Here is a 55885-nt window from a genome sequence, read left to right as displayed (position 1 = left end):
AGAAGGTGGGCAATCCCGAGGAGCTCCTCAAAACGGAGTTCGCGGAGAAGATTGGAGAAGTGGCCGACCGTCTCTGATTTCTTATTTTTGGGGTGAGAAGATGGAACTTTCGGACTTCTTGAGGAACGCCACCCGCGTCGTCGTCTGCGGCATAGGCAACGACATCAGGGGGGACGATGCCGTGGGCGTCATCATGGCGGAGAGGCTCAGGGAGAGCCTTAACAACCCCAAGGTGGTCGTCCTCAACTGCGGTGAGATGCCGGAGAGCTACGCGGGCAAGATAGTTAGGGAGAACCCGAGCCACGTGCTCTTCGTGGACGCGGTTCACTTCGGCGGAAGACCCGGGGAGGTGGTTTTGGCGGATCCCGAGGGAACCCTGGGCGAGGCCATGTCCACCCACGGCATGCCCCTCCGTCTGCTGGCGCGCTACATACGGGAGAACACCTCTGCTAAGCTGCTTCTCCTTGGAGTTCAGCCTGCTCACACCGCCATGTTCGCGGAGATGAGCCCCGAGGTAAGGGATGCCACCGAGAAGCTCCTCGCGGCTTTGGAGGCCCTCCTAAGTGCCCTCTAGTCCCCGGGGAGTTCCCCCCACTCAACGTTTATCGTCTCGGGAGTGCGGTATATGAACGCCCCCTGCCCCTTGTGGACGTGCTTCCTCATGGCCCCGGGCGGGACGCCGTTGGCCTCGTAAACAACGGCCTGAGTGTCGGGGTCGGTGTAGAGAAGCAGCGTCGGACCGGCGGTCTGGAGGAGGGCATCCATCGCGTACCTCGTGGCCAGTATTGTGGCCCTTCTCCTCATGGGCCTCGTCAGGAGGGGGAGGGCGGCGCTGCCGGCTTCGGAATACGTTAGAACCGCTGCATCGTCTATCCCTATAACCACGTTCCGCCTCTTCGTAAAAGCCGCGGCGAGCGTTAGGAAAGCCGCCTGGGCCACGGTTATGCTGTGGGCGTTTCCAAAGTCCACCAGAACGCTTCCCTCAAGTTTCGGAGCCTCTCCGCTGTAGAGCCTCTCGTCGAGCTCCGTGTAGCTTTCCATGATGACCTCGCTGTACTTCTCGCCCTTTTTAGCAGCTTCCGGCACGCTTGAGACTCTCTTTGCGAGGATGTCCGCGTAAAGTCTGTCCGTGAGGGCGCGGTCGAGGGAGTAGAGCGTTTGGACTATGGTCGCGGCGGAGTAGGGGTCGCCGATGATTCCCGCCAGGGCGAGCTTTATCGGGTCGAGGCCCATTTCCTTCCCGTCCTCCACTTTAACGACGTTATCGAAGCCCTCCTCTGGAAAGTTACCGGTGGTGTCGAAGACTATCGCATCGTACCCCTTCTCCCTGTACTTTGACACTATGTCCGCCATGACCTTCGTCGGGTCGTCGTCTATCCCGATTATCTTAAGCGTCCTCCCGTGGTAAACCGGGTCGTAGTACACTGGCCCGGACTCTTTGGAGAGAATTTCCACAACCAGTTTGCTGTACTTCAAAGTTTCCACCCAATAATTGTCGGCTTTTTTGCTTAAAAAGTTGCTGAACTAGCGCATGTACTTCCTGGCGAAGACCGTGAGGAAGACCGCCCACATGAACATCCCGAAGAGGGCCTCCGCCGATGCGATGGCCTTTCCGAGCCCGATAGGGTGCAGGTCGCCGTAGCCGAGCGTTGTGGCGGTGACGATGCTGAAGTACTGGTAATCCCAGAAGGACTTGGCCCCAACACCCTTCACCGCGTAGAAAAGGGTCGGAAAGACCACGTTCACCATGAGGAGCCACAGGAGGATGGGTCTCCTCCAGTCCGTGCCGTACTTGCACGTTAAGTCGGCGAAGAGCCACTCGAAGAGCACCTCGAGGCCGTGGACAAAGCGCCTCACCCTCCTGGGAAGGGGGATACGGAACCTTGGCACGGGGAACTCCACCCTTGCCCCGAGCTTTCCGTACTTTGAGCGCCTTCTGGCGAGCATTTCGAGGTAGTAGTACTCATCAGCCCTTTCCTTGTCCCCGTTCTTCTCCCAGCTAGTCCTTGCGAGGCGGTAGAACGTCTCCGCGAGCCCCGGGTTGCTGAAGGAGCAGTTCTCGAGGAGGATGTATCCCGTAACGTTGAGCTCCACCACGAGGTTTGCGAGGGTTGTGAGGTTCCACATGGGGTCGCTTACGAACCGGGAGGAGCGGGCGACGAGGTTGCCGTGGATCGTGACGTGGACGAACTCAGGGTAGTGTATCCTCCCCCCGCTTATCTGGACGTGGCCGAGAACCCTTATACCTTCGAGCGTGAGTGCGCCGTGGTAGTTGCGTATCAGAATCCTGACGCTCCTCTTGAAGCGTGGGCTCTCCTCGAACTCAAGTCCGCTCATCAGGAGGGCGGTTGCCTTTGAGCGCCGTTTGAGCTCCTCTCCACCGGTCAGCTCCTTCAGGAGGGGGTACTTTGAGTTTATCGCCACCTTCCTCAGGCCGGAGACTCTGGAGAGCTCAACGCGGCCCCTGACGTTCTCCCCGTACTCCTCCGCCCTCTCCCTGCTTTTCTGTTTGAACTCGAAGGCGTTCATCATCACGTACTTGATTTCGCTGTCCCTCACCATGATGTTGCCGGAGAAGCCCACCTCCAGGAGGTTCACCGCGAATATGGTGGAGTTCCTTATGAAAACCGTGTCGAGCTCGCTCTTGATCAGCGTGAGGCTCCGCAGGGTGGAGTCGTAGATGGTTATTCCCTTTATACTGGCCTCCCTCACGCGAAGGTCTTCTATGTGGGAGTTTCTGAAAACGAGGGTCTTCCCCTCGAGTTCCTCAAGCTCAACGTCGTAGAGGTATACCCCCTCGAAGTAGCGCCTTCCCCTCTTGAGCTCCTTCAAAAAGGCCTCCCTCTTGATCTCGCGTATTTTCTCACCGAAGAGCGCCTCCCCCTCCTCGTACGGGATGTGCAGGGGGCAGAACTTCGAGCCCTCGAGGGGCCGCTTACGGCACTTCCTGCCGTTTCGGTAGGCGTACTCGCACATGTTCCTAACTCGCTCCAAAAGGTTATAAGACTTCCCGCCGTGCTCCAACTGGGTGGGAGGATGCTGGTAAGGCTCGTTAAAAAACCTGAGGATTTTGACCTCGAAGAGGCGGTGAGGCTCGTATCGAAGTCGAGCACGGGGGGGCTGGTCTTCTTCCTTGGAAAGGTGAGGGACGAGAACCACGGCAGGAGAGTCCTGAGGTTAATCTACGAGGCCTACCCCGAGATGGCCGTTGCCGAGATGGAGCGCATAAGGCGGGAGGCCCTTGAGAGGTTCCCGATAGAGGAGATGCTCATATGGCACCGCTACGGCGAGCTTGAAATTGGGGACAACACGATACTCATAATAGCGAGCGCCGGCCACAGGGGCGAGGCCTTCGAGGCGTGCAGATGGGCCATAGACGAGGTCAAGAAGAGGGTTCCGGTTTGGAAAAGGGAAGTAACGGAGGAGGGGGAGTTCTGGATAGAGGGCGATAGGGCCAGGCCCGTTCAGAGGTAGAAGTACCTCTCCAGCTCCCATTCTGTTACCTTCTTCGTCTCCAAGGGCAGCTCCCTGCTCTCGAGGTAGGCGGTGTAGGCCTTCCATTCCGCCTCCTTGTAGGCTACGAAGTTCTTAAAGGCTCCCCCGAGGGCCCCTGAAACCACCCTGTCCTTTTTGAGCTCCATCAGCGCTTCTCCAAGGCTCACCGGAAGCGTTCCCACTCCGAGCTCTTCCCTCTCCTTCTCGTCCATCTCGTAGAGGTTCCCCTCCACTGGCTCGGGCGGTTCGAGCTTTCTCCTTATGCCGTCGAGGCCCGCCATGAGCACCGCGGCCAGGGCGTAGTAGGGGTTGGCGCTCGGGTCCGGGCAGCGGTATTCAATCCTCGCCCCGCTACCCTTGAAGGCGGGAACCCTTATGAGCGCGCTCCTGTTCCTGTATCCCCATCCTATGTAAACCGGTGCCTCGTAACCTGGAACGAGGCGCTTGTAGCTGTTGACCGTGGGGTTGGTAACGGCGGTTAGGCCCCTCGCGTGCTCGAGGATGCCCGCTATGAAGTGGAGGGCCGTTTCGCTCAGACCGTCCTCCCCAACGAAGGCGTTTTCCCCGTCCTTCCAGAGGCTTATGTGGAGGTGCATTCCGTTGCCAGGGAAGCCGTAGATTGGCTTCGGCATAAACGTGGCGTGGAGGCCGTGGAACGAAGCCACAGCCCTCACAACGTGCTTGAAACTCACGATGTTGTCGGCGGTTTTGAGGGCCTCGTCGTAGTGGAAGTCTATCTCGTGCTGGGCCTTTCCAACCTCGTGGTGGAGAACCTCGGGCTGGAGGCCGAGATGGGGCATGTAGCCTGCAATCTCCCTTTTTATGGCGCTGGCGCCGTCGAGGTTGACGACGTCAAAGTAGCCGCCGGCATCGGGAAGCTTGAGCTCCCACGTGCCGTTTTTCTTGAGGAGATAGAACTCCGGCTCGGGCCCGACGTACGCTTTGAACCCCTCCTTCTCGAGCTCTTCGAGGGCTTTCCTTAGAACCCCCCTCGGGTCGGCCCCGTAGGGTTTCCCATCCTTGTGGATGTAGCCGTAAACCCTTGCAACCCCTTCCCAGGGTATCTCGGCGTAGGTGTCCGGGTCCGCCACGAGGATCAAATCGCTGTCCTCTATTCCCTGGAAGCCGGGGATTGAAGAGCCGTCGAAGGCTATTCCGTCCTTAACCGCGTCCTCGTATCTCTCTATGGGCACCTCCATGCCCTTGAGTGAACCGTTGATATCCACGAAGAGGAGCTGGAGGAAGCGGGGCTTTGACTTGAATTCCGGTGCGATGTTTTTAACTTCGTTCATTTTTATCACCGTTAAATATGGTTTTGTTCATAATAAACAGGGATATTCTGAACAATACCAATAATAAAAGGTTTTTGATTGATTTTTCGTCACGATGTCGAGAATCTGCCTCGGGGGCTCCCCTCCACAAAAATATGTTAAAAAACACATTTTTATTTTGTGATTTTGACATTTTAATGTTCCCGGTGTGGGGCCGCGCTTACCGAAAAATTTATAAATCAACCGCGGAAAGGGGATATCGTCAAGCGCCCCGGTGGTGTAGCCCGGTCAATCATGCGGGACTCTCGATCCCGCGACCCGGGTTCAAATCCCGGCCGGGGCACCATAATTCTCCTGGGCCCGTGGCTCAGCCTGGTCAGAGCGCCCGCCTGATAAGCGGGAGGTCCGGGGTTCGAAGCCCCGCGGGCCCACTAAAACTCATCACTCCTTCTTGAGCCACCTAAGGAACTTCTCGAGCACTTTTAGGCCGTCCCCGTGGACTATGACCTGGGGGTGGATGGAGAGATAGAAGGGAATCCCCTCACGGCACGTGGCGTTGTAGTCGTGGGCAGCTACAAGGAACCGCTCCTCCGCTTTCCCCTCGCCCACGTACCACGTGTACTCCCTGTTCCACACCCGCATCTTGCTCCCGTTGGGCGGGATGAAGTAATCGGGGAGCACGATGGTAAGGTTGAACTCCCCGATGGCCCTTATGGAATCGTTGCTTAGGGCCCACGCGGGGGGCAGGAAGAGACTCATGTTCTCAAAGCCAACCTTCCCCATCAGCTCCGTCGCGCTCTTGAGCTTTTCCATGGCCACCTCATACGAGCAGTTGAACTCATGGTATGTGTGCTCGTACCCGTGGAGCTCGATGCGGTAGCCCTCTTTCTCCAGGGAGTGCAGGTAGCCCACAAAATCCCCGTTCCTCCGCAGATCCCAGCGGTCCCCGTGGTAGGGTGGGTCAAAGCGGGGGATCACGAAGAGGACGGTTCGAGAAGAGTAGTTGTATTTGTCGAGAACTTCCACAACGGCCTCGAGTTCCCGCGAGTAGTAGGGGGTCACATCGTGGATGAGAATCGTTGGAGGGGGACAGTTGGAGTCACCCTCTCCCGCCGCAGAAGCAAACTTGGAGGCATTTTCTGCCCTCACGGGGAAGGGAGGAGCTGACTGGGAGTTTCTCTCCATAAATTCCCCCGGTTCCGCGTGCTCGTACTCCATGGACCTCTCCCTGGAGGCAACGCCCACCGTTATGAGCAGGAGGAACAGAACTATGAGGAGCTCCCGCCTCAAACCACCACCGCCCTATGTACTATGTTTCATGTTAAAAACCTTTCCATTCGATGGAGCTATTGGTGGGTTCTCAGAGCTATTTTATAGTGTGTCCAATATTAAGCGCTCTCACGTTGACAATTGTGTATGTTCGTATGTAGGTAGTTACTATATACATAAGTGGTCAGTTTTTTACTTTCTTTTATTAGAAAACTTTAAGGGGGATAACGTGCTAACCCCTTTGGGGGATGCGCTATGGAAGGCAGAATGGCGGTGGTCATGTCATCCATAGTAGTGTTTTTATTAACCCTCGTGCCCACCGTAGTCGTTGGGTCAACGGCGGGTGTTCTGGGAGGGGTTATTGGAGTCGGGATAGCGCTGGCCATCTCCAAGAGCATCTCGAGTGAGGAAAGAATACCTCAGGATGTCCTTAAGTACAAGAAGGAAATTGAGGAGCAGATAGATATCGTGGTGGGGATACTCGACAGACTTGCGGAGGGAGACCTATCGGTTGAAGACACTGGTCTCCATGGCCACCTTGGGAGAGTTCGAGAGGCCATAGAGAAGATGCGCAAAAACCTGAATGAGATGGTGACCGAGATACAGGAGGCTACCAAAGTAGTTGAGGAGCGCAGTCACCTCATAAAGGAGAACGTAGATCAAATAAGTGAGGCAATCCAGCAGGTTGCCGAAGCGATAAACCAGGTAAGCATTGAAGCCCAACGTGAGCAGGAAAACATCAACCAGATGACGGAAACAATGCGCTACATAGACGACATTGGAAAGGAGACCATAACTACTATGGAAGACTTTGAGAGTTCAATGAGTGAAGCCGTCGGCCTAGCACGCGAGGGCGGTGAGAAGGGTGAGGAGGCAATCAGACAGATAGAGGAAATTCAAAGCATGATGCTCAAGATCGAGGAGACCGTTAAGGGGGTTGCTGAGATGGGCAAGAACATAGCCAACATAACCAACGTTATAACCGGCATTGCGGAGCAGACCAACCTGCTTGCCTTGAACGCAGCAATTGAAGCGGCAAGGGCTGGAGAAGCTGGGAAAGGGTTCGCCGTGGTCGCCGATGAGATTAGGAATCTTGCAGAGGAGAGCAAAAAGGCCGCTGATGATATACGGAACATCGTTAGCAGGATAATGGAACAGATACAGCAGAGTGTTGAAGTTACGGATAAGAGCGCTGAGACAGTTGCCAGATCAACTGAAGTCCTTAAGGAGAGCGTCTCCTATTTGACACATATCGCGGAGCTTATGAGAGAGATGGAAATAAAGGCGAACGATCTCAAGAACAAGGTTCTCGAAGAGGGTGAGAAAATCGAGGAAGGCCTGCACTTCCTTGAGAATCTCGCCGCTAGCGCTGAAGAAACGACAGCCGCTGCGGAGCAGGTTAGTGCCGCAGCCGAGGAGCAGACATCCGCCCTCGAGGAGGTTAACATTGCAATATCCGACTTTGAAAAGGTTATTAAGGAACTCAGCAGGCTCGTGATGAGATTTAAGCTTTGAGTTTCCCTATATTCTTCATGATATTATTCTTTTCATCCACGTGCCTCTGCTGAACCATATGAATGCCACCATCGCCGCTAAAAAGTTGCTCATACCCATTCCAAAGAACACTCCCTTAGGGCTCATCTCGAAGAGCTCCGCGAGCGGTAGTTTAAGCCCTACAACCGTTACCGCCGCGACGTAGCCGAAGACGTAACTTAGAGGTATCCTGAAGCCCCAGAGGCGGAGCATGCTGAGAACCATGCTTTTCTTCGTATGTCCAGCCGAGCTGAAAGTCCTCGTCACGACGACAAAGATTCCGTTAAAGAACGGAACGGATATCAGGAAGTACTTGAGGACGTACTCGCTCTGGGCTATAACTTGGGGGTCGTCGAGGAAGACCTTGAAGACGGGAACCCTGAAGAGTCCGATTATCAGGATCGCCGAAGAGGCTATGAGGAAGTTAATCATCATGGTTCTCTGGGCTATCCTCTTCGCCCTCTCGTACTTCTCCGCCCCTATGTTCTGGGCTATCATAGTCCCCATCGCCATGCTAACTCCGCGAGCTATGCTCGTGATGAAGTTCACGAGGCGGGTGGTGATGGTGTAGGCCGCGTAGGTCACATCGCCGTAGCCGTAGATGATCCTCGTCAAAACCACAAAGCCAAAGCTGTTGGCGGACTGACCGACGGCCGAAGGCAGACCAACGCGGAAAATCCTCGAGTAGAACTCCATATCTGGCCTGAGGGTTTCTCTCGTGAGGTGAAGGCCAGCCCTTCCGCTTGTTAAAATCTTCGCCCCAATTAGCGCCCCCGTTGAGTTCGAGAGGACCGTTGCGATAGCCGCCCCCGCAACGCCCCACCTCGGGAAGGGACCGATGCCGAAGATTAGGAGAGGGTCGAGCAGGATGTTCATGGCAACTGTGAGCATGCTTATCTTTACGGGCGTTTTTGTGTCCCCAGAGGCCCTCATTAGGGCGGAGAAGGCCATGAAGGTGAAGGAGAAGGGAACGCCCGCGAAAACGACAGTGGCATAGGCCTTGGCGTAGGGATATACGTTGGGAGTGACCTTCATGAAATGGAGCGCGTAGGGCAGGATTGCTAGGCTTATCAAAGCGGTAGCGGTGGAGACGAAGAGCATGAGTGAGTAGAGCGCTCCGGCTGAACGGTTGGCCCTCTCGTAGTTTCCAGCCCCGATGTACTGCCCCACGAAGGCGAAGCCCGCTGTTGCAAATCCCATGCCGAGGGCCATGAGGGTTCCTATTATCGGCCAGCTCGTTCCCGGAGCGGCCAGTGCTTCCCTGCCGAGCTTTCCGAGCCAGAAGGTGTCCGTTATGTTGTAGAGAACCTGCACGAGGTTGCTGACTATTAAGGGATAGGCTAACCTGAGGAGGGTCTTCTCTATCGGCCCGTTGAGTATCTCATGCCTCATCGCCTGAATCTTTCCGCGCTCCATTGGAATCACAGTAAGATGGGCATCGAAGCGAGGATATAAAAAGTTAATGGAAGCGGGTACGCAACAAGAAAACTGCAAGATAGAAGCAGGATTGATAGATGGCTCGATTAATATGGTTGGATGCTGCGGGCTTTAGATTTTTAGACCTCTTCGAGCTTTTTCCTCACTTCTTCGGTGTTCTTCCTGGTCTCCTCAAGGGTGTTCCGGAGCTTCTCCAGCTCGAGCTTCATCTCGTTCAGCGTCTTGTTCATCTGATAGAACGCGAATATGAACACCACAAGGAGTATCAGACCGAGGATTATGCTTATCCATCCACTTGGAGTTGACACGTGCTCACCTCCCCACGGCATGTTTCATTCCTCCAGGCTCTTTATCGTTTCGTTATCTATAACCACTTTAAACTGCTTTGCGCGGTAGTACTTCTTGGCCCTCGGGTCGTTCGGCTCAAGGCGGAGCTCGCTCTCGACGAGGCCGGCCTTTTCGAGCTTCTTGAGGTGGAGATAGAGGAGCTGCCTTGAGATTCCCAGCTCCTTGGCCAGCTCATAGACGTACCACTCCTTCTGGCAGAGGAGTTTAAGTATTCTAACCCTCACGGGATTGCCGAGGGCCTCTCCGAGGGCCACAAGTTCATCAATGCTCCGCACCATGTCCATCACTTTTAGACTGCATATGCAATCAATGCCTTACAGAAAGAAAAGGGGAGAAAGGATAAAAGCTTTCCGTTAGTTGGAGCCGACTATCTTGGAATACTCCTCCTCGCAACGACGAGAATAATCAAAAGGCCTACCAGCCCAAAAATCGCTTTTCTTTTCATCTTCATCCCCTCATTAGGGCGTAGATTATTCCCCCACCAACGAAGAGCACCGAGAGAGCCGTTAGGGTAGCTATGTTCCTCCAGTTTACCTTCCGCTCTTTTCTGTTGGTGACGATGTTTCTCAGCATGCACACCATCGGGTTGAAGTTGACGAACAGGTGGAGCGCCACCAGCGCGACCATGGCGAAGCCGAAGTATATGTGGAGCCCTTCCCATGCCTCTTTGCCGAGGCCGAGGAAAGTCCAGAGCTCATCCCTCGCAATCCGCCCGCTTGGCGCGAGGTACAGGGCTATCCCCGAAAGGGCTTCGAGGATAAAATCAAAGAGCAGGAACAGGTCGAGGGTTGGCTTAAACCATCTCGGGACTCTCATTCTTCATCACACCCCTCTATTTCCTCTTCCCGGAAAGAGCCTCTCGCGATAAGGTATCCGACCACCATCACCGCGGCGATCACTATAAGACCAACCACGAGGCCAATCTCATTTCTTCCCGCATCGATTGGCCCCATTTCTTTTACCCTCCTCTCTGTGGGTAATCGGTGAGGGCTGGGGGCTTTGAACCCCCTTGATGAGCTTTAATATGAAGTTCAGGATTGTCGTTATGAACTCACTCATTTTCTTACCTCCTCAGCAGGGCATAGATTATTGCGCCGAACAGGAGCAGGGGCAGTATGAGTAGTGCAAATCTTGCCATCAGGAAGAGGATTCCGAATATTCCTAAGCCCCACCAGCCCCAGCCTAACCTCCTTCTTCCGTGCACGGGGCCCATCATTGGACCGAACCCGCGTGGCACTTCTCCCACCTCTCAAAGGAAATAAAGAGGGGGCTTCAAGCCCCTTCTCCCTGCATGGGGCAGTCCCCGCTGCCGTAGCCTCTCATGGACTTGTTCCCTTCACCGTTGCCGCCTTTTCCGTAGCCACGGGGACCTTCTGAGAGCTCACCACTTGCTCTCTTTTCCTTCATTGCCCCCCTCTGTGCCTCCACCACGTTGCCTGCGCCCCTGATGTCGTTCCTCTCTCCGCGCACCATCTTGCCGTGTCCGCTGTGGCCAGTCTCTCCAGCTAGCATCTCCTCCACCTGCTCCTGTGGGAGCACCTGGGCGGTGTAATCAACGCCCTCTGCCTCCAGGTTCCTCACGAAGGCCCTTAGGTGGTTCTCGCTTCCAGCCATGAGGTTGCTGTAAATTGCCTTGATGTCCTCGTTGTCGGTCTTAGCTATCCAGTCCTCAAGGTCCTTGATGTCGGTTTCCTCGATGAGTGCCCCGACTTTAAGTGCATCAACGGTGCTCTGGCTTCCCTGCTCGATCAGCTGGTCGTAGAGAGCCTGAAGTTCAGGGTTCTCAAAGACGCCGACCTGGTCAAGCGTGCCCGGTGCGGTCAGGTTGTACTTCTCGATCAGCGATAGCACGGCGTCCATGTGGCTCTGCTCGCTCTGGGCTATCCTCTCGAAGACTATGAGACCTGTTTCGTTGTGGAGCGTTAGGTAGACGTCCCTCGCAAGCTTCTCCTCCTCGACCATGTAGATCAACCCACTGGCCTCTTCGTCGCTCAGCGGTGCGTAGTAGTCCGGGTACACCTTCGGTGCCTCAGGGTTAGCCCCTGGTGTGCCCATGTAGGCCGCTGCTCCCCCCAGCACCAGCCCGAACAGGGCCAGCACCAGGAACCCAAATCCCAATATTTTCTTCCTCATGTTGGTTCACCTCTACATATGTAATCTCAATATTACATATGCATGTTTGGCTTATAAAGTTTTTGGTTTGAGTTGCGAGAACGAAAAATGGTGCTCGATAACAAGGGGAATGGAGGGATGAACAGAAGAAATTGAGTAATAGTGCCTGAAATTCAATGCCTCTCGATTATCGCCTTCATCCAGCTTCCCCTGAGGAACCATGCGAGGGCTATAACGGCCCCGAGGAAGTTGCTGAGGCCCATTCCAAGCCACATTCCCGCGGTGTCCCTCACCAAAACCCCAAGGCCGTAGCTGAGCGGGAGCCTTATCCCCCAGAGGCGGACCATCCCAATGACCATGCTCTTCTTCGTGTGCCCCGCGCTGTTGAAGGTGTTGTTAACGGCCGCGAATATGCCGAAGAACGGAAGCGAGGCGGAGAAATAGAGGACAACCTTTTTGCTCTCGGCTATTATCGCCGGGTCGTTGATGAAGAACCTGAATATGGGAACGCGGAAGAGCGCGAAAAGGAGCGTCCCAACGCTCAGGATTGTGAAGTTTATGAGCATCGTCTTCTCGGCTATCTTCTTGGCCCTCTCGTAGAGACCCGCTCCGATGTTCTGGCCGACCATGGTTCCCATCGCCATGCTTATGCCGTCGGAGAAGGCGAACATGAAGTTGGTGAGCCTGTTGGTTATGCTGTAGGTTGCGAAGGCAACGTCCTCGTAGTGCGGAATCCCTTGAGCCCCTCCGTAGAGCCTCCCGACGGTGAAGATAACCCTCGTGAGGATGACGAAGCCGAGGGCAGTAGTTGATGAACCGACGCTTGAGGGAAGACCAACGCGGAAAATCCGTGAGTAGAAGTGGAGGTCGGGCTTGAGGGTCTCGGGTGTGAGGTGTATTCCTACCTTACCTGTGAACAGGAGGTAGCCGCCTATTATCGAGCCTGTTGTGTTTGAGAGCATCGTGGCAACGGCCGCACCAACGACACCAAGCTGTGGAAAGGGCCCCCAGCCGAAGATGAAGAAGGGATCGAGGACGAGGTTGAGGAGAACCGTGCCGATGTTTATCTTCACCGGAGTCCTCGTGTCGCCAACCGCCCTCAGGAGGAAGTTGAAGGCGAAGAGCGTGAAGGAGAAGGGTATCCCCGCGAAGATAACCCTCGTGTAGCGGAGGGCGTAGGGGAATATAGTCTCGCTAACGCCCATCAAACGGAGAAGGTATGGAGCTAAGATGACACCGGATATCCCAACGGCGGTCGCGAAGAGGAGCATGAGAGAGTATAGTGCTCCGGCGTAGCGGTTGGCCTTGTCGTAGTCCTTTGCCCCGACGTACTGGCTCACGAAGGCGAAGCCCGCCGTTGCAAATCCCATCCCGATGCTCATGAAAAACCAGACAAGAGGCCACGCCGTTCCGGGGGCGGAGAGTTCGAGCCTCCCCAATTTACCGAGCCAGAAGGTATCCGTGAGGTTGTAGAGCACCTGCACGAGCTGATTTATGATGAGGGGGTAGGCTAGGAGGATCAGCGTTTTAACTATCGGGCCGTTGAGTATCTGCTCGCGCATCCGCTCTACTTTCTCGCCCCTCATTTGCCATCAGATGGCAATCGAAACGTTGGTATAAAAGGTTTATCGTGGATAAAAGAGCCAGCTACTCTTCCACGATTTTGACATCGAGGTTCAGAAAGTGCCTGTCGAAGGTGTATATCTTGTCTATACCGTTAGAATGGAACCAGATAAATTTTTTGGTAAAATTAGGGTCGGAGGTGGATAGAAAAGAAGAAGCTAGGAGACTTCACTCGGGGGTCTTCTCGGAAAAGGGTTAAGACTTAAATTCCGAACAGCATCTCTGGGATGTCCCTAACCCTCTTGTCCGTGTAGTTTATGAAGGCCTTGAGGAGCCGGTAGATTTCGAAGAGCCTCGCCTCCTCATCGGTTCTCGGCCTTTCGCCCCTATCCGCGCGGGACAAAGCTTCAATGACATCGAAGCGCTTAGCTAAAAGCCTCGGAGTTTCTTCCTCCATCAGCCAGTTTATGAAGTAGTAAACGTTGAAGGCTTTTTCCTTATCCGTGGGATAGAGCTCTCTAACGAGTGAAAAAGCCCTGACAATGATGTTCTCCAGCCCCTCCGGCGAGAGCCTCTCCAAGGCCCTCAGGTACTCCTCTTTTAGAGCCCTCACGATTTCATCTTCATGATGGGTTGATTTCCACAGTTCAACGCCTCTCAGCACCTCCCTCGGGTTCCTGAGGTAAACAGCGCCTCTATTCCCATCAACGATTACTTCATCCCCCTCCCTTATCGCCTCAACGTCAACGCCAACCACACAGGGAATTCCAAGCTCCCTCGCTATTATCGCCGGGTGGGAGAGAATGCTGTCCACCTTCGTCACTATTCCGGAGGCTTTCTTAAAGAGGTTGTAGTGCTCGGCGTGCAGGACGTAGGTGACGAGAACCTCTCCATCTTTGAACACCCTCTCGGCTTCTTCCGGAGGCTGGTCGTCGAGCACAAACCGCGCTCTACCCCTCGCCACTCCTGGGCTCGCGGGGATGCCCTTTAAGGCGTGCCAGTTCTCGGTTTTTATGTCTCTCGCTTCTTTCTTTTGGCCGAGCGCGGTTATGTCCCTCGACTGGAGTATCCAGAGCGTCCCGTCGTAGGCCCACTCTATGTCCTGCGGCCTTCCAAAGAGGGACTCGGCCTCAAGTCCAACTTCAATCAGTTCCCTCATGAGCTCGTTCTGAACCTCTTCCGGGTTTCTCGGAAGCAGAACACGCTCGGCGCTTCTCTTTCCACCTACGAGTTCTTCGCCGCTCCCTCTTACGAACTCGACTAAAGCCTTTTCCGGTTCGGTCGGGGAGCGGGTGAAGAGCACCCCTGCCAATTCCGGCTTAATCTCCCTCTGGACTATCGCCGCCATCCTCGGCTCTTCACTCAGGCCCATCCGCTCTAGGTAATTTCTCACTCTCTCTGAATTGGCACTCTCAAAAACTCTCTCTATTCCTTTGATCAAGCCATCAAAGGAGTTTATCCCCGTAACGCTCTCAAAAACTCCTGCAAAGCTTGCCTTGGAGCTATCCTCGACTGTCGCGGAACTGCGCACGACGACTGGGAACTTTCCTTCGAGGAGGTATGGGGAGTTGAGGTACTCCCTCACCTCTTCCACGACTTCTGGGGGGAGCTTTCCTTCCTCTTTCCAGAGGTCGTAAGCCCCTGTCGTCACCACGAAGCCCGTGGGCACGTTGAGGTATCTTGTGAGTATCGAAAGACGGTGGGCCTTGTTCCCGATTTCATCCACGCTGCCCCCAGCGGAAAGCGAGCGGACGAACATCTTTCTTTCACCTAATGCAGTATCCCTTCTTTTGGTACCAGTACCGTAACACTAAACATACCCCACATGCCTCGTGCATATGAGGACAGTGTGGGTTAGGACAATTAACATTATTTAGCCTCTTTGATAAGGTTTAAGAAGGGTATCTCGGAGGGTGACTTTTCTCTTAAATCGAAGACATGGAATCCTCTCGTGAATAAAGGTGATACCTTTTCAAATAACTCCGGAGGGTTTAGACAAGGTTTAAAATACCCATCCGGCTGAATGGCCATTTCTCCATATAAAACTGGGCATGTAATTTCAAAAGTCTTTTCATCATAGCTTTTTGTCCGAGATTCCTGGTAATCATCGGGGACCAGAAATCCAAGGTTATATCTCTTAGCACGCCCCCGTACTTCTAATCCAGTATAACTAAGAGATGCTCCAATTTTCTTTGCAAATTCTACTATCTCTTGTTCTCCATGGTTAAGAACGTGATCCACTATTCCAATTTCGACGGGTATGTCATTTGCCCTAGCTAGGATTATCGCTCGTAGAACCCTAGAATGTGTTCCGTGACCTCTAAAAGCATCATGTATAGAAGGATTCATGGAATCAAGTGAAACTGAAATAAACCATACCTTTTTGAGGGAATTTACGATTTCCGGATATTTTTCTGGTTTAGATAGATATTGTTCGAGAAGTATTCCATTAGTTGATATGTGTACTTGGAAATTCTCAACGGCAAAATCGAGTATTTGGTCAAAATCTTTCTTAACAAAAGGGTCTCCGCCTGTAAAAGATACCACACTGACTCCATGGGATTTAAGCAATTTGAGAGCTTCTATCCATTCTTCTGCACTCATCTCCTCATATGGGGAGTGCCCAGAGTTATTAAAACAATATAAACATCTAAGATTGCAGTTCTTTGTTATCTCTATATCAACAGTGTGTAAGTGGTATTCATTAAACTTGCTATCATCTTTTGGCTCTCGTGAGAACTGTAAATATCCACTACTATATAGAAACCTTAGAACCTCCATAGCGTCTTTCCCGAAAGAAGTTATAATATCTTTTGTAGATGTTGTTCCTGTAATCGAATGGACAAGATTGCGTGTCTTGCTATTTTGAAGAAGTATCCTCTCCCCCGTTTGCATGTTGGTCATGTATGCATCGGAAACAATGACATAACTTGGGAAATATGGATAAAAAGATAAAAATTTTTTCATATCTCACTCCTCCTCTTCCATAAACATAATGGAATGCCCACAGGGTCTCTTTCCACATCTACCGCGTTCTATAATTATGTCACCTCCCAACTTTAATAGCTCGAACTCTCCTATCTTGAACATTTCTTCGACCTTAATGTCCATTGGAAGATCACCTCCTTCGAGTTTTTTGCATTTAATTCTCGTTGAAATAAGCCATAAGTTTTACTGTAACGGATTTATAAACAAGTGAAACAGGTTTATAAATTCATTGAAATCAATCTCTATAAAAATATAAAAGCAATGTTTATAAGTAATATGTGTATCTCATACCAGGGTGACAGGATGATCAGTACTCAGGGGATTAGGACGATCAGAGCGTTTGCTTTCATTCAGAGGGAGGCCTTTTTCTCAAGGCGCTTTGACTTAATCCTCCAGTTCATCAGCTTAGGCTTGAACATCCTCTTCATCGGAATTTTCGCAAAGCTCGTTACAATCAACGCTAACATTTCCCAGTACGGCACCGCAAACTACCTCGATTACCTCCTAATAGGCTCAATAATCCACAATCTCGTCTTCCTTCCAAGGGGCAGCACCTCCTCATTCGTCCTGGGAAGAGTTTTCCCTGTCCTCTACAATTCGCCCGCGTCGTTAATGGCTATTTTTGTGGGGGTGAACGCTTGGAGGATACTCTGGAATCTGGGGCTAACCCTTGTGATAACCCTCATCTACGTCTTCTTCTTTGGACTGAAGATCCACTTTAACTTGGGCGTCCTTGTCGTAATCTTGAGTGGTATTCTGCTTATTTTTGCCCTTGACCTGTTCTCGGCAGGCTTTAGGATCGCCACCAAGGCGAACCAGGATCCACTAAACTGGTTCTTCAACATAACTGCCCAACTCGTGAGCGGGCTCTACTTTCCGCCAAGTGCGCTCCCTGGATGGCTTCGGCCCTTATCAAAGATTCACCCAGAAACATACATCCTCCAGATGGGCAGGCTCACGATGGGTGCAGGCTACTCACTCTCTCAAATCCTGCCCAGCTTAATGAACATGGTGGCTGTGACCCTGGGAATGCTGGTTGTTGGCTATTTGGCTTTCCTCTGGGGATTTAACAAGGCTAAGCAACTTGGAACGCTGGGGCACGTATGAGGTGGTTCCTATGGAAGTGCAGATACTACAGGCAAAATTTGAGAATGGAATGATGACAATGCTCTTTGAAGTGAAAATTGGCCTGGAAGATCTCCAGAACCTCTCCCTTAATGACTCTGAGAAACAGGTTCTTGATGTCCTGTTGAGTAAGGGTGAATTGACCCAAAAGGAGCTTGGAGAAATGTTGGGAAGAGTAAACGCCTGCAGAATCATTAGAAGTCTTGAAAGCAAGGGATTAGTTGAAAGGGAGAGAAAGGGGAGAACATATGTAATCAGGGTGATATAAATGATAGAGGCTACGGGACTAACAAAGTACTATCCTCGTCTGATTAAGTCCCTGTTTGACTTGAAGAGCCTGAAGGATTTCTTTGGAAACCCCCGGGAAGAGATTCCAGCCCTGGTGGACATCACTTTTAAAGTCAAAGAGGACGAAATATACGGCCTTCTCGGTCCCAACGGTGCTGGGAAAACAACTCTGTGCAAGATAGCCAACGGTCTCGTGGTTCCAACCAGGGGCCATCTTTACATAGACGGGTACGATTCAATAGACGAGCACGATAAGATTAGAGGCAAGATCTTCACGATCTTTGGAGGAGATAGGGATCTCTTCGGCCTTTTCCACTGGAGGGTGAGTGTTGAGAAGAATCTTAGGTTTCTGGCTGAACTAGGGGAATTCCCCGTAGAGAAGCAGAGAAGAGGATCGATTATGCCTTGAAGCTTTTAAATTTGGAGAAGAAGCGGAAAGAATGGTATCAAAAGCTCTCAGCTGGTATGAGGCAGAAGGTTTATCTTGCTTTGCCTTTCATACTCCAGCCTCAAGTTCTCATTTTAGACGAACCCACAGTGTACGTGGACGTGTTCACCGGAAGGGAAATGTGGAGGACTATTCTGGAGCTTTCGAGGGATAGTAGGATAACGGTGCTTTTAACCACGCATAACTTGAGTGAGGCGGAGGTTTTATGTGACAGGGTTTTCCTTTTCAACAAGAAGAAAATAGTCGAAGGAAAGCCAAAAGAGATTATTGAAAAGACCGAGGTTCTCAAGGCTGAGGGAAAGATACTCGCCAAAATCAGGGGGAAGGTTAGCGTTGATGACTTCAATGGAATTGTTCAAAAAATCGACGTTCAGTATGATGATGAGTTCACATATCTTCAGCTTTATTTTAAAAACGAAAACTTGAAGGAAGTTCTGGCCCTGTTGTCCGGCTACAACGTGGTGGATGTCCAAACCTCTCGGGTGACGCTGGAGGATGCCTTCATGCACCTTTTCAAGAGCAATTAACTCGGAAAGAAATTCTTATTTTTAGAATAAAAATGTAGGGAAGAAAAGCCCTCACTCCTTGAGGGCCTTCCTGGCGGCCTCGAGCATCATCCTCTGCTCCTCGCGAGCAACAACCTTCCTGATGAGCTCGACTGCATCTGGGTTGGCGCTGAGGCTGTCAATGCCCATCCTCACGAGCTTCCTGGCCATCTTCGGGTCGCTTCCGGCCTGGCCGCAGATGCTGGTCTCGACGCCGTACTTCTTGGCGACCTTTATGACGTTCTCAATGAGCTTGAGAACGGCCGGGTGGGTCTCGTCGTAGAGCTTGAAGACGCGCTCGTTGTCCCTGTCTATGGCGAGGGTGTACTGGGTAAGGTCGTTGGTGCCGAAGCTGACGAAGTCAATGCCCTCCTTGCAGAGATCCTCGATGATAAGCGCTGAGGCCGGGGTCTCGATCATGACACCGAACTCGACGTCCTTGTGCGGGACGAGGCCGACCTCAAGGGCTATCTCCTTGGCCTTCCTGAGCTGCTCAACGTGGCTGACGAGCGGGAGCATGACACCGATGTTATCGTAGCCCTCATCGACGAGCCTCTTGATGGCCTTGAACTCGGCCTTGAGGAGCTCCGGCTGGTCGAGGCCTCTCCTGATGCCCCTCCATCCGAGCATCGGGTTCCTCTCTTCGGGCTCCTCCTCTCCGCCCGGAAGCTCGCGGAACTCGTTGGTCGGAGCGTCAAGGGTCCTGTACCAGACGCGCCTCGGGTAGAAGGCCTCGACGACGGTCCTGATGCCCTCAACGAGCTTCTCGACAAGCTCTTCCTCCTTGCCCTCCCTGATGAACTTGATCGGGTGGGCGCCGATGCCGAGGATCATGTGCTCTGCCCTGAGGAGTCCAACGCCGTCGGCGCCGGTGGCGGCTGCCCTCTCGGCAACCTCGGGCATTGAGACGTTGACCTTGACCTCGGTGGCGGTCATGAGCGGAGCACCGGCAACGACGACCTGGCCGGCGGCCTTCTCCTCTTCCTCCTTCTTAACGAGGCTCTTGACTATGCCCTCGTAGACGACACCCCTGGTACCGTCAACGGTGACGAGCATGCCGTCCTTGAGAACCTTGGTGGCCTCCTTGGTACCGACAACTGCCGGGATACCGAGCTCCCTGCTAACGATAGCGGCGTGGCAGGTTCTTCCGCCCTCGTCGGTAACGATAGCGGAAGCCCTCTTCATTGCCGGAACCATGTCCGGGTTGGTCATCGTAGTTACGAGGACGTCGCCCTCCTTGACCTTGTCTATCTCGTCGGCCTCGAAGATGACGACAACCTTACCGGCACCAACGCCGGGTGAAGCGCCAAGACCCTTGAGAAGGACGTTCATCTCCTCGGTCATTTCAGCCTCCTCCGTCTTAACCTCCTCCTTGAGGGTGGTGATCGGCCTGCTCTGGACGATGTAGAGCTTTCCATCGTCCTTGTCGTAGGCCCACTCAATGTCCTGCGGCCAGCCGTAGTGCTCCTCTATCTTGGCACCTATCTTAGCCACTTCAACGATCTGCTCCTCGGTGAGAACCTGCTTCTCAACGTACTCGGGGCCGAGGTGGTCGGCGACCTTGACGTAGACGGTGCCCTTGCCGGTCTCGGGGTTCCTGACGACCATGACCTCCTTCTTGGCGATGTACTTCTCCTTTATCTTCCAGGTGCCCTTCTCGACGATGTACTCGTCCGGGGAAACGCTGCCGCTGACGACGGCCTCACCGAGGCCCCAGGCAGCGTTGATCATGATCTCGCTCCTGTCGTTGGTGACCGGGTTGGCGGTGAACATAACACCGCTGGTCTCGCTGTTGACCATCTTCTGGACGACGGCTGAAAGGTAGACCTTGCTGTGGTCGAAGCCCTGCTTGGCCCTGTAGAAGGTAGCACGAGCGGTCCAGAGGCTGGCCCAGCACTTCTTGACTTTGTCTATGACGTCGTCAACGCCGTAAACGTCGAGGTAGGTCTCCTGCTGGCCGGCGAAGGAAGCCTCCGGGAGGTCCTCAGCGGTAGCAGATGAGCGGACGGCGACGTAAACGGCGTCCTTGTTAAAGCGCTCGCTGAGTCTCTTGTAAGCGTCCTCAATCTCTTTGGCGATCTCCGGGAGCATCGGGAGCTCGATAATCTTCTGCCTGATCTTGGCGGTGTTCTCCTGGAGCTGCTTTGAGTCATCAACGTTAGTCTCGGCGATAACACTCATGATCCAGTCCTGAAGGACGGTACCGTCCTCGAGCTTGACGTTCTCAACAAAGTACTTGTAGGCCTCAGCCGTAACACAGAATCCGGGTGGAACCGGGATTCCGGCGTTGGTCATCTCTCCGAGGTTGGCACCCTTTCCACCGACGAGGGGAACGTCGGTCTTCCTAAGGTCCTCAAACCACTTTATAAACTTGTATTCACTCATGGCACTCCCTCCGAAATTTAGTCTTAGAGTAACCGTGAGTGATATCCGGAGGTATATATTTAAAATTAACTGTCCACATGTGCGTTTTAATGTCCTCTTTATGCCAAATGGACAAATGTCTTCACTTTTCTCCTCGGGTTAAAATCACGTAAGGGCCGTATTTTGCCGTTGCAGTGTAGTTCCCTCTTTCTATGTATCTCCACAGGGGGTCCCCCTGCCGGTATATTACAACGTCGTAGTGGCCTTCCTCAAGGTTCCTCCTCATCTTGGGGTAGTTAACGAGCTGGTCAACCTCGGCTCCGGGGTAATAGAAGCCGGCGAGAGTGTAGAGGCGTCCCGAAACTATTATGGAATCGAAACTGTACTCCGAGGCCATCAAGACAACGCGGTTCTCTGTGAGCCATACCCTGTCCCACTGCTCCTCTTTGTAATTGATTCCCTCTCCGATGAAGGGAGCGAAGAGCAGCAAGACTATGCCCAGTGTGATTGCCCCCCTGAGCACATTCTCCCTCTCGTACTTCCCGGCATAGCGATGGATAAGACCCACTCCCATGGCCGAGAGAACCGCTATGGCCGGCGAGAGGAACGTTATGAAGCGCACCTCCTTATGGACAACAGTGAGTATCCCCATGAGCCCTATGAACCCCCAGCTCACGAGGAGCCAGCTGGAGTCGTCCTTTTTGAGGTCTATAAACCCGAGGAAAGTGAGGAGAACAAAACCCGGTGTCAGGGCGAGCATGACGTCCTTGAGGTAGTTGAAGGCCGAGCTAGGTCTGTCGAGGGTCACAACCTTTGAGGCCACCTCGAAGGGCTGGAAGGCGCCCCCGTAGTGGACGTGCCCCATGTAGAGCCATGGGAGAAGCATGAGGACGAATATGCCTGCCCCTATGTAGTACTCCTTCCATTTAAGCCACTCCCAATCGTCCACGAGCCACAGGTAGGCAAGCATCACCCCTACTATTGAAAGACCGGTGTAGCGGGTCAGTATTGCCAATGCGGCGGTGGCGAAGGCGAGGTATATGCGGCGCGGTTCCTCCTTTCTACCGGTGTAGAGGAGGTAGAGGGTGAGGGTGTAGAAGAAGGTGAACTGCGCGTGGACGAGGGCCCTGTTTGAGGTTGCGAAGGCCAGGGGGTTGAGGGCGTAGAACAGCGCCCCTGAGAGGGATTGCCACTCCCCCAGTCCGAGCTTCCTTGCGAAGCGGTAAACCAGCGCAGTTGTGAGGGCGTAGAAGAAAGAGGAGGTAAGGCGCGCGGCCATCAGGTGGTGCTCGTACGGCAGGAGGCGGTAGAGGACGGAGAGGGTGTAGGGGTACACGGGCGGGCGGTACATCATGTAGGTATTCCTGTATGTGAAGTTCCCAAGGCTGTGCGCCAGGTTTCGGGCGATGTCTATGTAGAGGGCCTCGTCGTAGGTCACGCTGAGCTTTTCGGGCATTGTGAGGGCGCTGAGGATGAAGGCGAAGAGGAATATGAGGGGGGATACTCTATCCTTCAGCTCCATTGCCATACCTCCTTACTCCGAAGTACGCCGCCCCCATCAGGACGCCGAAGTTCAGGGGGTCTATGCCGGTTTCGAGGGCAACGATGAGAAAGGCCACCGCCAGGGCGCCGAGGGTGGGGGAGCGGTCCGCGTCCCTGAGGGCTATCCCGAGGAAGAGCCCCTCGAAGAGGCCGAGTAAACCGAGGTCGTAGGCGGGCTGCCCGAAGAGAGTGTAGGTGTAGTTGGCGCTCCTTCCGAAGAGGGAAGCGACGAGCTCACGCCCCGTGGGGTTTAAAATGAGGGCATGACCGCCAAAGGGGAAGCCGAGGGAGAAAAGACGCTCGTAGACCCTGTAGGAGAAGCCTGCCCTGTAGAGGATGCTCCTGATGAAGTCGAGGTGCCACACGGGGTAAACGCTTTTTGTCACGTAGAACCTCGCAAGGAAGCCGAGGAGGACGAGGGGGGTACCAATATAGAGGGCGCGCTTGAGTTCCCGTTTCCCGCCCCTAAGGAGGTACGCGAGGAATACGAGAAGGACGTTGGTGCGGAACGTTGAGGTCAGGGCCATTCCCTCCCCGAGCAGGAAAATTGGCAGGCTTGGTCTGTAAGCGACGAGGAGGGCGGCTATCGCCGCCGATGCCTGGTAGAGGTCTTTGAGCTCTGAATAGCGCGTTTCCGGACGAATAATGGGGATTACTCCCCTATACGCGGCCGTCAGGGGTAGCACCACCATGGCGAGTATCCCGAGTACGTAGAGGTTTCCCCTGGCCCTCTCGTCGAGCATTGGGGAAAGTTCCCCTCCGAGCACGATGGCGATTCCAACGAGGGCCCCAATCGGACCTGCGGCAATTCCCACAACGGTCAGGCCCGCGATGAGGTAGAGGTAGGTCCTTCTTTTATCACTTAGTTCCATAGAATAGCCGACGTACACAACCATCATGAACATTAGGGCGTAGGCCAGCGCCGGCAGGTTTAGGGGGCCGAGGAGTTCCGGGAGGATAAGCTTGCCAGTTAGGGCGAGTAGGAGGTATGTAAGGCCGAGGACAAAGAAGACTCCGCTACGCAACCCTCACCACCCTGTACTTTCCTCTAAGGACCACGTAGAAGCCGGCGAGGTAAAATAGGTACACTGGCAGGTCGAGTATTCCCGTTTCAACCCCGACCAACGCGTACGCGAGAGTGGTGTAGTAGAGCACTCTGTTTTCAAGCTCCCTGGCCGTGCCGATTACTCCAAAGTAAAGGCCGAGGAGTAGGGCCTCTATGACGGAGAATAGTCCGAAGTCGAGGTACATTCCCCCCATGAGCGTGGAGGTTATTGAAACCCCTGTGTTGATGTAGAGGAAGCGGGCGGTGAGGTAGCGTGGTGAGAAGCCCCCGATTACGTATGACCTAATTCCAGCCCACTGGAGCGCTCCGTGATAGAAGCCGTGCCACGGCGCGCGTGTCACGATCACATCGAGCACCGACGTCGTTGCCTGCACCCTCACGAGCTGTGAGGAGAGGGCGTCGCCCCTTAAAACGGCCAGCCCGAAGAACGCCGTCCCGAGGAGGGCCCCGAAAATCGCGATGTGCCGCATTCCGACCCTCCTCTCCTCGAGGTATGCGCTCCCCAGGGCGAGGAGGGAGACCATCACGGGTGTCCTGTATGCGTAGAGGGCCACCAGAATGGGGTACGTGAGGGAGTACTTTTTCCCGCGCAGGAAGAGGTAAACGCTCGAGGGGACACCGAGAAGGTAGGTGAGCGCGGTCAGGCGGGAGTTGAGGAGGGCCTTTGCAGAGGGGTGGATGAGCGGCACGTCCCTTATCATTGCCAGCTGGAGGAGGATAAGCAGGAGGGAGAGTACGAACGCCCCCCTGAAGTGCTCTTCCCTCAAGCCAAGGGGCTTTTCGAGCCACCTGACATTCTCTCCCCTGGCGACCCCGTAGGCAAAGGCGAGGGAGAAGAGAGCTCCGATAACGAGAGTTTTGTAATTCGCCCCTCCGGCGGCTATGAACGCCATGAAGAGCGCCGGCACCGCCAGGGAGAGCCTCATTGTTCCCTCACCTCAATGAGACGGAGGTTGAGGTTCTGCTCCTCGGAGTTCACGTAGAGGGTGCCGTACATGTAAACTTCCCTGTCCCCGAGGTACTCCTCGAGCATGCTCAGGGGCACCATTCCAGTGGAGAGGACAACACCATCTCCAAGGGACTGTTTGAGGTCTATGGAACCGTAGGTGAGGTAGTCAACGCTGTACTTGAGCTTTCCAAAATCCACCGCGTTGAAGCCGCCCTTAACGTATATCAAACCCGAAAAGCGCTCCGAGTAGGAGGGCACGATGTAGGGTTTTATGGCATCCTCGAAGGGACCCTCTATGGGGGGGAGCTCGTAGACGAAGACCTTTCCCCTGGCCTGAACCTCTATGTGGCGTGCTTTCACGTCCTCCAGCCTGGCGGAGGGGCCGCCGATGGATATCCTCTTCCCGCCCTTGACGATGTAGATGGTGGAGCCGTAAACCGAGAACATCTCACCGGTGATGATGGTCCCGTTCACGTCCTCAACGGTGACCGTAACGTTGAATCCCTTCCTCACGAGATGGTATGCTTTGTTGGCGGCCTCGTATATCTCCCCACCCTCGTAGTGCTTCATATACGCGTTTATTCCCGCACCGATGATCGCGATGATGATTATGAGCGCGTAAACCCTCCTGTCCACGCTTACCACCGAGATGCGTTAGGGGACGAAATTAATAAAGCTTTCGTTTTGGACCCGTAAAACGCAGGTTTAAATATCCCTCCCGAGAACTTCCGTGGGTGATATCATGAAAAGGAAGGGGATATTCATACTCGCCGACGGTCTCGGTGACAGGCCCGTTAAGGAGCTCAACGGGAAGACCCCGCTGGAGTACGCGAACACCCCAAATCTCGACAGATTAGCAAAGATGGGCATATGCGGCCTTCAGGACCCGATATCCCCGGGTCAGCCCGCGGGAAGCGACACCGCTCACCTCTCGCTCCTCGGCTACGACCCCTACAAGACCTACCGCGGCAGGGGTTACTACGAGGCCCTCGGGGCGGGAATAGAGGTCACTGAAGATGACATAGCCTTTCGCGTTAACTTCGCAACCATCGAGAACGGGGTAATAACCGACCGCAGGGCGGGAAGGATAGCTACCGAAGAGGCCCACGAGCTCGCGAAGGCCATCCAGGAGCAGGTGAAGCTCCCGGTTGACTTCGTCTTCAAAGGGGCCACCTCTCACCGCGCCGTTTTGGTGCTGAGGGACCTCGCGAAGGGCTACCGCGTCGGGGAGAACGACCCCCACGTCGAGGGTAAAGAGCCCCACCCATTCGAGTACGGGGACGAGGCGAGCAAAAAGACGGCTGAAATCCTTGAGGAGTTCGTGAAGAAGGCCCACGAGGTTCTTGAGAGGCACCCCATAAACGAGCGCAGGAGGAAGGAGGGCAAGCCGGTGGCGAACTACCTTCTCGTGAGGGGGGCGGGGGTTGCGCCCGACATCCCGGCGAAGTTCCCGCAGCAGTGGAGGCTCAAAGCCGGCGCCATAGTTGCGGTGGCCCTCGTTGGTGGTGTCCTCAAGGCGGTGGGATTTGATGTGATCCCCGTGGAGGGCATAACCGGTGAGTACGACACGGACGAGATGGCGAAGGCCAGGGCGGCGGTGAAGGCCCTCGAGGAGTACGATTTCCTCTTCGTCCACTTCAAGCCCACCGACGCTGCCGGTCACGACGGGAACGCCATGAGGAAGGTGGAGATGATAGAGAAGCTCGACAGGATGGTCGGCTACATCCTCGACAACGTTGACCTCGAGAGGACGGTTATACTGCTCACAGGAGACCACAGCACGCCGATAGAGGTAAAGAACCACAGTGGCGATCCCGTCCCTGTCGTCATAGCGGGCGGAGGCGTTAGGACCGACGACGTTGAGGCCATTGGCGAGAGGCCCTGCGCGAAGGGTGGCCTCGGAAGGGTGAGGGGCAAGTACCTCGTGCCCATAATGATGGACCTCATGGGCAGGGCCGAGAAGTACGGGGCATAAGCCCGTTCAAATGCTCGAAAAGTTAATATCCCTCTTTTTTCAACCCTCTTTGGTGGAATGCATGAATCCAATTCTCGAGGCCAAGAAGATTGAAGAGCTGATAGTTTCGTGGAGAAGGGACTTCCACATGCACCCCGAGCTCAAGTACGAGGAGGAGAGGACCTCCAGAATCGTCGAGGAGCACCTCCTCAAGTGGGGCTACTCAATAAAGCGCGTTGGAACAGGCATAATTGCCGACATCGGCGAGGGAGAGAAAACGATAGCCCTGCGCGCCGACATGGACGCCCTCCCAGTTCAGGAAGAGAATGACATCCCCTACAAGTCCAGAATTCCCGGGAAGATGCACGCCTGCGGCCACGATGCCCACACGGCCATGCTTCTCGGCGCAGCGAAGATAATAGCGGAGCACGAAGGGGAGCTCGAAGGAAGGGTTAGGTTGATCTTCCAGCCGGCGGAAGAGGGCGGAAACGGCGCGGTCAAGATGATAGAGGGGGGAGCCCTCGAAGGGGTTGACGCGATATTCGGCTTCCACGTATGGCACGAACTGCCGAGCGGAATCATAGGCATCAGGGAAGGACCGTTTCTTGCCGGTGCCGGCTTCTTTGAGGCGAAGGTTCTGGGAAAGGGCGGCCACGGAGCCTCGCCGCACGAGACCGTTGACCCAATCCCCATAGCGGCCGAGACGGTTCTGGCACTCCAGACGGTGGTGAGCAGGAACATCAACCCGATAGAGACAGGGGTCGTCAGCGTCACCGCCATACACGGGGGGACGACCTTCAACGTCATTCCCGAGGAAGTGGAGATGGAGGGCACGTTCCGCTACTACCAGCCAGAGATTGGGGAGCTGATAAAGAGGAGAATGGCTGAGATAATAGAGGGAATCGCCAAGACCCACGGGGCAGAGGCAGAGTTTAACATAAACGACCTCGTCCCTCCGACGATAAACGACCCGAAGATGGCGGACTTCGCGAGAAGCGTCGCTGAGAAGTACGGCCTCAAGCACGGCGACGTTGCCATGTCAATGGGGGCGGAGGATTTTGCCTACTACCTCCAGAGGGTTCCCGGGGCGTTTCTAACCCTCGGGATATACAACGAGGAGAAGGGGATAATCTATCCACACCATCACCCGAAGTTCGACGTGGACGAGGAGGTTCTCTACCTGGGAACCGCGATGGAAGTGGCCCTGGCTGCGGAGTTTTCAAGGTTAACATGAACTTTTTGTAATTTCTCTGAATTTTTCGTTACTTTTTTAAGAAGTTTTGATACCTTGTTAGAGAAACATCCACTATTTATGAATCCTTTTGGTTACTAGTTAGATGCTTAACAATACTGTTGGAAGTGCATTAAACTACGCTCGTGAGGATGCCTTAACATTACCAGCGAAACGCTTATATCCACGAAGAAAGTAGTATAGCGATGACCAACCTAGTACGGGGGTGTATAAATGCATAAAAAGACGCTGAGTGTTTTTGTAACACTCTTGATGATACTTGCAGTGGTTCCAGCGGCCTTTGCACTGCCGGCCATGGCTTCAAATACGAACGAACTTAACGTTCCAAAAACTCTCCAGGAGCACACCAAAACAATAGATAAGCCATACGTTCCAAAATCAGTCGTGGCAGCGTTTGTACAGGCAAAGGCAAAGGGATGGGACGTTGTCCCGCTTATAGTCCACCTTAAGAACGGCTACACGGACCGCGATCTATCCCGCGAGGGGTTCATCGTGGGTAAAACCTTTGACTACCTTAACCTTGCCGCCGTGGCCGTGAATGTTAACGATATGGACCTTCTCTATAAGAGCAAGGCGATAGACAGGGTGTGGCTGGACCAGATTTACAAAATCGTTCCGCCCACTCCTCAAAGGGACGGCGACCTCAGGCCGAACTACTTCTTCAGCAATCTGACGCTCTCCGCTGAGGAGGCTCAGGGCCTGGCCAACGTCAGCGTGGAGAGCACCTACGCCAAGGCCATGTGGGACCTTGGCTTTGATGGTAAGAACGCCACAATCGCTGTAATTGACACGGGTGTTGATCCGGGGCACCCCGACCTCCAGTGGACGACGGATGGGAAAGCCAAAATCAAGGATTATGTTGATCTGACCGACACGTGGCTGCTCAGCTATTACTTCGGAATTCCTAACAAGCCCGCCTCAGGATGGTTTGACACTTCCACCACCGTTGAAGCCGCAAACGGCACCGTTACGTACATGGGAAGGGTGTTTGAGCTCCCAGATGATGCCAGCTCAAAGAGCGGCGTCTACCACATCGGGCACGTTGAGGAGCTTGGTGTTGAGCTTGACGGTGACTTCTACAGCGACAATGGTTATGATGCTGACATATACGATGGGTTCCACCACGACCCGTGGGCGGGAGCGATACTCGTCGTTGACAACGCCACCGCTGGAGAGTACAACCTCGTTTACGTTGACACCGACGACGATGGAAGCTTCGCCGATGAGAAGCCCCTCACCCTCTATCGCGCCAGCCCCGGTCCGGACAACGTCGGCGCGTGGGTGTGGTATCCCGACTACGGTATAATGAAGAGCTTTGTCGTTTCAGAGCTTGACGATGAGGGCAACTGGGTCGTGCTCGGCTACGACATGGGCGACCACGGAACCCACGTGGCTGGCACAATAGCCGCCAACGGCTGGATAAAGGGAATGGCTCCCGGTGCTCAGCTGATGGTCATAAAGGTCGGAGCTGACTATGCAGGTTACATCCTCACGAGCTACCTCGTTAACGCGTTTGTTTACGCGGCCCTCGGCCCCGATGGAGTGCCCAACACCGGGGATGAGGCAGACGCAGTCAGCATGAGCATAGGAGGCCTTCCTCAGTTCCAGGTTGGAGATGAGGCCGACGACCTTGTCCTCAACTGGGTGGCCGACCAGTTCGACGTGCCATTCTCGATATCCGCTGGAAACGAGGGCCCGGGCATAAACAGCGTTGGCTCTCCAAGTGTTGCCTTCAACGCCATCTCCGTTGGAGCGGCTATTGAGAAGCTTAGGATGGAGTGGCTCAACGACAACGTGATAAACACCCCCGAGTACCAGTACATCTGTGATGCCTGCAACATAAGCACCATATCCGGCTTCCCGCTCGACCAGATAAGCGATTACGCCGTTGTGGCGACCTTCAGCTCCCGCGGTCCAAACGAGGTAGGCCAGATGAAGCCTACGCTCGTCGCCCCAGGTGGAAACATAATGTCCGCTATGCCGCTTGAGGAACTCTACTTCGTTAATGAGGTTCCCTATCAGTACATGACGGGCACTTCAATGGCGGCTCCGCACGTGGGCGGTGCCCTCGCGCTCCTCATTGGGGCCTACAAGGACACCTACGGAACCAGGCCAACCCCTGACATGGTTAAGGATGCCCTCATAGAGGGCGCAATCCCGCTCAACCAGAGCGTTATTGACGCGGGTGCCGGCTTCCTCAACGTCACGGGGGCGTGGGATGTCCTTAAGACCTTTGACACCGTCGAGGAGTCCCCGCTTGTCTATTCAGGCTATTACGCGAGGGACAGTGAGGCAAGGGAGAACTATCAGGCGGGAGATAACCCCTACGGATATCCCTACATGTACTTCCCCGTTGACTGGGAGTACAACGTGACGAGCGGTATGATTTCCTACCTCAGTGTACTCGGCATGGTGGGTGAATACAACGAACCCATAGGCTTCATCACGATTTACAACTCCGGAGACCAGAACATCACGCTTGACCTTACGGTTACTGGAGAGCTCGCCCCGTACATATTCATGAACGACAACCTCACGGAGCTCATGAACGGAATCGCAAAGACCTCCGTAGAGGTGCCTGCGGGAGATGTTAGTGTGGTGTTCTTCACGACACCCTACTACTTTAACATCACCCTCTCTCCCGGTGTCCACGAGGCAATGATAATCGGTGACGACCCGAACACGAAGATAACTGACATGAGGGCACCTGTGACCATAGTCGTGCCATACGAGTTTACACAGCAGAGCAACTACACCATAAGCAAGACCTTGCACCTCAAAGCCGGTGAGGAGGGCAACTACAACGTTAACAGGCTTCTCTTCAACGTGCCAGGCGATGCACAGCTCGTTGACCTCGAGGTCTACCAGGAGAACGGTGCCGACGTTGTGAGCTTTGTGACGGACCCTGATGGACTATACTACATGGGTATAGGAACCGTCGGCCCCGACATGCCGTCTTACGACAACTGTAGCTACTACTGGGACATGGGAGGCCCGAGGGACAGGCGCTACATCTACGACCCTGAGGGAGGAATCTGGGAGATATTCGCCTCAAACAATTACTTCAACTCATGGACATGGGATGTTTACGCTCCACCTCTCCCCGCCGACATTGACTTCAACGTAACACTCTACGGCGTCGAGAGCACGGGCGATGTGCCCTACGTACCCTACAACGCGGGCCCGGTTATTTTCAACTACACCGTGAAGAACCTCTACGCTCCGATTAATGCAACGGTATTCACGACGGGCGTTGGGCCATACAACGCCAGCATAAAGAACGTTGCCGATGGTGGCTGGTACGTGGAGGAGTTCACCGTGCCGAACAATACGGTGCTCTTCCACGTGGACATAGGCAACCCTGGAGACACCAAGGCAGACCTCGACCTGTACGTTATAGGCCCGGACGGCACGGTTTACACTGACCAGATAGGCCCAACATCGGAGGAGACCTTTGAACTGCTTTACCCAGAGCCCGGCGTTTACATCATAGAAGTCTACGGATGGAGCGTGCCCAGCGGACAGACCGACTTCATGCTCACCAAGTACGCCCTCAGAGACGGCTACCTTCAGACCTACAACCCCATGGCATATCTTGAGACGGGAACCACGGCCAACGTCACCCTTGTACTCGATGCCAACGAGCAGGTCTATCCTGGAGTCAACATCGGTCTCGTTGACTTCCTCCTCAACGAACCCTACTCCGAGGATGGCGTGGCTGAATTCGTAGAGGTGCCAGTCTTCGTCAAAGTCGGTGGCTCGTCCTTCGCCGTTGGTCTCGAGAAGACCGAGGTCCCGATAAGTGACTCACCGACCATAATCGTCAAGGACGCCCTCACAGGGGCACCTGTGCCCGGTGCAGAGGTCTACATTGACGGCTACTACTACGGCCTCACGGACGAGAACGGAAAGCTCAAGCTCGACCTGGAAGCGAACATGCTCCACCTTGGCGAGCACTCCCTTGACGTGACTGTGATGAGGGAGGGCTACGCAACGTTCTCGGGCGAGCTAGGCTACACAGTGGTTGACAACGCTAGTGAGCTGGTGACAACGTCAAGCTCAGACGTCGTCCTTGGAAGCGGCGATATAACGAACTTCGAGAGCTACCACGGCCAGATAAGCCTCACAGTCTCCGGTGATACCGGCGACAGGGCTACGGTAATGGTCACCATGCCGCTTGACGCCTACTACATACACGTCACGGGTGCCGATGTGGTGGGCTACTACGTCGAGAGGGGAACCTACGCTCAATACGTCTTCATAACCGTCGAGTTCCACTCAGATGCAGAGGTGACGATAACCTACAAGACAAGCGCTGACATAATAAGGACGATGGACGTCGTCTGGTACACGCTCTACAACCGCTACGCCATGAAGTTCAACGAGACCTACGAGCAGGCCGTCGAACTCGGCGTTGACAATGAGACCCTCAACGAGGCCCTCAAGCACAAGGACATGGCCGGGGACTACTACGAGCAGGCGTGGCAGTTCGGACACCCGCTCCAGGGACACATACAGGCCGTGCCGTACCTGAGGAAGGCCTACATCCACATGAAGCTGGCCCTCAGGGTTCTTGAGGATGCCATCGAAGCCCTGAGCTGACTCCTTCCCCTTTTCTTTTCGGCTTTTCTCGAAGTAACTTCACGTGTTTCGCAATGATTCATCAGAAAAGTTTATTAACCATTACGACCCATCCCCATTGAAAACTTCAACGGGTGATGGTAATGCCTGCAGCCGTGTTCGGAACGGTACTTGTAATACTCGGGCTCTTCCTGCTGCTGATGCTCGTGATGGGCGTCAAAATAGTCAGGCCCTACGAGAAGGCGCTCGTTGAGAGGCTCGGAAAGTTCAACAGGCTCCTTGATCCGGGAATACACTTCATAATTCCCTTTATGGAGCGCGTTAAGAAGGTTGACCTGAGGGAGCACGTGATAGACGTCCCGCCCCAGGAGGTCATATGTAAGGACAACGTCGTCGTTACGGTTGATGCCGTGGTGTACTACCAGATCATGGATCCCGTGAAGGTGACCTACAACGTCAGCAACTTCCTCATGGCCATCGTCAAGCTCGCCCAGACGAATCTCAGGGCAATAATAGGCGAGATGGAACTTGATGAAACGCTCAGCGGCAGGGACATAATCAACGCCAAGCTTCGCGAGGAGCTCGACAAGATAACCGACCGCTGGGGTGTTAAGATAACCCGCGTCGAGATACAGCGCATTGATCCACCAAGGGACATCCAGGAGGCGATGGCCAAGCAGATGACGGCCGAGAGGGAGAAGAGGGCCATGATACTCCTCGCTGAGGGGGAGAGGGAGAGCAAGATAAAGAAGGCCGAGGGTGAAAAGCAGGCTGCTATACTCCAGGCAGAGGGTGAGAAGCAGAGGCAGATACTCGTCGCGGAGGGTCAGGCGGAGGCCATAAGGAAGGTCCTTGAGGCGCTCTCCCTCGCGGACGAGAAGTACCTTGCCCTCCAGTACATAGAGAGGCTTCCAGAGCTCGGAAAGCAGGGCAACCTCATCGTGCCCTACGACACGGAGTCCCTCATAGGGCTGCTCAAGATGCTCCAGAAAGCCTCGGAAAAACCTAAAAGTCCTGAGTGAGAATGTGAAGTGGTGATGGTATGGACTACCTCCCCATTCTTCTTTTAGTTTTGGGTCTCCTCGTAATCGCGGTGGACATGGCGGTTTCGGCATTCATAACGCCAGTAGGCGTGGCCTTCGCCGTCCTTGGGATTCTCATGGCCGCTGGGGTTCCATTCCTTCCCTCCTTCCTAGTTGCCCTCATCGCCGCGGTGCTCTCGTACTACCTCTTCGCCCGCGTCATCCGAAAGGAAACCAGGGACATAGGAAAGGACAAGTACACCTTCGAGCTTAAGGGGAAGAGGGGAAAGGTGGTGGAGATAGGCAAGGAGCACTACCTCGTGGAGCTTGAAGGCGATAAATGGATCGCCCTCAGCAAGGAGCCGCTGAAGCCCGGGGATAATATTCTGGTGGAGGATGTGGACGGCGTTAAGCTGATCGTCAGAAAGGCATGAGCCACTCCCAAATTTTTTAAACCCTTCTCCCGAGCTTTAATGGGTGCAGGGAATGATATATGTCAAGGTCTACAGGGTGCAGGGAGAGGTTCTTGTGGCGGCATGCGACGAGGAACTCCTAGGGAAGACGTTTCGCGAGGGGGAGCTCAAGCTTGAGGTGAAGGAGAGGTTCTACGGCGGCGAGAAAGTTGATGAGGATGCCCTTGGCCCCCTCCTGGGAGAGGCCACAATAGCCAACCTCACGGGGGAGAGGTGCGTGAAGAAGGCAGTTGAGCTCGGCTACATAGACCCGGAGAGGGTTCTCCGCATTGACGGAGTCCCCCACGCCCAGCTCGCGAGGATGATGTACTGAGGCTATGTTGAGAGCGAGGAAAAATGAAGCGAGCAGTAACCCTCAAGCTCAGCCTTCAAAAGAGCAAGAGAAAGCCCTCAAAGAGTTAATCCTAACCAGCTCCAAAGCCTGGAACAGGGTAAACTACCTTCGCAGGCAAGAATTCTTTGAGGGAAAGCCCGTTGATTTCCTCAAAACCGAGAAAATAGCTTATGAAGAGTTTAAAGCTGAAATCGGTTCCGCAACAGTCCAGCAAATAGCGAGAAAGAACACTGAAAGCTGGCGTTCGTTCTTCTCTCTCATCAGGAATAAACGGAACGGAGAACTCCCCAAGTGGTTCAAACCAAAACCACCGAACTACATCAAAGAAGGAGGCTTAATCGTCCTCAGGAACGACCAATACAAGATTGAGGGTAACAAACTAATCCTCAAAGGCCTCGGAAAGTTCAAGAGACTGGAAGTTCAATTCAAGGGGAGAATTCACTTGAAGGGCAAGCAAGGGCGATTAGAAATAACCTACGACCCCGTAAAGCGGAAATGGTATGCTCACATTTCCTACATGGTGGAAGAGAGGCTTTATGGCCAAGAGTGGGTTGAACTCCCAAGACAGCCGTCAGGCAACCTCTCCGCTGGAATTGACTTGGGAGTGAACAATTTAATGGCCGTTTACGTTGAAAACGGGGAGAGCTTCTTGGTGAATGGAAGACCGCTGAAAAGCATTGCCTTCTACTGGCGGAAGCGGATAGCCAATTACCAGTCGAGGCTTAACAAAAGCGGAGCTAAAAAGAGTAGAAAACTCTCAAGAATGCACCAGAAGGCTAAGCTTCAAGTCAAACACTACATTAACACTGCCGTTAGGCAAACGGTTGAAAAACTGTATCCTCTCGGAGTTTCTAAAATTGTTGTTGGTTATCCAAAGGGAATAGCGAGAAACTCTGATAGGGGCAAAAAACAGAATTATCTTCTCTCTCACGTTTGGCGGTTTAATTACGTCATCAAACGCTTGAGGGAAGTTGCTGAAGAGTATGGTATTCGGGTTTTGGTGGTTGATGAGGCTTTCACTTCGAAAACTTGCCCTGTTTGCGGGAAGCCCCACGAGGGGGCGAGGTTTGTTCGGGGTTTGTTTAAGTGTCCCGCAACGGGGCTTATCTTTAATTCAGACCTTGTTGGTGCTTTTAACATTTTGAAAAAGGCTGTAAAAACCATAACCCCGAATTTGGGCGGTTTGTTCGCCCAAGGAAGGGGTAATGGGGGCGAGACCGTCCCCGAGGGGTTCGAAGAACCCGTTTCAGTTCGGGTTCTGATGAAGACGCCTCGAACCTCCCCGTCAATGGCAAGGGGTTAAGCCGAACCCTCGCCGCTCACGGCGGGGAGGAGGTCAGTGAGGCTAAACTTTTAAACCACCAGCCTTACTCTCTCCCGGTGAGAGAAATGAGTGAGCGCTTCTGCTACAGGTGCGGGATAAGTGAGAGTGAGGGCGGCCCGCTCATAGATGGGCTCTGTCAGGTGTGCTTTAGGAAGGAGAACCCCGTACTTCTCATGGAGGATGAAATCAACACCGAACTCTGCCAGAACTGCGGGAGCTACAAGAGGAACGGGGTGTGGGTCGATCCGCACAGCTACGAGCTGGATGAACTGATATTTGAGGTCGCGGATAACGCGCTCCTTGAGTCCCTTACCCTCGACGAGCGTGTAAAGGAGGTTGAAATTCTTTCCCCTGAGGAGCTTGAGGAAGTGGATGAACTGCCCGTGGGGATGGCGGTTGTGGCGTTCGAACCGGAGGAGTGGCACATCGAGCACTTCCCGGCGATAGTGGTCTACCGCGTGAGGCTCAAGGCGAGGCTCCACGAGCTCCAGAGGGAACTCCACGATGAGGAGAAGGCGGTAACGGTCTACGTCCGCCAGACTGTCTGTCCCCGCTGCTCGAAGTTCCTTGGAGGCTACTTCGAGGCCATACTCCAGGTGAGGGCCGAGGGAAGGCCCCTGACGAAGGGGGAGCGTGAGGAGATAGCGAACCTCGTGCAGCAAAAGGTTGACGAGATAATGAAGCGCGACAGGATGGGCTACATCCAGGACACCGTTGAGCTTGAAGAGGGCATTGACTTCTACATGGGCTCGACCTCCTCGGCAAGAAAGCTCGCGCAGGCAATAAGGGAGCGCTACGGGGGAGAGGTGAACGAGGCCTACCGCCTCATCGGCCAGGACAGGATGAGGAGCAAGAACACCTACAGAACGAGCGTCAGCGTCAGGCTGCCCAAGTTCCTAAAGGGGGACATAGTGGGCGACAGAAACGGCAGAGTTTATCGTGTTGAGTCCCTCGACGGTAGGGGTGTGGAGCTCACGAACCTTGAGACCCACAGGAGCGAGAGGAAGGACTGGAAGACCGCCAAGCGCGAGGGGATAGACACATTGGAGCACGAGAGGAGCGAGGCCATGGTGACGAGTATCACCAGGGACGAGGTTCAGCTCATGGACATGGAGACCTACGAGACCTACGAGCTCGAAAAGCCACCGATGGAGGTTAGGGAGGGGGAAGTTTACCACATGGTCAAAGTGAAGGGCAGGAGGTACTTCCTCTCCAAGAAGGAGTGATAGGGTTTTTTTCTCCCGATGGCCGATTCTGCCCACCAACCTTTTTAACCTTTGGTTTAGAACTCATCCCGGTGATGGGGATGAAGAAAAGTGTGGTTATCATAGGTGGTGGCGCCGCCGGCATGAGCACCGCTTCGCGCGTCAAGAGGCTGAAGCCAGAGTGGGACGTCAAGGTTTTTGAGGCAACGGAGTGGGTTAGCCACGCCCCGTGCGGCGTTCCCTACGTCGTCGAGGGCCTCTCTCCTAAGGAGAAGCTCATGCACTATCCGCCGGAGGTCTTCATAAAAAAGAGGGGCATAGACCTTCACATGAAGGCGGAGGTAATAGAGGTCGAGCAGGGGCGCGTTCGCGTGAGGGAGGAAGACGGGGAAAAGAGTTACGAGTGGGACTACCTCGTCTTCGCGAACGGTGCCTCGCCGCAGGTTCCGGCGATAGATGGCTGCCACCTCGAGGGTGTCTTCACCGCAGACCTTCCACCGGATGCAGTTGCGATAACCGAGTACATGGAGAAGAACCCCGTTGAAAACGTGGTCGTTATCGGAACGGGCTACATAGCCCTCGAGATGGCCGAGGCCTTCGTTGAGAGGGGCAAGAATGTCACCCTCATTGGCAGGAGTGAGAGGGTTCTCAGGAAGACCTTCGACAAGGAGATAACCGACATAGTGGAGGAAAAGCTAAGAGAGAATCTCAACCTCCGCCTCGAGGAGGTCACGCTCCGCATTGAAGGGAAAGAGAGGGTCGAGAAGGTAATAACTGACGCGGGCGAGTACCCGGCCGACCTCGTTATAGTCGCGACCGGAATAAAGCCGAACACCGAGATGGCAAGGGAGCTCGGCGTCAGGATTGGAGAAACCGGTGCCATCTGGACGAACGATAAAATGCAGACGAGCGTTGAGAACGTTTACGCAGCGGGAGACGTCGCCGAGACGAAGCACTTCATAACAGGAAGGCGCGTGTGGATGCCCCTCGCCCCAGCCGGAAACAAGATGGGTTACGTGGCCGGAAGCAATATAGCGGGAAAGGAGATTCACTTCCCGGGCGTCCTTGGAACGAGCATAACCAAGTTCCTCGACCTCGAGATTGGAAAGACTGGTCTCACCGAGGCGGAGGCGATGAAGGAAGGCTACGATGTTAGGACAGCATTCATAAAAGCCGGAACGAAGCCCCACTACTATCCGGGCTCAAGGACGATATGGCTCAAAGGCGTCGTTGACAACGAGACGAACAGACTGCTCGGCGTGCAGGCGGTCGGTGGCGAAATCCTTCCGAGGGTGGACACAGCTGCCTCGATGATCGCGGCGGGCTTCACCACAAAGGACGTCTTCTTCACGGATTTAGCGTACGCACCGCCGTTCGCGCCCGTCTGGGACCCGCTGATAGTGCTCGCAAGGGTTCTCAAGTTCTGAGGACGCTTCCTCTTCTTTCCACGTTTTTTATGGTGCTTCCCATCACGGGGAGCAGGCCACTTAGGGCCATGAAAGCGGCGAGAATCCACTCCCCCTGGAAGCCCACGCCGTTCACAATGAACCCGCTCCCGAGGTTTCCGGCTATCAGCGCCGAGAAGTTCACGAAGTTGTAGCGCCCCATCTCCCTTCCCTTCTCCTTCCCGGGTGCGAGCTCGCTCACGATGGACGTGCCCGCGAGGCTGATGAGGGGCCACGATACCCCCGCCATGACGTAGGCGAGGGGAGCCACAAGCGTGCCACCGAGCATTGTTGCTACTCCGAGCCCCCTGGTGATGAGGCCCCACCTAAGGACTGTGTACGGGTCGCGGCCGTTGAGCATGTTTCCCACCCGTCTGTATAATAGCGTTGATACGAGGGCGTTACCAATGGACATGGTGTAAATTGCCTCCCTCTCCATCCCGTTTAGCGTTAGGAACACGGGGGCCTGGGAGAAGAAGAGGCCCGATGAGAACCAGAACATCGCGCTCGCCACGTAAAAGCTTCTGAGCGTATCCGGCGTGGAGGGTAGGTGGAGTATTCCACTGGGAAGCTGGCGGATTCTCTGGACTGCCGAGTGGCCCTTAATCTTTATTGAATCCCTGTTGACGTAAACAGGTGCCTCCCTGACGCTCCGCGCTAATAGGAAAGCCGCGGGCAGGTTTATGATGGCAAAGACTATGAACATCGCCCTTATATCGAGGAACGCCGACATGAAAAGTCCTATCACGAGGCCCAGTAGCCAGCCCCATCCGCCCACCTCGTTGAAGCGCCCGAGCCCATCGTTCCACTCCCTCTTGCGGAAACTCCTGAGGACAAGGACCACTGGGATTGAGGTCGTCGTGGCCAGGAAGAACGCGTAGATGCCGTTCATTACTATGAACTCGGTAAGACTTCCCGTTATGGCGAAGAGCGCCAGGAAAGCACTCACGCTCGCGAAGCCGAGGGTGATGAAAACCCTCCTCCTCAAAAGCCTGTCCGAGAGGTTCCCCCAGAAAACGCTCCCCACCATTGAGGCAAAGCCCGATACGGCGTTGGCTATCCCGACGTCCGCACCACTTCCCCCCAGGGCGAGGACGTAGAGGGGGATTACAACGGAGCTTCCCCCCGTGGCAACCTTAAAGGGGATGAAGGAGTAAAACCACCTGTTCTTTGCCCGGCCGCCGTGGAGACCGCTGACCTTCATTGCGTGGAGGTGGGGAGTGTTTTTTCTCGCCATTTTTTCACCTGAGGGGCCGGGGGAGGAAGAAGAGCTTATAAATGTTCCTGAGCCTTAGGGGTGCTCAATGTATATCATTGTACTACGGGCGGGCCCTGCCCCTCCTCCACGCGGTCCATATGAGCTCTGCCCCGTCCGTGGGCTCAAGCAGTCCGTCCTCGGCGAGCTTCACGAAGAAGTCGAGAGCTTTTCTTCCATCCACGTGGGAATAGGCGGGGAACTCGAAGCCGTAGATGTGTTTGAGCCTGAAGTGGGGGATGTGGAGGAGCCTCATGGGGTTGACCAGCGCTATCCCCTCCCTGAAGGTCACGCCGTAGGGAAAGTCCGCCAGCACTATATCGAGGCCCTTTTCCTCCGCCAGCTCCACGAGCCTCTCCTCGTTGGGGAAGAATATCTCCTCTGGAGAGCCGTCGAGGGGCTCAAAGCTCAGTCGGGGGAAGGAGTAGCGAATGCCGACCGGGACCGCCTCAAGACCGAAGTCCCTCGCGAACCCGAGGAGTGCTTTGGCGTAGACGCTGAGGAAGACAAGGGCCCTTCCGTTGTTTTTTAGGGAGGGCCACCGCATGGGTGGGTAGTTGAGCTCCGCCTCCATCAGCGGAAGGAGGAACTCCAGCTGCGTGCCCCTTACCTTCTCCATGTTTTCCCTTACGTTCCTTCGCTTGATCAACAGCTCAAGCTTGGAGTGCACGGTTATCCTCTCAACCCCGAGCCGCTCCTTGAGCTTTCCAACTACGAAGCTGTTGCCTATTATCGCGCTTTTGTCGGCCCTGTCCTGGCCTATTATGTAGAGCCTTTTGGCCTCTTCTTCGTAGATGACATCCTCTACCACGAAGGGCACGATGTCAAAGCCGTTCTCGCGCCGTATCTTTATTATCTCTTCAGCTATCCTCTCAGGCGTGAACACGCTACCACCCGTAGACCTTCATGCAGCCATAGATTTCCTCAGCTATTCTTAAAGCTTCCTCCGTCTCTGTGGTGCCCTTGACTATAATCTTCCCCTTCCTGAGGACGCTTACCTCGTACCCCTTCCGGAGTATGGCTATGTGGGGGGTCACGCGCTTTATCACGAAACCCCTCTCGCTCAGACACTCGCAGAGCTCTTCGAGGTCAACGTCAAAGCTTCCCTCAGGGGTTACGTAGACGGCTTTGGACGTAGAACAGGGTCTGGCCACGAACATTTAATCACCAAAAACGAAATATGAGAGAAAATTCATAAACTTTTTCTCATTGCGAGGGGAAGGATAGCCAGAAGGCCTATGAGGGCAGGCCCGCACACACCTTTTTCTGCCGTGGTTGGAGTCTCCCCTACTTCCACATTTGAGGTCGGGAAGGTGTAGCTCACCCACACCTCGCCGGAGGGCATCGTTATGGCGTTTTCATTCATCTCAAGGGGCGCTTCGCTGAGGGCCACGAGAATGGCCCCCTCGGGGAGCACCACGGTCACGGGAGAGGAGGCGTTGATGCTCAGCGTCCATACATCCCCCTCCTTCTCCAGGAGCGATGGCGTTGTGTATGTCACGTTAACGACCTGCGCCCCCGCGGCTTCAACGTGGAGGGAGCGTCCATCGAGGGTGTAGGGCAGAGGGTTCCCGTTCTCATCAACCACGAAGACGTCGGTATACTCCGGCGGGAGGACCAGATCAACGCTCGTGGTGTACTCCTCCATCGGAATCTCGAGGCTCACCACCGCGTAGCCGTCTTCATATGGTTCCACCGTCATCCCCGCACTCACGAAGGGGAGTATGAGGAGCAGCGGAAGGATAAGAAGGCGTTTCATTTGATCACCTCCAAATGTGAAAAAGGAAAGGTCAGCCGTGCCAGAGTATGAACTCCTCGACCCTGTGGGTGAGGTCGAGGGCTATGGCGAAGTGGGCCTTCGCCTCCATGGGCCTCCCGCGCTTGAGCAGCTCAACTCCAAAGCGGAACTCCTGCATAGCAGTTCTCAGCTGAAGCTCCGCCCTCCTGGTGTCCACACCTTTCCTGTGGAGCTCCCTAAGGGCCTTTCCGTCCTTGGTGAGCCTTCCGTACATCTCCCTGAGGAACTTCTTGACGTCCTTCATCCTCTCCTGGACTTCCCTCTCGTGAGCCTTTCTCTTTATGAACTCCATCGCCTTGTAGAACTCCCCTATGGCTTCCCTGTTCTCTTTCATAACGTCCAGGGCCCCGGTGTAGTTGCCCTCATCGGCCATGCCCTTAACCTCGTCGTAGACCGCCTGGAAAGCATCGAGCCTCTCCTGAAGCTCCGTGACGTTTGCACCGGTCTCGTTGGCCTTCGCTATAACTTCCTGAGCCACCTCTATGCCCTTCGCACCCCTCTCGAGGAACGCATTAACGATTTTGTCCGCGTTTGCGTAGGCGAGCTCCTCCCTTATGCCCCTGAGGGCATCGTCGAGCTGGGCCTTGAGCTCCCTCGCCTTTTCAATGTCCTCCTTGGCCTTGGCAAAGTCCTTCGCCTTTATGTCCTCCAGCACCGTGCGGTAGGCCTCCTTAGTCTGGTTAAGTAGCTCGGGGGCGTTGCCCACGTCAATACCCTGCTCCTGGGCCTTGCTTATTATGCGCTCGGCCATCCTGAAGTAGCCTTCCATCCTCCTAACTTCGGCAGGAAGGTCCTCCCTCAGCTCGCTTCTCCTTTCCTTCATGCTCTGGAGCATGACCCTGTAGTGGTGCATCGCCGTCAGGCCGTTTATTATTGTATTGTAATAGTCCCCCTCGTCGTATGCTTTCAGCGCTTCCTCTTTATACTGCGTCGCCAGCTCGTAGTGTTCCATTATTGTGGAGTTCTCCGGTAGTGTGATGTTTGCCATTATGCCGTCCGCCATGCTGCTGAGCTTGGTGAGAGCGTCCACTATGTGTTCGGCTATTATCTGCTCCTGCGTTACGTTCTCCATCTCCGGTGGCAGGGGCTCGGTGTTGGTTCCCTCGTCCGCAAGGCTCAGACCCGCGGGGACAAGGCTCCCCACGAGCAGACCTATCACCAACCATACCTTCAACCACTTCATGTCCATCACCACTACCACCTACGCCTTTCGTCTATTTTAGGGCCCCGGTGAAAAGAACGTTCCGGAACGTTCCATTTTCCACTCTATTGAATATATTGCCCTTTTGAGGACACTGGATTTTTGAGAATCGCTAAAAACCTCTAATAAACGATGAGAAACGTTGTTTTATATTCAGGCCTTTCTCAGGACCAGTCACTAAAGGCACCGTTATCTTCGAGACGTCTACCCTTTCACCTTGGTTCATCCGAGCAATCTCTATCGGGATGAAACCTGGACCGGTTCCGACGTCGAGGGCCTCCCCCTCAATCCGGAAGGTAATCTCCCGGCCAATGAAACTGCGAGGTTCTTCCGCCTTTTGCTCAGAAAGTTGTAAAAATAGGCCCCCGGCACAGGGATTCCCTCAACCTTCATCCTCCCCCGGGGCACGGTTTAGATTTGAAAATGAAAGGCTAACGCAGGCTCTTAACCATCTCCTCCATGACGCCGAGGAAGGTCTCGACTTCCTCAATGCTGTTGTAGACGTGGAAGGAGGCCCTTACTGTCCCGTTTATCCCGAGCTTTTTCATCACAGGCAGGGCACAGTGATGGCCGGAGCGGACCATGATGTTGTGCTCGTCGAGAATGGCCGCCACGTCGTGTGGGTGGAGGTTAGGAACGTTGAAGCTGACAACGCCGGCGTGCTTCCTCAGGTTCCTCGGTCCGTACCACGGAACCTCAAGCCCGTCAAGTCCCTCGGTGATGCGCTTCACTAACTTGTGCTCCTGCCTCTCTATTTCCTCTATCCCTATCCTCTCAATGTACTTGATTCCCGCGGCGAGACCTATGGCCCCGCCAATGTTTGGCGTCCCGGCCTCAAAGCGCTCCGGGGGTTCGGTCAGCTTGTATTCCTCAAGCCACACGTCCTCAATCGTCCCGCCGCCTATGAGGGGCGGCTCGAAGACGTCAAAGAACTCCTCGTTTACGTAGAGCACCCCAATCCCGGTCGGCCCCATCGGTCCCTTGTGACCCGAAAGGCCAAGAAAGTCGGCGTGGAGCTTTTTAACGTCCACTTCCATGTGGCCGGCGCTCTGGGCTGCGTCAACGACGAATATAGCCCCTTCCTCCTTCGCCATCTTCCCGAGCTCCTCAACCTCGTGGATTACTCCGAGGGCGTTCGAGACGTGCTGAACCGCTACGAGCTTCGCTCCCTTTATTTTCTTCTCTGCATCACTGAGGTCAAGGTTGCCCTCGAGGTCGCCCTCAATGAACTCCAGCCTGAGGCCCTTCTTTTTAGCTAACCGCTGCCATGGGAGTAAATCGGAGTGGTGCTCGTAGGGCGTCGTAACTATCTTGTCCCCAGGTTTGAAGAGGTTCTCCAGCCCGAGGGCGGCCAGATTCAAACTCTCGCTCGTGTTCTTGGTGAAGACTATCTCCTCGAACTTCGCGTTGAGGAAGTCAGCGACAACTTTCCTGCTCTCCTCGTACTTGTGGGTCGCCATCTGGGAGAGGCGGTGTATCCCGCGGTGGACGTTTGCGCGGTATTTCAGGTAGTACTCGTCCATTGCTTCAACGACGGGCTTCGGGGTGAGTGAGGTTGCGGTGTTGTCGAAGTAGATGACCTCACTCGTCAGGGGTATGTCTTTTCTAACGTCATCCGGAATCTTCATGGTGTTCCCTCCGCGGTTTAGAATAGCCCTCCGCCAATTTATAGCTTTCTTAAACCTAAAGTTAAGAAGAACCGCGGAAAGGGACAAAGCTGGGCACTGAAAGCGGTAGAAGTGTAAAGCGGTGGTGGGGGCACGGGGATTTGAACCCCGGTCCGCGGGTTTCTCCAGCCGCTCGGGGCTCCAAAGGGTCATCATGCCCCGAGTCAGCAAACCCGCTTGTCCTCATGGCCTCTGGAGCCCGCGATGATGGACCAGGCTACACCATGCCCCCAGACCACTAGTTGGTAGCTGGGGGAATGTTTATAAACTTTGCGGAACGGCTAAGGAAGCCGGGATTGACTTTTTTCATTCCCACGGCGGCCAAATTAAAGCCGACAACGTTATTAACTTTCGAAACGTACATAATACGGTGGATGCCATGACGGAGATACAGCACATCAAGATTGGGGAAGACCGCTTCCGGATAAGTGAGGACGAGGTGGCCAGGAGGGAGCTGAAGGTTACCAAGGTGGATGAGGGTGTTATTCAGGTGCAGGAGGAAGTCCATGGAATAGTTGCCCTCGTGGGTGCAACGAGCAGCGTCAACATCAAGAAGGAGGAGCTCAAGGAGCTGATCAAGATAGTGAAGGAGGAGTTCGGCTGGAACGACATATGCTGAGTTTATTGCCTCTTTTTTGTCTACTTTTTGTATCACTCCTGGTGTTTTTGTATCATTTTTGGTGATATATTTTTGCATGGTAAAATTTTATAAACTTGAAATAGGTAATCCACCACGGTGATGCTAATGGCGATTGGTGAAAAGATTACGGTTAGCGTTATAAAAGCGGACATCGGCGGCTGGCCGGGACACTCAAGGGTTCACCCGCAGCTCATTGAGACCGCGGAGGCTGTTCTCTCAAAGGCGGTTGAGAAGGGCACCCTCATAGACTTCTACGTGGGCAGCTGCGGCGATGACCTTCAGCTCATCATGACCCACAAGAAGGGCGTTGACAGCTCCGAGATACACGGTCTGGCATGGAATGCCTTCGAGGAGGCCACCAAAGTGGCAAAGGAGCTCGGCCTCTACGGAGCGGGCCAGGACCTCCTTAAGGACGCCTTCAGCGGCAACATAAGGGGCATGGGTCCGGGAATAGCCGAGATGGAGATAACCCTCAGGAAGAGCGAGCCCATAGTCACCTTCCACATGGACAAGACCGAACCAGGAGCCTTCAACCTCCCGATATTCAGGATGTTCGCCGATCCCTTCAACACCGCGGGCCTCGTCATTGACCCCAAGATGCACATGGGCTTCCGCTTTGAGGTCTGGGACATCCTCAAGCACAAGAGGGTTATCCTCAACACCCCGGAGGAAGTCTACGACCTCCTTGCCCTCATAGGAGCGAAGAGCCGCTACGTCATCAAGAGGGTCTACCCCAAGGAGGGTCACCCGATAAGCCAGGACGAGCCCGTTGCGGTAGTCAGCACCGAGAAGCTCTTCGAAATCGCGGGAGAATACGTTGGAAAGGACGACCCGGTTGCGATAGTCAGGGCCCAGAGTGGCCTCCCGGCACTCGGCGAAGTCCTCGAGCCCTTCGCCTTTCCGCACCTCGTCAGCGGCTGGATGAGGGGTTCCCACAACGGCCCTGTAATGCCCGTCCCAATGCACCAGGCCAACCCAACCAGGTTCGACGGCCCGCCGCGCGTTGTAGCCCTTGGCTGGCAGATCAGCCCAGAAGGAAAGCTCGTCGGCCCGGTTGACCTCTTCGACGACCCTGCCTACGACTACGCGAGGCAGAGAGCCATGGAAATCACCGAGTACATGCGCAGGCACGGTCCCTTCGAGCCGCACCGCCTGCCCCTCGAGGACATGGAGTACACCACGCTTCCGGGCGTGCTGAAGAGGCTCGAGGACAGGTTCGAGAACATCGAATGAGGTTCTTCCCCTTTATCCTCCTTTTAAAAAGGGGAATCTCTGCCAGCTGGGAGTTCGCTGGGTTTCTGTCTTCCCCTTTACCCCTTCAAACGGATTCCTTTCTGGTGGGATTATCCAGCCTTCAGGCAACTCTCACGTCGGGGGATGATTAGGCTGGCCGATTTCTGATTGAGGGGGTACCTTAGGGGGCACGAAAACTCGCAGAAGCGCATCAGATTAATGCCCCCAGAAGGAAAGACTTTTAAATCCCATCCCTCAAGCTCACACGGGTTAAGGGCTTTGCCCAATGAATCCCGCTAATGAAAGCCAGAGGTGGGAGGAAATGGTGACGTTTAAGGTTGTTATATCTGACCCAAAGAGCGGTAAGGCCAAACAGGTCGAGGTGAGCGACAAGAAGGCAGAGGCCCTCATAGGCCTCAAGATAGGGGACACTTTTGACCCGAGCGTCATAGGCGTCAACCTTGGCGAGCTCCTTGAGGAGGAGATTCCCGCCAACGTTAAGCTCAAGATAAGGGGCGGGACCGACAAGGATGGCTTCCCCATGAGGCCCGACGTTCACGGCCCCAGGAAGGTCCGCATTCTCGTCTCAAGGGGCCCCGGATTCAGGCCCAAGGAGAGGGGCGAGAGGAGGAAGAAGACCGTCAGGGGCGATACCATAAGCCCCGAGATACTCCAGATAAACACGGTTATCGTTTACGAGGAGTGAACCTCCTCCCCTTTTCTTCCGGCTAAAGATTAATAAAGCCTTCTTCTATTTTACTTTAGGAGAGGTGATGGAGATGGCTAAGAGGAAGCAGGCTGAGGTAAACATTGGTATGGTTGGTCACGTTGATCACGGTAAGACCACACTCACAAAGGCCCTCACGGGAATATGGGCGGACACCCACAGCGAGGAGCTCAGGAGAGGTATCACCATAAAGATAGGCTTCGCCGACGCGGAGATAAGGAAGTGCCCGTCCTGCGGTAAGTACTCGACTTCACCCAAGTGCCCCTACTGCGGTGCTGAAACCGAGTTTGAGAGGCGCGTTTCTTTCATAGACGCTCCGGGTCACGAGGCGCTCATGACGACGATGCTCGCCGGCGCTTCCCTCATGGACGGCGCGGTTCTCGTCATAGCCGCCAACGAGGGGATAATGCCGCAGACGAGGGAGCACCTCATGGCGCTCCAGATAGTGGGCAACAGGAACATCGTAATAGCCCAGAACAAGATAGAGCTCGTCTCAAAGGAGAGGGCCATAGAGAACTACCATGAGATAAAGGAGTTCGTCAAGGGGACGGTCGCTGAGGACGCCCCCATAATTCCGATATCCGCACTCCACGGGGCCAACGTTGACGTTCTCACCAAGGCCATTGAGGAGTTCATCCCGACTCCGGAGCGCGACCCCAACAAGTCCCCAAGAATGCTGGTTTTGAGGAGCTTCGACGTCAACAAGCCCGGAACAAAGCCCGAGAAGCTCATCGGTGGCGTTCTTGGTGGTTCCATAGTCCAGGGCAAGCTCACCCTCGGAGAGGAGATAGAGATAAGGCCCGGAATTCCCTATGAAGACCACGGGAGGATAAAATACGAGCCCATAACAACGGAGATAGTCTCCCTTCAGGCAGGGGGGCGCTTTGTGGAAGAGGCCTTCCCGGGAGGCCTTGTTGGTGTTGGAACCAAACTGGACCCGTTCCTCACAAAGGGAGACCTCATGGCGGGTAACGTCGTTGGAAGGCCCGGGAAGCTTCCGCCTGTGTGGGAGGACATAAGGCTCGAAGTCCACCTCCTCGAGCGCGTTGTTGGAACCGAGGAGGAACTCAAGGTCGAGCCCATAAAGAGGCGCGAGATGCTCCTCCTCAACGTGGGCACGGCAAGAACGGTTGGTCTCGTCACGAACCTCGCAAGGGGAGAGGTCGAGATAAAGCTCCAGATACCCATATGCGCCGAGCCCGGTGAGAGGGTTGCCATAAGCAGGCAGGTCGGCTCCCGCTGGAGACTCATCGGCTACGGCCTTATCAGAGAGTGAGTTCCCCGGTGAGCCCCATGGGGAACCACTACCTCGTTATTTTTGACACAAATTTTCTCCTTGTTCCGGCGCAGTTCGGCGTTGATATAATAGGCGAACTCCACCGCCTTCTGGATGTGCGTTTCGAGATGGCCGTCCCAGACGTTGTCCTGGAGGAACTCGACGTCATAGAGCGCAAGTCCCGGGGAAAAGACCTTCTGGCGGTGAGGATGGCCAAGAAGCTTGTGGAGCGCTTTGGAGTCGTTGAGGTCGGCAGATACGGGGAGAAGCCAACGGACGAGCTCATACTGGAGTTCGCCGTGACCAGGGGAGACGTCATAGTCTGCACGAACGACAGGGGGTTAAGAAAAAAGCTCAGGGAGAGGGGAATCCCCGTCGTCTACCTCCGCCAGAGGAAGATTCTCGTGCTCGAGGGCATGATAACTTAAATAATCGCCGGGATTCCCGGGACCCTCGGGAAGGGCTGCACCTCTCCTATGTGCTTTCTCCTCGTTACGAAGCGCACCAGCCTCTCCATTCCTATTCCCGCTCCCGCGCTCGGTTTAAGCTTCCCCGCCTTCGCGACCTCTAAATAGGGCCTAAAGGCGTCGAGGCTCAGGCCCCCTTCCTCAAGGCGTCTGACTATTCTTCCGTACTCCCATTCCCTTTCGCCTCCGCTGGAGACCTCCCCGTAGCCGTAGGGGAGGATAAGGTCGTAGTTTCTATAGTGGCCGGGCCTCTCCGGATCCTCCCTGTCGTAGAACTCCCTCCCTATGTCGGTTATCCAGAAGGGTTCACTCATTGCTTCGCTTGCCTCTTCCTCGCCTCCAAATTCCTTCTCTATCTCCTCGAGCGTGAAGCGCCTGAAGGGCCTTTTCACCTCCATGACGCCCAGCTCCTCGAAGAGCCCCGCGATGAACTCCTCTATGAGGGCCATTACCTCTTCCATCGTTGCCCCTTCAATCTCAAAGTCCAGCTGGGTGAACTCGTAGGAGTGCCTCCCGTCGTCCCTGTCCCTCTCCTCAAGCCTTATGTTGGGGGAGAGGATGAAAATCTTTCCGAGGCCCATCCCTATCGCGAGCTGTTTGTGGAGTATCATGCTGTGCATGAGTTTAAGCCTTCTTCCGTAGGCCTCTATCTCGGGTGCCTTCATCTTCGCCGCAGCTGGATCCGGCCACAGCGGGTCTGTTATGGAGCTCAGCATCACAGGTAAGAGCCATCTGAAGCCCTTTCGCACGAAGAAGTCCACCGAGTAGCGTAAAACCCTCGTTTGCACGTCCATTATTGGGGCCATATCCCTGCTTACCATCTCGACCGCGTTCATGAGCATCACCGTATTATTGGCCGCCCTAAACCTTTATGTCGTTTATGCAAAATAGTTCGTGTTAATGCCAAAATTTTCCCGATAATTGCCTATGATTTTGAATATATGTCGAAATTTTCCTTAACTTTTTGAATACACGTACTTCAACAGCGGCGGCGTTAGTATCGTGGTCACGAACACCATGAACACAGCTATCGTGAGCTCGTCCTGTCCGGCCACGCCGGCCTGCATGGCTATGGCCAGCATCGCCAGCTCGACACCCATGCGGGGTATCATTCCCACGCCTATTCTGAGGGATTCCTTTGCGTCAAAGCCCCCCAGGTAAGCCCCAAGCCCACAGCCCCCAATCTTAGCCACTATCGCCGCGAGCGTGTAGATGATCGCGAAAAGCCCCGCCTTCATCACGTAGGAAACGTCTATGCTCATGCCGACCTCCACGAAGAATATGGGTATGAAGAGGGAGTATCCGAGAGTACTGACCTTCTCCGTTATCTCCCTCCCGTACTGGGTCTGTCCGATGAGCAGGCCCGTCATGTATGCCCCGAGGATGCTCGCTATCTGCATCTCCTCCGCGAGGGCCGCTATGAAGACTGTTAACACAAGGGAGAAGGCCGTCCTGCTCTCGGGAAGCTTGACCCTCGATACCGCGTGGAAGAAGCGCTCCGTGAGGGGTACCCCGAACTTGAGGAGAAGTATGAGGAAGCCCGAGACCTCCACTATTATCTCCAGTATCTTGATGGGATTGAGGTTGCCCTCCACGAGGAGGGATATCACTATCGTGAGGGCGAGTATTCCGAGGATGTCGTCTATGACAGCCGCCGCCAGTATGGAGGTTCCCGCCTTCGTTCTAAGACGCCTCATCTCCATGAGAACCCTCACGGTTATGCTGACGCTCGTGGGGGTCATGATGGCTCCGAGGAGCAGGGCGTTCTCGAAGGAGTAGAACGGCAGGGATACGATAAAGCCCAGCACGAACGAGACTAGGACACCCACTCCTGCTATCAGAATGCTGGGCCTTCCAACGGCTTTGAATTCGTTTATATCGCTTTCCAGCCCGGCCAGGAAGAGGAGGAGAATCACGCCGAAGGTTGAGAACGCCCTTATGACCTCGTCGGTATTGAGGAAGAGGCCTATAAAAATCCCGCCAAGTATCTGGCCCAGAACGGTTGGTTGGTTTAGCTTCTCGAAAAGCCAGCCTCCCAGCTTTGCCGTAAAGAGCATCAGGCCGATGGTGATGAGGTCATCCATCCAAACCGCCTACGTGCTCACTATTCTTATCAGACGCACTATATCCTTTATTTCAAGTATCCCGTGTACGCGCCGTTCCCTGTCCACCACGGGGAGGTGGTGCTTCCCTGTCTCGAGCATTATCCTTATGGCGTGCTCGAGGTTGTCGTTGATGTCCACGGTTATGGGCTTGGTTACCATGATGTCCCCCACCCTCGACGCCCTCGTTAGGGAGTAGCGCTTGAGGAGGCCGATTCCTATAACCGTGCTCTTCTCCGGTGGCGCGAAGAACTTGAGGAAGTCCTTTATCGTTATGAAGCCCAGGAGGTGGTTCTCATCATCAACGACGAGGGCGGCCGTCTCCTCCCCCCTGAGGAGTCCCACGAGCTTCACGAGGCTGTCCTCGGGATGGAGGCGTATGAAGTCAACGTCCATCACAATCCTGATGGGAACCTTCCCTATGTACCTTATGTTGTGGCTCAGCTCCTTCCTCTTTTCGAGCTGTACGTGGTGCCTCTTCCCGAGAATTATACGAATCTTCTTCCCCTTGGCGCTCTCGGCCTTATTATTTTTGTCCATACTGGGGTCCACGGGTATCCCCCCGTAGAAGTTTGATTAACATGTTTAATATGTTTTCGGGGGCGCGACGGAGAAGAGAAAAATTTATAAACCCTCCGCAAATCACTAATAATCGGGCGGGCTCGGGTCCCGCGGTAGCCTAGCCTGGGAGTGGCGGCGGACTGTAGATCCGCAGGTCGCCGGTTCAAATCCGGCCCGCGGGACCACCAAAACGTTTCTACTAAAAATTTTTCCTCCAAGGTTGTTTTTGTGATTGAGAGTGCCCCGATGGCTTTTTTTGGGCAACGCAAATCCCGTGAGAAAAGGGTGTACACTTAAAATCTACCCCCGGGAGGGGGATTCTTTGGGTTTCTTCAGAATGGCTTCTCCGCTGGATTGAATAAAGAAAAAAGGTTCACTTGAGCTTCTCAAGGATTATTGCAGGACACACCTTGGTTACTCCCTCGAGGCGGCCTATCTTGTTGGAGATTATGTCTGCCAAATCCTCGCCGTCCCTGGCCCAGACCTCGGCCATTATCATGTGGTCACCGCTCGTGAGGTAGAGGCTCCTCACGAACTCGAACTCCTTGAGCTTGGTAGCCACGTCGAATATCTTCTCCGGCACGGTATCAACGCCCGTTATGCTCACGAGGTTGTAGCCGAGCTTACCCGGGTCCGCCTCTATCGTGTACTTCTTCAGGACCCCCCTCTCCTCCAGGGACTTTACGCGCTTCCTGACCGCGGTCTCGCTTATACCAAGAACCTTGGCTATCTCGGTGAAGGGCGTCCTCGCGTCCTTCGTCAGCATGTCCAGGATTACCCTGTCCCTCTCATCAATCTTCAAATACAACACCCCCAAACTCTTTTTCCTTTCATTCTTTATTTACTTTTCCCAACCTCTGGGTTTCGGATTTTAAACTTTGTGCTTGAGTTTAACAACGGCCTCGACGTGCGGGGTGTGGGGGAACATATCGAGTCCCATGGCCTCCTCCACCTCGTACGCCTCCCCAAGTGCCCGCAAATCCTCGGCGAGCGTCTTCGGGTTGCAGGAAACGTAGACGAGGGTCTCGGGAGTGTCTCTGAGGAGGCGCCTTATGAGCTTGGGGTGCAGGCCCGCCCTCGGGGGGTCAACCACTACCGTATCGTAGTCCCTAAGCGTTTCCACGTCGCGGTCTTCCCCAACCCTGAAGGTAGCCTCCACACCGTTGAGCTCGACGTTTTCCCTAGCCATCTCGACGGCAAAGGGGTTAACTTCTATCCCCTCCACCCTGAAGCCCCTCTTCGCGAGGTAAACGCCGAAGGTTCCCACACCGGAGTAGAGGTCAAGAACACTCCCGCCCTCAACCAGTTTTGAGACCATCTTGACGAGGTTTTCCGCCTGATAACTGTTCGTCTGGAAGAATGAATTAGGGTGGATAAGGTATGTAACGTCCCCAAGACGCTCCGTTATGTAGGGTTTGCCCCAGAACCGCTCCGCATCCCCGAAGGAGACGTCACTCGGTGTCCTGTTAACGCTCCAGTAGAGGGAGTCCGCAAATGAGAAATATTCCTCAAAGCCCTCCGGAAGGCGACCCTCGGCGGTGACGACGTTCACCATGAACTCCCCCGTGAACTTGCCCTCCCTGAGCACGAGGTACCTCAAAAATCCCTCGTTGTTCCTGATGTCGTACCGTTCCAGGCTGAGCCCCTCGATGGCCTCCTTCATGGCCGCTATCGCCTCCCTGCTCCTCCCGCCGAAGACCGGGCACTCGTCTATGTCAATCACGTCCCACCACGTGCCCCTCCTCCTGAAGCCGATTCCCGTGGTCGCTATGGCTATATCAATCCTGTTCCTGTGGCCGTAGGTTAGTGGTGATGGGAGAACCTCCACCTCGAAGCCGAGGCTCCTCTCAAGGGACGCTTTCTTGAACTCAATCTGGGTTTCATAGGGAATGTGCTGAAGAACGCAGCCACCGCACCTTCCAAAATAGGGGCACCTCGGCTCCGCCCTCCCTTCCGCTGCCTTCACGACCTCGTAGTCGTGCGCAACAAGAATCCTCTTCTCTCTGTGCCATTTCCTGACGTCCACAACGTCTCCGGGGGCCGTGAAGGGGACGTGGATTCTCTTCTTCCCGACCTTTGCCACTCCAAAGCCCTTTTCCCCCAGTCTCTCGATTCTGACCCTCATAGACTAAGCTTGGAAGGGGGATTTATAAAGTCTATGGGGGGTGCGATTTTTCGCCACAGTGACGAAAAGGCATCAATAATGCTTATTAATGTTGAGTGAGAGTGTATTGTGGTGTTTTCTCCATGCCCCAGAAAGAGGTAGTTTATAACCTTCTGGCCGTTAAGAAAAGGGCAGTTGCACTTCAGAAACTGAGCGAAGAGCTCGACACACCCATGCCCCACCTTTTTAAAACCCTCAAGAGCCTTGAGTCAGAGGGACTTGTGGAGGTTTACTACGGTAAAGAAAAGGCGCAGGTGATGGTGAGGGCTAAAACCATAGAGGATTTCATGCTCTGAACTTCCCTTTGAACTCGAAGAGCTCCCCCACCGTCACGAGCGGCATGAACATGTATCCTTCCCCTTCAATTCTTTCCCTCGCACCTTCTTCCCTGTCCACGACGACGGTTATGCCGACCACCTTCGCACCGCTCTCTTCAAGGACCTTCGCCGCCCGGAGAACGCTTCCGCCCGTTGTGGTGACATCCTCAACGAGGAGAACCCTGTCCCCGGGTTTCACTTCGCCCTCTATCTGCTTTCCCGTCCCGTGCTCCTTCTTCTTTTTCCTGACGACAAGGAGGGGCTTCTCTATCTCGAGGGCCACCGCCGTCGCTATCGGAACCGCTCCGAGCTCGGGGCCGGCAACCCTGTCGAAGGCATCGCCGCCCCACAGCTCGCCTACGAGCTTCGCTATTAGCTTCAGGGCCCTTGGGTTCGTTATGAGCTTCTTCACGTCTATGTAGTAGTCGCTCTCCTTTCCGGAGGTCAGGACGAAGTGCCCGAACCTTATGCACTCCTCCTCGAATATCATCTCCATGAGTTTCTCCTTCATTCTACCACCTCAGTACTGCTCCCTCATGGTTCTGAGGGCGGGGTCGTGGATGAGGGTGGAGGTTATGCTGTCCAGGGCGCGGTAGAACTCCTCCTTGCCCTCTTCAAGGTTCATGTTCTCGACCCTTATGAGTCTGCACTCCCTTCCGAGTATCCAGCGCCCGATAACGACCTTCTCCTCTCCTTCCTTTCTAACGTCTGCCCTTATAACGCCGTAGGGGATTTCCGCCGTCCACCAGTTTGCCTTAAACCCTACCTTCCATCCAAGCTCCTCTAACATTCCCGTGAAGCGCTCCAGAGTCTCGGCGGGCCCGTAGGGGGTCTTAAACGTTACGAACGTGAACAGGGCATCACTTTGAATCGCCTTGTTTACCTCCTCCTTAAACTCCATATTCATCCCTCCTTACGTTAATGAACCGGCAAGGAACACAAGTATCGCGAGGAAAATCGCCACCTTGAGGCGTTTCTGCCCCTTCGAGGCCGTCTCGATGGAGGGCTTACTCCAGGCATCGAGGGCAACCTTCAGGAGCAGCAAGTCCACGAAGACTATGGGCCAGTAACCCCTTCCAACCCCCGTCGTCAGGGGCAGCAGGGACGAGAGAATCGTTAGAACCGCGAACAAAGCGGCCAGCTTTGAGCTCCTCCCTATCCCCCACACGATGGGGAGGGTTCTCGCACCCATTGCCCTGTCCCCTTCGACGTCCTCTATGTCCTTCAGTATCTCGCGGGAGAGGTTGACGAGGAAGGCGCTGAGGGAGAGGTAGCCCGCCAGCCCTATCCTTCCGAAGGCGATGGCCCCAAAGACGGGGGTTATCCCCGTGAGAAATGACACGGTAAGGTTTCCAACGAGGGGGAGGGGCTTGAGCTTCCACGCGTACACGTACATGAGGGCGTAGGCCACGAGGGTTATGATGAAGGCCCATAGGTTCAGGAAGTAGGCGAGGCCTATCCCAAGCAGGAAAAGCGCCACGGCGTAGAGTCTCGCGGTTTCCCTGCCCATTGCCCCCCTTGGGATGGGTCTGTCGGGGCGGTTTATCCTGTCAATCTCGTAGTCGAAGTAGTCGTTTATGGTGTTTCCACCGGCCGTTCCAAGGGTCACGACGAGAAAAACTAGGGCGAGCTTTCCGGCCTCGGGCACGTGACCTAGGGATATTATCGCACCGAGAACTCCCACGAGACCCGCCATGAGCGCGTTGTGGGGCCTTGTTATCTCAATGAACGCCTTGACTTCCACGGGGCACACCGGAGTTTAGTGGGGGCAGGCCACTTTTATCTTTTTCTCTCCGTTAAATACCGTGGCAGAAAAGGGGAAAAGAGAGACGATTTCAGAGAATCTGGTAGTATCCTACCTCCGGCTCAAAGATTTCACCCTCGGCGAGGAGCTCGTGGACAGCCTCTTCTATAACGTCCGGCTCGAACTCCTTCTGGAGCTTCTTGATTATGTACTTAAGGGACACGGGTGTGTCTCCCTTCTGGCGCAGCAGGTTCAGGACGGCTTTCTTGGCCTCCTCGAGGGTCTCTTTCTCTTCACCGAGCTCTTCGCCGATTTCCTCTCCGACCTCTTCCTCCAGCATGGCTTCTCCCTGGCGCTCCATCATTATCGCGTAGAGCTCGTCTATCGTCTGGAGGAGTTCCTCGCTCACCCCGCGGTTCTTGGCTATGACCTTGGCCTTGGCCGTTATTCCGTAGGTGTTGTAGATTTCGAGCGCAACCCTTGCCTTCTTGATGTGCTCGATTCTCTCGCGGAGGATTTCAAAGCGGTGGAGCGTCCAGGCATCGGGCGGAACAGGGAACACGCCCTCAACGAGTATCTGCTTGTCGTCGCGCCACTCGGCTATCTTTCCTATTATCTGGACTAGGTCTCCCTTCTTGACGAGTTTGACGAAGCGCGCGTCATCCCTGAACCCGAGAACCCATATGACCCCCGTTCCGTCGTCAACCTGGAACTTGCCGTAGGTCTCGTCCTCCGCTATGGTGGGCTCCCTCACCACGGTGCCCACTATCTTGGCGCGGTAGACCTTCCTTGCGTCCCTG

Annotated in this window: 58 protein-coding genes, 4 tRNA genes and 1 pseudogene (2 of these 63 only partly in view); 26 read left to right on the top strand and 37 right to left on the bottom strand. The window is 54.7% G+C overall.

Translation table 11 applies throughout. The annotated features are described in order from the left end of the window. Together PFER_RS05965 and PFER_RS05960 are read left to right on the top strand one after the other, a co-directional pair. Positions 1-77, top strand: partial view of an Mrp/NBP35 family ATP-binding protein gene (locus PFER_RS05965; protein ID WP_048149846.1) — the end only. The gene continues 655 nt to the left of window position 1, outside the view; only the last 77 of its 732 coding nucleotides appear in the window; the start codon falls outside the window, past its left edge; it ends in the stop codon at positions 75-77. Positions 78-100: 23 nt separating this feature from the next. Further along, a complete protein-coding gene (locus PFER_RS05960; RefSeq protein ID WP_048149843.1) occupies positions 101-574 on the top strand; it encodes a hydrogenase 3 maturation endopeptidase HyCI in 474 nt (157 codons plus the stop codon). On the opposite strand, the gene PFER_RS05955 is transcribed toward PFER_RS05960, so the two are convergent. Both PFER_RS05955 and PFER_RS05950 read right to left on the bottom strand, forming a co-directional pair. Then, positions 571-1485, bottom strand: coding sequence for a hypothetical protein (locus tag PFER_RS05955; RefSeq protein WP_342666383.1), 915 nt, complete (start codon positions 1483-1485; stop codon positions 571-573). The two genes, PFER_RS05960 and PFER_RS05955, sit on opposite strands and share 4 nt — an antisense overlap. Positions 1486-1524: 39 nt before the next feature. After that, on the bottom strand, positions 1525-2976 hold the full coding sequence (locus tag PFER_RS05950) for a potassium channel family protein (RefSeq protein ID WP_048149837.1): 1452 nt from the start codon (positions 2974-2976) through the stop codon (positions 1525-1527). A gap of 60 nt (positions 2977-3036) precedes the next feature. Here PFER_RS05950 and PFER_RS05945 point away from each other — a divergent pair, with 60 nt between their 5' ends. Beyond that, on the top strand, positions 3037-3474 hold the full coding sequence (locus PFER_RS05945; RefSeq protein ID WP_048149836.1) for a molybdenum cofactor biosynthesis protein MoaE: 438 nt from the start codon (positions 3037-3039) through the stop codon (positions 3472-3474). On the opposite strand, the gene glnA is transcribed toward PFER_RS05945, so the two are convergent. Further along, positions 3465-4787 carry a type I glutamate--ammonia ligase gene (gene glnA, locus PFER_RS05940; protein ID WP_048149834.1) on the bottom strand — a complete coding sequence of 441 codons (1323 nt, stop codon included), beginning with the start codon at positions 4785-4787 and terminating at the stop codon, positions 3465-3467. The genes PFER_RS05945 and glnA overlap by 10 nt on opposite strands. A gap of 247 nt (positions 4788-5034) precedes the next feature. Between glnA and PFER_RS05935 the strand changes: the two genes are divergently transcribed. Together PFER_RS05935 and PFER_RS05930 are read left to right on the top strand one after the other, a co-directional pair. After that, a tRNA-Glu gene (locus PFER_RS05935) sits at positions 5035-5112 on the top strand. A 10-nt stretch (positions 5113-5122) separates the two neighbouring features. Then, positions 5123-5197, top strand: a tRNA-Ile gene (locus PFER_RS05930). Between the two features lie 10 nt (positions 5198-5207). Here PFER_RS05930 and PFER_RS05925 read toward each other — a convergent pair. Next, entirely contained in the window at positions 5208-6056 is an 849-nt protein-coding gene (locus PFER_RS05925; RefSeq protein ID WP_052696185.1) for a DUF2334 domain-containing protein, read from the bottom strand. A 234-nt stretch (positions 6057-6290) separates the two neighbouring features. On the opposite strand from PFER_RS05925, the gene PFER_RS05920 reads away from it, so the two are divergent. Then, entirely contained in the window at positions 6291-7550 is a 1260-nt protein-coding gene (locus PFER_RS05920; protein ID WP_084593917.1) for a methyl-accepting chemotaxis protein, read from the top strand. A gap of 15 nt (positions 7551-7565) precedes the next feature. Here the strand turns inward: PFER_RS05920 and PFER_RS05915 are convergent, their stop codons facing one another. From PFER_RS05915 to PFER_RS12155, 12 genes are all read right to left on the bottom strand, one after another. Beyond that, a complete protein-coding gene (locus tag PFER_RS05915) occupies positions 7566-8984 on the bottom strand; it encodes an MATE family efflux transporter (RefSeq protein WP_048149830.1) in 1419 nt (472 codons plus the stop codon). Between the two features lie 140 nt (positions 8985-9124). Further along, positions 9125-9334, bottom strand: coding sequence for a hypothetical protein (locus tag PFER_RS05910; RefSeq protein ID WP_211255076.1), 210 nt, complete (start codon positions 9332-9334; stop codon positions 9125-9127). Positions 9335-9337: 3 nt separating this feature from the next. Further along, on the bottom strand, positions 9338-9631 hold the full coding sequence (locus tag PFER_RS05905) for an ArsR/SmtB family transcription factor (protein WP_048149825.1): 294 nt from the start codon (positions 9629-9631) through the stop codon (positions 9338-9340). A gap of 169 nt (positions 9632-9800) precedes the next feature. After that, a complete protein-coding gene (locus tag PFER_RS05900) occupies positions 9801-10169 on the bottom strand; it encodes a DUF4405 domain-containing protein (protein WP_052696184.1) in 369 nt (122 codons plus the stop codon). After that, positions 10166-10306 (bottom strand): hypothetical protein, encoded by a 141-nt coding sequence (locus PFER_RS12160; RefSeq protein ID WP_157255114.1) that lies wholly within the window; start codon positions 10304-10306, stop codon positions 10166-10168. Before PFER_RS12160 ends, PFER_RS05900 begins: the two co-directional genes overlap by 4 nt. Further along, a complete protein-coding gene (locus PFER_RS12545; protein ID WP_281175704.1) occupies positions 10278-10412 on the bottom strand; it encodes a hypothetical protein in 135 nt (44 codons plus the stop codon). Before PFER_RS12545 ends, PFER_RS12160 begins: the two co-directional genes overlap by 29 nt. Before the next feature lie 4 nt (positions 10413-10416). After that, on the bottom strand, positions 10417-10590 hold the full coding sequence (locus PFER_RS12270; RefSeq protein WP_170218351.1) for a hypothetical protein: 174 nt from the start codon (positions 10588-10590) through the stop codon (positions 10417-10419). A 35-nt stretch (positions 10591-10625) separates the two neighbouring features. Next, complete coding sequence (locus tag PFER_RS05895) at positions 10626-11486, bottom strand: DUF2202 domain-containing protein (protein ID WP_048149823.1); 861 nt, start codon at positions 11484-11486, stop codon at positions 10626-10628. A gap of 152 nt (positions 11487-11638) precedes the next feature. After that, positions 11639-13051 carry an MATE family efflux transporter gene (locus PFER_RS05890; RefSeq protein ID WP_048149816.1) on the bottom strand — a complete coding sequence of 471 codons (1413 nt, stop codon included), beginning with the start codon at positions 13049-13051 and terminating at the stop codon, positions 11639-11641. 239 nt (positions 13052-13290) lie between these two features. Then, positions 13291-14787: a PEP/pyruvate-binding domain-containing protein gene (locus PFER_RS05885; RefSeq protein WP_048149814.1), complete on the bottom strand. Its 1497-nt coding sequence runs from the start codon at positions 14785-14787 to the stop codon at positions 13291-13293. Between the two features lie 110 nt (positions 14788-14897). Continuing rightward, positions 14898-15995 carry a radical SAM protein gene (locus PFER_RS05880; RefSeq protein ID WP_048149811.1) on the bottom strand — a complete coding sequence of 366 codons (1098 nt, stop codon included), beginning with the start codon at positions 15993-15995 and terminating at the stop codon, positions 14898-14900. Positions 15996-15998: 3 nt separating this feature from the next. Beyond that, complete coding sequence (locus PFER_RS12155; RefSeq protein ID WP_157255112.1) at positions 15999-16139, bottom strand: hypothetical protein; 141 nt, start codon at positions 16137-16139, stop codon at positions 15999-16001. A 180-nt stretch (positions 16140-16319) separates the two neighbouring features. On the opposite strand from PFER_RS12155, the gene PFER_RS05875 reads away from it, so the two are divergent. The 4 genes from PFER_RS05875 to PFER_RS12535 are packed head-to-tail and all read left to right on the top strand — an operon-like array spanning position 16320 to position 18404. Next, positions 16320-17123: an ABC transporter permease gene (locus tag PFER_RS05875; RefSeq protein ID WP_245612461.1), complete on the top strand. Its 804-nt coding sequence runs from the start codon at positions 16320-16322 to the stop codon at positions 17121-17123. 10 nt (positions 17124-17133) lie between these two features. Continuing rightward, complete coding sequence (locus tag PFER_RS05870) at positions 17134-17409, top strand: helix-turn-helix transcriptional regulator (protein WP_048149803.1); 276 nt, start codon at positions 17134-17136, stop codon at positions 17407-17409. After that, a complete protein-coding gene (locus PFER_RS12540; RefSeq protein ID WP_281175703.1) occupies positions 17410-17838 on the top strand; it encodes an ATP-binding cassette domain-containing protein in 429 nt (142 codons plus the stop codon). It abuts the gene before it with no gap. An 11-nt stretch (positions 17839-17849) separates the two neighbouring features. Then, positions 17850-18404, top strand: coding sequence for an ATP-binding cassette domain-containing protein (locus PFER_RS12535; protein WP_281175702.1), 555 nt, complete (start codon positions 17850-17852; stop codon positions 18402-18404). Positions 18405-18455: 51 nt separating this feature from the next. Here the strand turns inward: PFER_RS12535 and ppsA are convergent, their stop codons facing one another. The 5 genes from ppsA to PFER_RS05840 all read right to left on the bottom strand — a co-directional run bounded on the left by ppsA (position 18456) and on the right by PFER_RS05840 (position 24988). After that, positions 18456-20807 carry a phosphoenolpyruvate synthase gene (gene ppsA, locus PFER_RS05860; protein WP_048149801.1) on the bottom strand — a complete coding sequence of 784 codons (2352 nt, stop codon included), beginning with the start codon at positions 20805-20807 and terminating at the stop codon, positions 18456-18458. Positions 20808-20928: 121 nt separating this feature from the next. Then, the gene (locus PFER_RS05855) at positions 20929-22308 is read right to left on the bottom strand and encodes an ArnT family glycosyltransferase (RefSeq protein WP_048149800.1); all 1380 of its coding nucleotides are present in this window, start codon (positions 22306-22308) and stop codon (positions 20929-20931) included. Further along, positions 22292-23353: a hypothetical protein gene (locus tag PFER_RS05850; protein ID WP_048149798.1), complete on the bottom strand. Its 1062-nt coding sequence runs from the start codon at positions 23351-23353 to the stop codon at positions 22292-22294. The genes PFER_RS05855 and PFER_RS05850 overlap by 17 nt, the downstream gene beginning before the upstream one ends. After that, positions 23346-24320 carry a hypothetical protein gene (locus tag PFER_RS05845; RefSeq protein WP_048149796.1) on the bottom strand — a complete coding sequence of 325 codons (975 nt, stop codon included), beginning with the start codon at positions 24318-24320 and terminating at the stop codon, positions 23346-23348. Before PFER_RS05845 ends, PFER_RS05850 begins: the two co-directional genes overlap by 8 nt. Then, on the bottom strand, positions 24317-24988 hold the full coding sequence (locus PFER_RS05840) for a TrmB family transcriptional regulator sugar-binding domain-containing protein (protein ID WP_342666382.1): 672 nt from the start codon (positions 24986-24988) through the stop codon (positions 24317-24319). Before PFER_RS05840 ends, PFER_RS05845 begins: the two co-directional genes overlap by 4 nt. A gap of 97 nt (positions 24989-25085) precedes the next feature. Between PFER_RS05840 and PFER_RS05835 the strand changes: the two genes are divergently transcribed. The 9 genes and pseudogenes from PFER_RS05835 to cdr all read left to right on the top strand — a co-directional run bounded on the left by PFER_RS05835 (position 25086) and on the right by cdr (position 37915). Continuing rightward, the gene (locus PFER_RS05835) at positions 25086-26318 is read left to right on the top strand and encodes a 2,3-bisphosphoglycerate-independent phosphoglycerate mutase (RefSeq protein ID WP_048149788.1); all 1233 of its coding nucleotides are present in this window, start codon (positions 25086-25088) and stop codon (positions 26316-26318) included. A 61-nt stretch (positions 26319-26379) separates the two neighbouring features. After that, positions 26380-27531: a M20 metallopeptidase family protein gene (locus tag PFER_RS05830; protein ID WP_048149786.1), complete on the top strand. Its 1152-nt coding sequence runs from the start codon at positions 26380-26382 to the stop codon at positions 27529-27531. 231 nt (positions 27532-27762) lie between these two features. Then, positions 27763-32151 (top strand): S8 family serine peptidase, encoded by a 4389-nt coding sequence (locus tag PFER_RS12530; protein ID WP_048149783.1) that lies wholly within the window; start codon positions 27763-27765, stop codon positions 32149-32151. Positions 32152-32273: 122 nt separating this feature from the next. Further along, the gene (locus PFER_RS05820) at positions 32274-33152 is read left to right on the top strand and encodes an SPFH domain-containing protein (protein WP_048149781.1); all 879 of its coding nucleotides are present in this window, start codon (positions 32274-32276) and stop codon (positions 33150-33152) included. A 20-nt stretch (positions 33153-33172) separates the two neighbouring features. After that, entirely contained in the window at positions 33173-33586 is a 414-nt protein-coding gene (locus tag PFER_RS05815) for an NfeD family protein (RefSeq protein WP_048149774.1), read from the top strand. 52 nt (positions 33587-33638) lie between these two features. Continuing rightward, on the top strand, positions 33639-33938 hold the full coding sequence (locus PFER_RS05810) for a DUF424 domain-containing protein (protein WP_048149772.1): 300 nt from the start codon (positions 33639-33641) through the stop codon (positions 33936-33938). A gap of 23 nt (positions 33939-33961) precedes the next feature. Then, positions 33962-35262, top strand: a pseudogene (locus tag PFER_RS05805) (RNA-guided endonuclease InsQ/TnpB family protein). Positions 35263-35348: 86 nt separating this feature from the next. After that, a complete protein-coding gene (locus PFER_RS05800; protein WP_048149769.1) occupies positions 35349-36509 on the top strand; it encodes a 60S ribosomal export protein NMD3 in 1161 nt (386 codons plus the stop codon). Between the two features lie 80 nt (positions 36510-36589). After that, positions 36590-37915 (top strand): CoA-disulfide reductase, encoded by a 1326-nt coding sequence (cdr, locus tag PFER_RS05795; RefSeq protein WP_048149767.1) that lies wholly within the window; start codon positions 36590-36592, stop codon positions 37913-37915. Here the strand turns inward: cdr and PFER_RS05790 are convergent. The 7 genes from PFER_RS05790 to PFER_RS05760 all read right to left on the bottom strand — a co-directional run bounded on the left by PFER_RS05790 (position 37905) and on the right by PFER_RS05760 (position 44086). Then, a complete protein-coding gene (locus tag PFER_RS05790; RefSeq protein ID WP_048149764.1) occupies positions 37905-39170 on the bottom strand; it encodes an MFS transporter in 1266 nt (421 codons plus the stop codon). The two genes, cdr and PFER_RS05790, sit on opposite strands and share 11 nt — an antisense overlap. A gap of 82 nt (positions 39171-39252) precedes the next feature. After that, complete coding sequence (locus tag PFER_RS05785) at positions 39253-40074, bottom strand: hypothetical protein (protein ID WP_048149762.1); 822 nt, start codon at positions 40072-40074, stop codon at positions 39253-39255. A gap of 1 nt (position 40075) precedes the next feature. Beyond that, positions 40076-40348, bottom strand: a complete 273-nt coding sequence (locus tag PFER_RS05780; protein ID WP_048149759.1) for a hypothetical protein — start codon at positions 40346-40348, stop codon at positions 40076-40078. 32 nt (positions 40349-40380) lie between these two features. After that, positions 40381-40947, bottom strand: a complete 567-nt coding sequence (locus PFER_RS05775; protein WP_048149758.1) for a CGP-CTERM sorting domain-containing protein — start codon at positions 40945-40947, stop codon at positions 40381-40383. A gap of 31 nt (positions 40948-40978) precedes the next feature. After that, complete coding sequence (locus PFER_RS05770) at positions 40979-42169, bottom strand: hypothetical protein (RefSeq protein WP_048150275.1); 1191 nt, start codon at positions 42167-42169, stop codon at positions 40979-40981. A 449-nt stretch (positions 42170-42618) separates the two neighbouring features. Next, positions 42619-43815, bottom strand: coding sequence for a cysteine desulfurase (locus tag PFER_RS05765; protein WP_048149757.1), 1197 nt, complete (start codon positions 43813-43815; stop codon positions 42619-42621). Between the two features lie 122 nt (positions 43816-43937). After that, a tRNA-Trp gene (locus PFER_RS05760) sits at positions 43938-44086 on the bottom strand. A 147-nt stretch (positions 44087-44233) separates the two neighbouring features. Between PFER_RS05760 and PFER_RS05755 the strand changes: the two genes are divergently transcribed. From PFER_RS05755 to PFER_RS05735, 5 genes are all read left to right on the top strand, one after another. After that, positions 44234-44473 carry a hypothetical protein gene (locus PFER_RS05755; protein ID WP_048149756.1) on the top strand — a complete coding sequence of 80 codons (240 nt, stop codon included), beginning with the start codon at positions 44234-44236 and terminating at the stop codon, positions 44471-44473. 126 nt (positions 44474-44599) lie between these two features. Further along, positions 44600-45727, top strand: a complete 1128-nt coding sequence (fbp, locus tag PFER_RS05750; RefSeq protein WP_048149755.1) for a fructose-1,6-bisphosphate aldolase/phosphatase — start codon at positions 44600-44602, stop codon at positions 45725-45727. Between the two features lie 322 nt (positions 45728-46049). Then, on the top strand, positions 46050-46433 hold the full coding sequence (locus tag PFER_RS05745; RefSeq protein ID WP_048149751.1) for a 30S ribosomal protein S6e: 384 nt from the start codon (positions 46050-46052) through the stop codon (positions 46431-46433). 73 nt (positions 46434-46506) lie between these two features. Next, positions 46507-47730 (top strand): translation initiation factor IF-2 subunit gamma, encoded by a 1224-nt coding sequence (eif2g, locus tag PFER_RS05740; protein ID WP_048149749.1) that lies wholly within the window; start codon positions 46507-46509, stop codon positions 47728-47730. A gap of 17 nt (positions 47731-47747) precedes the next feature. Beyond that, positions 47748-48158 carry a PIN domain-containing protein gene (locus tag PFER_RS05735; protein ID WP_048149742.1) on the top strand — a complete coding sequence of 137 codons (411 nt, stop codon included), beginning with the start codon at positions 47748-47750 and terminating at the stop codon, positions 48156-48158. Here the strand turns inward: PFER_RS05735 and PFER_RS05730 are convergent. From PFER_RS05730 to PFER_RS05720, 3 genes are all read right to left on the bottom strand, one after another. Then, positions 48155-49039 (bottom strand): asparagine synthetase A, encoded by an 885-nt coding sequence (locus tag PFER_RS05730; RefSeq protein WP_281175701.1) that lies wholly within the window; start codon positions 49037-49039, stop codon positions 48155-48157. The genes PFER_RS05735 and PFER_RS05730 overlap by 4 nt on opposite strands. Before the next feature lie 114 nt (positions 49040-49153). Beyond that, a complete protein-coding gene (locus PFER_RS05725) occupies positions 49154-50281 on the bottom strand; it encodes a cation:proton antiporter (RefSeq protein WP_048149736.1) in 1128 nt (375 codons plus the stop codon). Between the two features lie 9 nt (positions 50282-50290). Further along, positions 50291-50839: a CBS domain-containing protein gene (locus PFER_RS05720; RefSeq protein ID WP_048150272.1), complete on the bottom strand. Its 549-nt coding sequence runs from the start codon at positions 50837-50839 to the stop codon at positions 50291-50293. A gap of 128 nt (positions 50840-50967) precedes the next feature. On the opposite strand from PFER_RS05720, the gene PFER_RS05715 reads away from it, so the two are divergent. Continuing rightward, positions 50968-51045, top strand: a tRNA-Tyr gene (locus PFER_RS05715). 188 nt (positions 51046-51233) lie between these two features. On the opposite strand, the gene lrpA is transcribed toward PFER_RS05715, so the two are convergent. Continuing rightward, on the bottom strand, positions 51234-51656 hold the full coding sequence (gene lrpA, locus PFER_RS05710; protein ID WP_281175709.1) for an HTH-type transcriptional regulator LrpA: 423 nt from the start codon (positions 51654-51656) through the stop codon (positions 51234-51236). A gap of 75 nt (positions 51657-51731) precedes the next feature. Beyond that, entirely contained in the window at positions 51732-52985 is a 1254-nt protein-coding gene (rlmD, locus tag PFER_RS05705; protein ID WP_048149732.1) for a 23S rRNA (uracil(1939)-C(5))-methyltransferase RlmD, read from the bottom strand. Between the two features lie 122 nt (positions 52986-53107). On the opposite strand from rlmD, the gene PFER_RS05700 reads away from it, so the two are divergent. Further along, a complete protein-coding gene (locus PFER_RS05700) occupies positions 53108-53320 on the top strand; it encodes an Rrf2 family transcriptional regulator (RefSeq protein ID WP_048149730.1) in 213 nt (70 codons plus the stop codon). On the opposite strand, the gene pyrE is transcribed toward PFER_RS05700, so the two are convergent. The 4 genes from pyrE to PFER_RS05680 form a co-directional block, all read right to left on the bottom strand. Next, a complete protein-coding gene (gene pyrE / locus PFER_RS05695; RefSeq protein ID WP_048149728.1) occupies positions 53310-53852 on the bottom strand; it encodes an orotate phosphoribosyltransferase in 543 nt (180 codons plus the stop codon). The genes PFER_RS05700 and pyrE overlap by 11 nt on opposite strands. Positions 53853-53861: 9 nt before the next feature. Continuing rightward, on the bottom strand, positions 53862-54242 hold the full coding sequence (locus PFER_RS05690) for a ribonucleoside-triphosphate reductase (RefSeq protein ID WP_048149726.1): 381 nt from the start codon (positions 54240-54242) through the stop codon (positions 53862-53864). Positions 54243-54254: 12 nt separating this feature from the next. Then, positions 54255-55085 carry a geranylgeranylglycerol-phosphate geranylgeranyltransferase gene (locus PFER_RS05685; RefSeq protein WP_048149723.1) on the bottom strand — a complete coding sequence of 277 codons (831 nt, stop codon included), beginning with the start codon at positions 55083-55085 and terminating at the stop codon, positions 54255-54257. Positions 55086-55176: 91 nt separating this feature from the next. Then, on the bottom strand, positions 55177-55885 hold the 3' portion of the coding sequence (locus tag PFER_RS05680; RefSeq protein WP_048149721.1) for an OB-fold nucleic acid binding domain-containing protein. 101 nt of this gene lie beyond the right edge of the window; the window shows 709 of its 810 coding nt (coding positions 102-810); its start codon lies beyond the right edge, outside the window; it ends in the stop codon at positions 55177-55179.

The organism is Palaeococcus ferrophilus DSM 13482 (assembly GCF_000966265.1).
Lineage (GTDB): Archaea > Methanobacteriota_B > Thermococci > Thermococcales > Thermococcaceae > Palaeococcus > Palaeococcus ferrophilus.
This window is presented reverse-complemented; position numbering and strand designations above follow the sequence as displayed.

Coding starts and splice junctions, on each gene's coding strand:
- PFER_RS05960 (WP_048149843.1), top strand. CDS start 101: ATGGAACTTTCGGACTTCTTGAGGAACGCCACCCGCGTCGTCGTCTGC.
- PFER_RS05950 (WP_048149837.1), bottom strand. CDS start 2,976: ATGTGCGAGTACGCCTACCGAAACGGCAGGAAGTGCCGTAAGCGGCCC.
- PFER_RS05945 (WP_048149836.1), top strand. CDS start 3,037: ATGCTGGTAAGGCTCGTTAAAAAACCTGAGGATTTTGACCTCGAAGAG.
- glnA (WP_048149834.1), bottom strand. CDS start 4,787: ATGAACGAAGTTAAAAACATCGCACCGGAATTCAAGTCAAAGCCCCGC.
- PFER_RS05920 (WP_084593917.1), top strand. CDS start 6,291: ATGGAAGGCAGAATGGCGGTGGTCATGTCATCCATAGTAGTGTTTTTA.
- PFER_RS05915 (WP_048149830.1), bottom strand. CDS start 8,984: ATGGAGCGCGGAAAGATTCAGGCGATGAGGCATGAGATACTCAACGGG.
- PFER_RS05910 (WP_211255076.1), bottom strand. CDS start 9,334: ATGCCGTGGGGAGGTGAGCACGTGTCAACTCCAAGTGGATGGATAAGC.
- PFER_RS05905 (WP_048149825.1), bottom strand. CDS start 9,631: ATGGTGCGGAGCATTGATGAACTTGTGGCCCTCGGAGAGGCCCTCGGC.
- PFER_RS05900 (WP_052696184.1), bottom strand. CDS start 10,169: ATGAGAGTCCCGAGATGGTTTAAGCCAACCCTCGACCTGTTCCTGCTC.
- PFER_RS12160 (WP_157255114.1), bottom strand. CDS start 10,306: ATGGGGCCAATCGATGCGGGAAGAAATGAGATTGGCCTCGTGGTTGGT.
- PFER_RS12545 (WP_281175704.1), bottom strand. CDS start 10,412: ATGAGTGAGTTCATAACGACAATCCTGAACTTCATATTAAAGCTCATC.
- PFER_RS05895 (WP_048149823.1), bottom strand. CDS start 11,486: ATGAGGAAGAAAATATTGGGATTTGGGTTCCTGGTGCTGGCCCTGTTC.
- PFER_RS05890 (WP_048149816.1), bottom strand. CDS start 13,051: ATGAGGGGCGAGAAAGTAGAGCGGATGCGCGAGCAGATACTCAACGGC.
- PFER_RS05885 (WP_048149814.1), bottom strand. CDS start 14,787: ATGTTCGTCCGCTCGCTTTCCGCTGGGGGCAGCGTGGATGAAATCGGG.
- PFER_RS05880 (WP_048149811.1), bottom strand. CDS start 15,995: ATGAAAAAATTTTTATCTTTTTATCCATATTTCCCAAGTTATGTCATT.
- PFER_RS12155 (WP_157255112.1), bottom strand. CDS start 16,139: ATGGACATTAAGGTCGAAGAAATGTTCAAGATAGGAGAGTTCGAGCTA.
- PFER_RS05875 (WP_245612461.1), top strand. CDS start 16,320: ATGATCAGTACTCAGGGGATTAGGACGATCAGAGCGTTTGCTTTCATT.
- PFER_RS05870 (WP_048149803.1), top strand. CDS start 17,134: ATGGAAGTGCAGATACTACAGGCAAAATTTGAGAATGGAATGATGACA.
- PFER_RS12540 (WP_281175703.1), top strand. CDS start 17,410: ATGATAGAGGCTACGGGACTAACAAAGTACTATCCTCGTCTGATTAAG.
- ppsA (WP_048149801.1), bottom strand. CDS start 20,807: ATGAGTGAATACAAGTTTATAAAGTGGTTTGAGGACCTTAGGAAGACC.
- PFER_RS05855 (WP_048149800.1), bottom strand. CDS start 22,308: ATGGAGCTGAAGGATAGAGTATCCCCCCTCATATTCCTCTTCGCCTTC.
- PFER_RS05845 (WP_048149796.1), bottom strand. CDS start 24,320: ATGAGGCTCTCCCTGGCGGTGCCGGCGCTCTTCATGGCGTTCATAGCC.
- PFER_RS05835 (WP_048149788.1), top strand. CDS start 25,086: ATGAAAAGGAAGGGGATATTCATACTCGCCGACGGTCTCGGTGACAGG.
- PFER_RS05830 (WP_048149786.1), top strand. CDS start 26,380: ATGAATCCAATTCTCGAGGCCAAGAAGATTGAAGAGCTGATAGTTTCG.
- PFER_RS12530 (WP_048149783.1), top strand. CDS start 27,763: ATGCATAAAAAGACGCTGAGTGTTTTTGTAACACTCTTGATGATACTT.
- PFER_RS05820 (WP_048149781.1), top strand. CDS start 32,274: ATGCCTGCAGCCGTGTTCGGAACGGTACTTGTAATACTCGGGCTCTTC.
- PFER_RS05815 (WP_048149774.1), top strand. CDS start 33,173: ATGGACTACCTCCCCATTCTTCTTTTAGTTTTGGGTCTCCTCGTAATC.
- PFER_RS05810 (WP_048149772.1), top strand. CDS start 33,639: ATGATATATGTCAAGGTCTACAGGGTGCAGGGAGAGGTTCTTGTGGCG.
- PFER_RS05800 (WP_048149769.1), top strand. CDS start 35,349: ATGAGTGAGCGCTTCTGCTACAGGTGCGGGATAAGTGAGAGTGAGGGC.
- cdr (WP_048149767.1), top strand. CDS start 36,590: ATGAAGAAAAGTGTGGTTATCATAGGTGGTGGCGCCGCCGGCATGAGC.
- PFER_RS05790 (WP_048149764.1), bottom strand. CDS start 39,170: ATGGCGAGAAAAAACACTCCCCACCTCCACGCAATGAAGGTCAGCGGT.
- PFER_RS05780 (WP_048149759.1), bottom strand. CDS start 40,348: ATGTTCGTGGCCAGACCCTGTTCTACGTCCAAAGCCGTCTACGTAACC.
- PFER_RS05775 (WP_048149758.1), bottom strand. CDS start 40,947: ATGAAACGCCTTCTTATCCTTCCGCTGCTCCTCATACTCCCCTTCGTG.
- PFER_RS05770 (WP_048150275.1), bottom strand. CDS start 42,169: ATGAAGTGGTTGAAGGTATGGTTGGTGATAGGTCTGCTCGTGGGGAGC.
- PFER_RS05765 (WP_048149757.1), bottom strand. CDS start 43,815: ATGAAGATTCCGGATGACGTTAGAAAAGACATACCCCTGACGAGTGAG.
- PFER_RS05755 (WP_048149756.1), top strand. CDS start 44,234: ATGACGGAGATACAGCACATCAAGATTGGGGAAGACCGCTTCCGGATA.
- fbp (WP_048149755.1), top strand. CDS start 44,600: ATGGCGATTGGTGAAAAGATTACGGTTAGCGTTATAAAAGCGGACATC.
- PFER_RS05745 (WP_048149751.1), top strand. CDS start 46,050: ATGGTGACGTTTAAGGTTGTTATATCTGACCCAAAGAGCGGTAAGGCC.
- eif2g (WP_048149749.1), top strand. CDS start 46,507: ATGGCTAAGAGGAAGCAGGCTGAGGTAAACATTGGTATGGTTGGTCAC.
- PFER_RS05735 (WP_048149742.1), top strand. CDS start 47,748: ATGGGGAACCACTACCTCGTTATTTTTGACACAAATTTTCTCCTTGTT.
- PFER_RS05730 (WP_281175701.1), bottom strand. CDS start 49,039: ATGCTCATGAACGCGGTCGAGATGGTAAGCAGGGATATGGCCCCAATA.
- PFER_RS05725 (WP_048149736.1), bottom strand. CDS start 50,281: ATGGATGACCTCATCACCATCGGCCTGATGCTCTTTACGGCAAAGCTG.
- PFER_RS05720 (WP_048150272.1), bottom strand. CDS start 50,839: ATGGACAAAAATAATAAGGCCGAGAGCGCCAAGGGGAAGAAGATTCGT.
- rlmD (WP_048149732.1), bottom strand. CDS start 52,985: ATGAGGGTCAGAATCGAGAGACTGGGGGAAAAGGGCTTTGGAGTGGCA.
- PFER_RS05700 (WP_048149730.1), top strand. CDS start 53,108: ATGCCCCAGAAAGAGGTAGTTTATAACCTTCTGGCCGTTAAGAAAAGG.
- pyrE (WP_048149728.1), bottom strand. CDS start 53,852: ATGAAGGAGAAACTCATGGAGATGATATTCGAGGAGGAGTGCATAAGG.
- PFER_RS05690 (WP_048149726.1), bottom strand. CDS start 54,242: ATGGAGTTTAAGGAGGAGGTAAACAAGGCGATTCAAAGTGATGCCCTG.